The 57,671-nt window shown below is 48.3% G+C and carries 46 protein-coding genes, 1 tRNA gene and 1 pseudogene (2 of these 48 only partly in view); 13 read left to right on the top strand and 35 right to left on the bottom strand.

Going from position 1 to position 57,671, the window contains the following annotated elements:
• Positions 1-386: the 5' end (the start) of an aldehyde dehydrogenase family protein gene (locus BM202_RS02890; protein ID WP_093822945.1), read on the bottom strand. It extends 1,129 nt beyond the left edge of the window; only the first 386 of its 1,515 coding nucleotides appear in the window; its start codon is at positions 384-386; its stop codon lies beyond the left edge, outside the window.
• A 116-nt stretch (positions 387-502) separates the two neighbouring features.
• Here BM202_RS02890 and BM202_RS02885 point away from each other — a divergent pair, with 116 nt between their 5' ends.
• The 3 genes from BM202_RS02885 to BM202_RS02875 all read left to right on the top strand — a co-directional run bounded on the left by BM202_RS02885 (position 503) and on the right by BM202_RS02875 (position 4,467).
• Positions 503-1,438, top strand: coding sequence for an AraC family transcriptional regulator (locus tag BM202_RS02885; protein ID WP_093822944.1), 936 nt, complete (start codon positions 503-505; stop codon positions 1,436-1,438).
• 274 nt (positions 1,439-1,712) lie between these two features.
• On the top strand, positions 1,713-3,653 hold the full coding sequence (locus BM202_RS02880) for a right-handed parallel beta-helix repeat-containing protein (RefSeq protein ID WP_093822943.1): 1,941 nt from the start codon (positions 1,713-1,715) through the stop codon (positions 3,651-3,653).
• Positions 3,654-3,756: 103 nt separating this feature from the next.
• Positions 3,757-4,467 carry a DUF2461 domain-containing protein gene (locus BM202_RS02875; RefSeq protein WP_093822942.1) on the top strand — a complete coding sequence of 237 codons (711 nt, stop codon included), beginning with the start codon at positions 3,757-3,759 and terminating at the stop codon, positions 4,465-4,467.
• Positions 4,468-4,529: 62 nt separating this feature from the next.
• On the opposite strand, the gene BM202_RS02870 is transcribed toward BM202_RS02875, so the two are convergent.
• The 6 genes and pseudogenes from BM202_RS02870 to folP all read right to left on the bottom strand — a co-directional run bounded on the left by BM202_RS02870 (position 4,530) and on the right by folP (position 12,729).
• Positions 4,530-6,020 carry a glutamate synthase subunit beta gene (locus tag BM202_RS02870; protein WP_093822941.1) on the bottom strand — a complete coding sequence of 497 codons (1,491 nt, stop codon included), beginning with the start codon at positions 6,018-6,020 and terminating at the stop codon, positions 4,530-4,532.
• Positions 6,021-6,030: 10 nt separating this feature from the next.
• The gene (locus BM202_RS02865) at positions 6,031-6,279 is read right to left on the bottom strand and encodes a DUF4926 domain-containing protein (RefSeq protein ID WP_093822940.1); all 249 of its coding nucleotides are present in this window, start codon (positions 6,277-6,279) and stop codon (positions 6,031-6,033) included.
• Positions 6,280-6,285: 6 nt separating this feature from the next.
• Positions 6,286-6,408: pseudogene (locus BM202_RS39000) on the bottom strand (DUF6883 domain-containing protein); the annotation flags it as partial.
• 201 nt (positions 6,409-6,609) lie between these two features.
• The gene (gene gltB / locus BM202_RS02855; protein WP_093822939.1) at positions 6,610-11,199 is read right to left on the bottom strand and encodes a glutamate synthase large subunit; all 4,590 of its coding nucleotides are present in this window, start codon (positions 11,197-11,199) and stop codon (positions 6,610-6,612) included.
• 519 nt (positions 11,200-11,718) lie between these two features.
• Positions 11,719-11,791: transfer RNA gene (locus BM202_RS02850), tRNA-Lys, on the bottom strand.
• 80 nt (positions 11,792-11,871) lie between these two features.
• A complete protein-coding gene (folP, locus tag BM202_RS02845) occupies positions 11,872-12,729 on the bottom strand; it encodes a dihydropteroate synthase (RefSeq protein ID WP_093822938.1) in 858 nt (285 codons plus the stop codon).
• A 102-nt stretch (positions 12,730-12,831) separates the two neighbouring features.
• On the opposite strand from folP, the gene BM202_RS02840 reads away from it, so the two are divergent.
• The 3 genes from BM202_RS02840 to BM202_RS02830 all read left to right on the top strand — a co-directional run bounded on the left by BM202_RS02840 (position 12,832) and on the right by BM202_RS02830 (position 15,187).
• On the top strand, positions 12,832-13,371 hold the full coding sequence (locus BM202_RS02840; protein ID WP_093822937.1) for a DUF1599 domain-containing protein: 540 nt from the start codon (positions 12,832-12,834) through the stop codon (positions 13,369-13,371).
• A 79-nt stretch (positions 13,372-13,450) separates the two neighbouring features.
• Positions 13,451-14,593 (top strand): BT_3928 family protein, encoded by a 1,143-nt coding sequence (locus BM202_RS02835; protein WP_093822936.1) that lies wholly within the window; start codon positions 13,451-13,453, stop codon positions 14,591-14,593.
• Positions 14,594-14,680: 87 nt separating this feature from the next.
• The gene (locus BM202_RS02830) at positions 14,681-15,187 is read left to right on the top strand and encodes a shikimate kinase (protein WP_093822935.1); all 507 of its coding nucleotides are present in this window, start codon (positions 14,681-14,683) and stop codon (positions 15,185-15,187) included.
• 55 nt (positions 15,188-15,242) lie between these two features.
• On the opposite strand, the gene BM202_RS02825 is transcribed toward BM202_RS02830, so the two are convergent.
• On the bottom strand, positions 15,243-16,844 hold the full coding sequence (locus BM202_RS02825; protein ID WP_093822934.1) for a hypothetical protein: 1,602 nt from the start codon (positions 16,842-16,844) through the stop codon (positions 15,243-15,245).
• Positions 16,845-16,985: 141 nt separating this feature from the next.
• Positions 16,986-18,344 (bottom strand): hypothetical protein, encoded by a 1,359-nt coding sequence (locus BM202_RS02820; RefSeq protein ID WP_093822933.1) that lies wholly within the window; start codon positions 18,342-18,344, stop codon positions 16,986-16,988.
• 272 nt (positions 18,345-18,616) lie between these two features.
• On the opposite strand from BM202_RS02820, the gene proS reads away from it, so the two are divergent.
• Positions 18,617-20,089, top strand: a complete 1,473-nt coding sequence (gene proS / locus BM202_RS02815) for a proline--tRNA ligase (protein WP_093822932.1) — start codon at positions 18,617-18,619, stop codon at positions 20,087-20,089.
• 51 nt (positions 20,090-20,140) lie between these two features.
• On the opposite strand, the gene BM202_RS02810 is transcribed toward proS, so the two are convergent.
• Together BM202_RS02810 and BM202_RS02805 are read right to left on the bottom strand one after the other, a co-directional pair.
• A complete protein-coding gene (locus BM202_RS02810; protein ID WP_093822931.1) occupies positions 20,141-20,665 on the bottom strand; it encodes a hypothetical protein in 525 nt (174 codons plus the stop codon).
• A 37-nt stretch (positions 20,666-20,702) separates the two neighbouring features.
• Positions 20,703-21,071 (bottom strand): PadR family transcriptional regulator, encoded by a 369-nt coding sequence (locus tag BM202_RS02805; RefSeq protein WP_093822930.1) that lies wholly within the window; start codon positions 21,069-21,071, stop codon positions 20,703-20,705.
• Positions 21,072-21,269: 198 nt separating this feature from the next.
• Between BM202_RS02805 and BM202_RS02800 the strand changes: the two genes are divergently transcribed.
• Together BM202_RS02800 and BM202_RS02795 are read left to right on the top strand one after the other, a co-directional pair.
• The gene (locus BM202_RS02800) at positions 21,270-22,256 is read left to right on the top strand and encodes a sugar phosphate isomerase/epimerase family protein (protein WP_093822929.1); all 987 of its coding nucleotides are present in this window, start codon (positions 21,270-21,272) and stop codon (positions 22,254-22,256) included.
• A 207-nt stretch (positions 22,257-22,463) separates the two neighbouring features.
• On the top strand, positions 22,464-22,916 hold the full coding sequence (locus BM202_RS02795) for an FKBP-type peptidyl-prolyl cis-trans isomerase (RefSeq protein ID WP_093822928.1): 453 nt from the start codon (positions 22,464-22,466) through the stop codon (positions 22,914-22,916).
• A gap of 85 nt (positions 22,917-23,001) precedes the next feature.
• Here BM202_RS02795 and BM202_RS02790 read toward each other — a convergent pair whose 3' ends face one another.
• The gene (locus BM202_RS02790) at positions 23,002-23,403 is read right to left on the bottom strand and encodes a hypothetical protein (RefSeq protein WP_093822927.1); all 402 of its coding nucleotides are present in this window, start codon (positions 23,401-23,403) and stop codon (positions 23,002-23,004) included.
• A 485-nt stretch (positions 23,404-23,888) separates the two neighbouring features.
• On the opposite strand from BM202_RS02790, the gene BM202_RS02785 reads away from it, so the two are divergent.
• Both BM202_RS02785 and BM202_RS02780 read left to right on the top strand, forming a co-directional pair.
• On the top strand, positions 23,889-24,491 hold the full coding sequence (locus tag BM202_RS02785) for an NAD(P)H-dependent oxidoreductase (RefSeq protein WP_093822926.1): 603 nt from the start codon (positions 23,889-23,891) through the stop codon (positions 24,489-24,491).
• A complete protein-coding gene (locus BM202_RS02780; protein WP_093822925.1) occupies positions 24,488-26,368 on the top strand; it encodes a monovalent cation:proton antiporter-2 (CPA2) family protein in 1,881 nt (626 codons plus the stop codon). Before BM202_RS02785 ends, BM202_RS02780 begins: the two co-directional genes overlap by 4 nt.
• A gap of 51 nt (positions 26,369-26,419) precedes the next feature.
• Here BM202_RS02780 and BM202_RS02775 read toward each other — a convergent pair whose 3' ends face one another.
• The 14 genes from BM202_RS02775 to BM202_RS02710 form a co-directional block, all read right to left on the bottom strand.
• The gene (locus tag BM202_RS02775; protein ID WP_093822924.1) at positions 26,420-27,757 is read right to left on the bottom strand and encodes an MFS transporter; all 1,338 of its coding nucleotides are present in this window, start codon (positions 27,755-27,757) and stop codon (positions 26,420-26,422) included.
• A 53-nt stretch (positions 27,758-27,810) separates the two neighbouring features.
• Positions 27,811-28,455, bottom strand: a complete 645-nt coding sequence (locus tag BM202_RS02770) for a bifunctional 4-hydroxy-2-oxoglutarate aldolase/2-dehydro-3-deoxy-phosphogluconate aldolase (RefSeq protein WP_093822923.1) — start codon at positions 28,453-28,455, stop codon at positions 27,811-27,813.
• Positions 28,456-28,460: 5 nt separating this feature from the next.
• Positions 28,461-29,468 (bottom strand): 2-dehydro-3-deoxygalactonokinase, encoded by a 1,008-nt coding sequence (locus BM202_RS02765; protein ID WP_093822922.1) that lies wholly within the window; start codon positions 29,466-29,468, stop codon positions 28,461-28,463.
• 25 nt (positions 29,469-29,493) lie between these two features.
• A complete protein-coding gene (locus BM202_RS02760; RefSeq protein WP_093822921.1) occupies positions 29,494-31,731 on the bottom strand; it encodes an outer membrane protein assembly factor BamB family protein in 2,238 nt (745 codons plus the stop codon).
• A gap of 39 nt (positions 31,732-31,770) precedes the next feature.
• Positions 31,771-32,745 (bottom strand): hypothetical protein, encoded by a 975-nt coding sequence (locus tag BM202_RS02755; protein ID WP_093822920.1) that lies wholly within the window; start codon positions 32,743-32,745, stop codon positions 31,771-31,773.
• A gap of 171 nt (positions 32,746-32,916) precedes the next feature.
• Positions 32,917-34,389 carry a RagB/SusD family nutrient uptake outer membrane protein gene (locus BM202_RS02750; protein WP_093822919.1) on the bottom strand — a complete coding sequence of 491 codons (1,473 nt, stop codon included), beginning with the start codon at positions 34,387-34,389 and terminating at the stop codon, positions 32,917-32,919.
• 15 nt (positions 34,390-34,404) lie between these two features.
• Complete coding sequence (locus tag BM202_RS02745; protein WP_093822918.1) at positions 34,405-37,395, bottom strand: SusC/RagA family TonB-linked outer membrane protein; 2,991 nt, start codon at positions 37,393-37,395, stop codon at positions 34,405-34,407.
• Positions 37,396-37,495: 100 nt separating this feature from the next.
• Positions 37,496-38,743, bottom strand: coding sequence for a galactonate dehydratase (dgoD, locus tag BM202_RS02740; protein ID WP_093822917.1), 1,248 nt, complete (start codon positions 38,741-38,743; stop codon positions 37,496-37,498).
• Positions 38,744-38,863: 120 nt separating this feature from the next.
• Positions 38,864-40,219, bottom strand: coding sequence for an enolase C-terminal domain-like protein (locus BM202_RS02735; RefSeq protein WP_093822916.1), 1,356 nt, complete (start codon positions 40,217-40,219; stop codon positions 38,864-38,866).
• 182 nt (positions 40,220-40,401) lie between these two features.
• On the bottom strand, positions 40,402-41,940 hold the full coding sequence (locus BM202_RS02730; protein ID WP_093823617.1) for a SusD/RagB family nutrient-binding outer membrane lipoprotein: 1,539 nt from the start codon (positions 41,938-41,940) through the stop codon (positions 40,402-40,404).
• A 107-nt stretch (positions 41,941-42,047) separates the two neighbouring features.
• On the bottom strand, positions 42,048-45,182 hold the full coding sequence (locus BM202_RS02725) for a SusC/RagA family TonB-linked outer membrane protein (RefSeq protein ID WP_093822915.1): 3,135 nt from the start codon (positions 45,180-45,182) through the stop codon (positions 42,048-42,050).
• Positions 45,183-45,440: 258 nt separating this feature from the next.
• On the bottom strand, positions 45,441-46,685 hold the full coding sequence (locus BM202_RS02720; RefSeq protein WP_093822914.1) for a mandelate racemase/muconate lactonizing enzyme family protein: 1,245 nt from the start codon (positions 46,683-46,685) through the stop codon (positions 45,441-45,443).
• Positions 46,686-46,750: 65 nt separating this feature from the next.
• Complete coding sequence (locus BM202_RS02715) at positions 46,751-47,791, bottom strand: LacI family DNA-binding transcriptional regulator (protein ID WP_093822913.1); 1,041 nt, start codon at positions 47,789-47,791, stop codon at positions 46,751-46,753.
• Positions 47,792-48,136: 345 nt separating this feature from the next.
• Entirely contained in the window at positions 48,137-48,580 is a 444-nt protein-coding gene (locus BM202_RS02710) for a cold-shock protein (RefSeq protein WP_093822912.1), read from the bottom strand.
• A gap of 415 nt (positions 48,581-48,995) precedes the next feature.
• Here BM202_RS02710 and BM202_RS02705 point away from each other — a divergent pair, with 415 nt between their 5' ends.
• Entirely contained in the window at positions 48,996-49,319 is a 324-nt protein-coding gene (locus BM202_RS02705) for a hypothetical protein (RefSeq protein ID WP_093822911.1), read from the top strand.
• 14 nt (positions 49,320-49,333) lie between these two features.
• Here BM202_RS02705 and BM202_RS02700 read toward each other — a convergent pair whose 3' ends face one another.
• A complete protein-coding gene (locus tag BM202_RS02700) occupies positions 49,334-50,302 on the bottom strand; it encodes an NAD(P)H-quinone oxidoreductase (RefSeq protein WP_093822910.1) in 969 nt (322 codons plus the stop codon).
• 118 nt (positions 50,303-50,420) lie between these two features.
• Here BM202_RS02700 and BM202_RS02695 point away from each other — a divergent pair, with 118 nt between their 5' ends.
• Positions 50,421-50,918 (top strand): DinB family protein, encoded by a 498-nt coding sequence (locus BM202_RS02695; protein ID WP_093822909.1) that lies wholly within the window; start codon positions 50,421-50,423, stop codon positions 50,916-50,918.
• A gap of 5 nt (positions 50,919-50,923) precedes the next feature.
• Here the strand turns inward: BM202_RS02695 and BM202_RS02690 are convergent, their stop codons facing one another.
• From BM202_RS02690 to BM202_RS02655, 8 genes are all read right to left on the bottom strand, one after another.
• Positions 50,924-52,189, bottom strand: coding sequence for a sensor histidine kinase (locus tag BM202_RS02690; RefSeq protein WP_093822908.1), 1,266 nt, complete (start codon positions 52,187-52,189; stop codon positions 50,924-50,926).
• Positions 52,186-52,863 (bottom strand): response regulator transcription factor, encoded by a 678-nt coding sequence (locus BM202_RS02685; protein ID WP_093822907.1) that lies wholly within the window; start codon positions 52,861-52,863, stop codon positions 52,186-52,188. The genes BM202_RS02690 and BM202_RS02685 overlap by 4 nt, the downstream gene beginning before the upstream one ends.
• A gap of 127 nt (positions 52,864-52,990) precedes the next feature.
• Positions 52,991-53,584, bottom strand: a complete 594-nt coding sequence (locus BM202_RS02680; RefSeq protein WP_093822906.1) for a hypothetical protein — start codon at positions 53,582-53,584, stop codon at positions 52,991-52,993.
• 116 nt (positions 53,585-53,700) lie between these two features.
• A complete protein-coding gene (locus BM202_RS02675; protein ID WP_093822905.1) occupies positions 53,701-54,474 on the bottom strand; it encodes a MerR family transcriptional regulator in 774 nt (257 codons plus the stop codon).
• 452 nt (positions 54,475-54,926) lie between these two features.
• Positions 54,927-55,511 (bottom strand): hypothetical protein, encoded by a 585-nt coding sequence (locus BM202_RS02670; protein ID WP_093822904.1) that lies wholly within the window; start codon positions 55,509-55,511, stop codon positions 54,927-54,929.
• A gap of 88 nt (positions 55,512-55,599) precedes the next feature.
• Positions 55,600-56,595: a lipid A deacylase LpxR family protein gene (locus BM202_RS02665; protein WP_093822903.1), complete on the bottom strand. Its 996-nt coding sequence runs from the start codon at positions 56,593-56,595 to the stop codon at positions 55,600-55,602.
• Between the two features lie 65 nt (positions 56,596-56,660).
• Entirely contained in the window at positions 56,661-56,963 is a 303-nt protein-coding gene (locus tag BM202_RS02660) for a DUF1330 domain-containing protein (protein ID WP_093822902.1), read from the bottom strand.
• A gap of 124 nt (positions 56,964-57,087) precedes the next feature.
• Positions 57,088-57,671, bottom strand: the 3' end of a protein-coding gene (locus tag BM202_RS02655) for a Shedu anti-phage system protein SduA domain-containing protein (RefSeq protein WP_093822901.1). The gene runs 610 nt beyond the window's last position; the window shows 584 of its 1,194 coding nt (coding positions 611-1,194); the start codon falls outside the window, past its right edge; the stop codon is at positions 57,088-57,090.

The following is a 57,671-nucleotide window of genomic DNA, read 5'->3' as shown; positions in this document are numbered from 1 at the left end:
AAATAGCGGAAGTGATCGACGACGAGTGGCATATCGGCCGCCATTGTTTCACGTAGTGCCTTGCCATTCTCGACCGTTTCGACACGGGCCAGAAACTCCAGATTTTGCTCTATCACGTCGGCGATCTGCAGCAGTACTTTACTACGTTCCGTAGCGGATGTTTTACCCCAGGTTTCAAAGGCTTTTTGGGCTGCGTCAACAGCCAAATCAACATCGGCCGCTTTCGAGCGGGGCATTTTGGCAATTAAACTGCCATCTACCGGCGATTGGTTATCAAAATATTCTCCTCCAACAGGTGGTACCCATTTACCTCCGATATAATTCTCATACTGAGTTTTGAACATTGGCCGGGGCGCAATTTTGCTCGTTGCTTCTGCAGTTTGCATTTTCGAAATAGGTTTATATGAGTTAATAGGTTTTTTTACAAAGTTTGCTGTAATTGTACAACTATTTTTACGTTATCCTCTCATATACTTGCGGAATCCTCCCATACTTGATCATTATGAAACAGGCAGGAAAAAGCGTCACGAACGAAGCCGTTAGTGCCTGGGGAAACCAGTTGGACACCCTGGTAGAGAATAAGTTGACACTCAGTCATGATGAGGCCGAACTACACTTGTATGAGACGTTTCAACAGGCCACGCTGATTCAGTTGCGCTTTAACTCGCCCGTGATGACGAGTATGCTGAGTGGTCGGAAAGTGATGCATCTCAATAGCATGGACCCTTTCGATTACCAGCCTGGTGAATCGCTTCTGTTGCCGTCGGACCGGCTCATGCAGATTGATTTTCCCGATGCCACGACCAACGATCCGACCCGCTGTCTGGCGCTGACGATCTCGCACGACTTTATTCGCGAAACCGTCGCTGAACTCAATGATCAGGTGCCGCGCGTTGAAAGCAGCGACCAATGGCAATTAGATACGGAGAATTACCTGTTGCAGAACGACACGGAAATCAGTTCGCTGATCGATAAGTTGATGCGTCTATTCCGCGAGAACAATCCGTTTAAGCCATTCTTTATCAAAAATACCCTACGTGAACTCATTGTCCGGCTGTCACAAACGCAGGTGCGGCACGGCTTGCTTGGGCAAACGAGCCAGCACATCAGCACGAATCGGCTGGCCTACGTAGTGGCGTATATCCGGGAGAATCTAACCCGTGCGCTCTCGGTCGAGGAACTGAGCGACAAGGCCTGTCTGTCTAAATCACACTTCTTCCGGCTCTTCAAGAGCGAGCTGGGTGTTTCCCCGGCGCAGTTTATATTAACCGAACGTATCAAACTGGCCAAAGCCGTTTTGAGCAATCCGGCCAAAACGATTACAGATGCCTGCTACGAATCCGGATTCAATAGCCTGACGCATTTTAGCAATGCCTTCCGCTCAGTGGAGCATATCTGTCCCCGTCAGTTCAAGCGGCAGCTTTTCGGACTGAATTGACGTTTACGGTTCTTGGTCTACGGTGTTCGGGTGGCCAGATTCAGGGCTACTCACCCAGGCTTTTTTGATAACTGCGTTCGGTAGAAAAATTTGAAGAGGAGAGAGCCCCGGTGTTATGCTGGGGCTTTTTAAATGCTTTTTTTGTATGAATCCTGGAAGGACAAAACGATTCGATGGCTATATTTAAAGCTGCCTTACTAATAACTGACCAATCTTCACTATACTACGTTTCTAAGCCCATTGACATCCGTCGCAAGGGCGAACCATCTTTTTTATGATTCATTTCTATTCCCCTCGAATTGCCATTACTTTATCATTCGTCTATAGGTCCATAACGGTTTTACTTTTACTCATTAGTTCGTTACTTGTATGTGCCACCTCCACTAGCGCCCAGACGATCCGCTACGTCTCCACGACGGGTTCGAATGTTGATCCAACTACTGCCAACAGTTGGTCAGCCAGTACGGCCAATCTTCAGGGTGCTATTAATTCGCTCTCGGCCACAGGCGGAGAGGTATGGGTAGCAGCCGGTACGTATAAACCTACCACCAGCACAGATCGTACAATCAGCTTCTCACTAAAAAATGGGGTGACCATTTACGGAGGTTTCCCTGCCAGCGGCAATCCTGGCCTGTCTGAGCGCAGTCCTGCCAGTTTCACCACGACTCTTTCGGGTGACATCGGCGTAGTTGGCAGTACTGATGACAATAGTTATCACGTCATTTATAATCCAGCCTCGCTGAGCCTAGGCTCCACGGCCGTATTGGATGGCTTTGTGGTTACAGCAGGCAATAGTTATACTGCCGATAATAGCAACATTAATACTAAAGGCGCAGGCATGTACAACGATGGCAGCAGTGGAAGCAGCTGTAGCCCCACCATAATTAACACTAGATTCACCTCGAATACTGCTTCCTATGGTTCAGGAATGTACAATAATGCCTCAAACGTTGGGATAAGCAGTCCAACTGTAATTAATTGTAGTTTTGATAATAACACGAGTGCAGGAGGGGCAATATGCAATGACGGAGGAGGGATTGCAAGTATAGGTATCAGCAATCCGGAATTGACTAACTGTAGCTTCAGTAACAATTTTACTAGGGGGCTAGGTGAGGGTTCTGGTGGGGGAATATTTAATATTAGAAGTAACCCCAAGTTAGTAAATTGTAGTTTTATCTCTAATGTTGTAGGGGCTCTGGGGATGGGGTTGGGTGGAGGAATCTATAATTTCGAAGGTAGTCCTTTACTCGTTAATTGCAGGTTCGTTAATAATTTAGCTGTTTGGTATGGTGGAGGGATTTATTCTAGTGGAACTAACAGCAACCCCATGCTAATCAACTGTAATTTTGTTGGTAATAAGGCGGTTGTAGGGACTGGTGGCGCAGTCAATAATTACGGTAGCAATATAAAATTTGTCAACTGTAGCTTTAGTAATAATACCGCTGATACTGGTGGTGGAGCAATCCAGAGTAGTGGTATTACCCAGCTGACTAACTGCATTTTATGGGACAATGGGGGCGATAATACCTTTAATGGCACTGGCCTTACAGTTAGTTATTCGCTGCTGGAGCCTACAGTAAGCGGTTTTATTGATGGTAGCCACAACCTCACTACAACGACCTCTCCTTTCATTTCTGACGCCGACCTGCGACTCCAAGCCGGTTCACTCGCCATCAATGCGGGAAGTACTGTAGCCTACTCAGCCTCTAGCGGGCCTGCCACAGATGCGGGCGGGAACGTTCGAATTCAGGGGCTGATTGATATGGGTGCCTATGAATCGAGTTTCGTGCCCGATCTGATCCCAATACTTTATACCCAACCCTCAACGCAATATGGGACAACCAATTTCACTATGGTTATGGATGTTTTCGAACTCAATTCGGTACCCACTCAAGGACTTGTTACGGTGTATATCACCAAAGATCCACTGGTGAGTTTGAGTTTTTACCCAGCTTCAACGACAGTAGGAGGTCATAACGTACAGAACGGAAACTGGACTTTTGATGGAATATCTAATGATAATTTCTATCTGTTGACTACTACGCAGGCGATTGTAGCTAAGGGTAAAAAATCATTCGGCTTAACCGGTATCGCTACGCCCGGTAATTCAAAGGGTAGTTTTACAATCACTACTACCATTGCTAATAGCAATGGAGAAGAAGTTAAAGCTATGAACAATACCGATGCCGATAAGATTGATTATTTTAAGCAGTAAGGATGACACAAAGCGCTTGTAAAGCGAAGTGGAATTTTAAATAGAATTAGTATTTGTATCCTTTAAGCATTGACTATCATAGGTTTATAGTTGAACCGTAGTTATGACAACAAAATCATCATTAAAAGCTGCCTTTACAGCGCCCACGCTGGAGTTCATGCGCGAACTCGTCCAAAATAATAATCGTGAGTGGTTTCATACGAACCGTCCTCGCTACGACGCGGCCAAAGCCGAACTCTGTGGTGTAGTTGAGCGGGTACTGGCGAGTATGAGTGCCTTTGAACCCCTGGCCAATACGTCCGTAAAAGACTGCATATTCCGCATCAACCGCGACATTCGTTTCTCGAAAGAAAAGTCGCCTTATAAATCTAATTTGGCATTTGCCATTGGTCCCGGCGGGCGGCACTCGGGCCGCATTGATTACTACGTCCATATCCAGCCGGGCAATCAGTCATTCCTGGGCGCGGGCATGTGGCAACCGACACCGGCTAACCTGGCTAAATACCGGCAGGAGGTCGATTACAATGTTGAGGAACTAAAGAACATTATCGAAGCTGATGAATTTAAGGCATATTTTCCCGAAGCATCGGGTGAAGTAATGAAAACGTCGCCTAAAGGTTACCCGATTGACCATCCTGAAATTGATTTACTACGTCGGAAAGAACTGTTTTTCCTGCATCGATACACAGATAAGGACGTACTGAAGCCCAACTTTGCCGATGAAATCGTGCGTGGTTGCCGGATCATTAAGCCCTACTGCGATTTACTGAATTATCTGTTTTTCGATGAGAAAGAAGAACCGGTAACGTTGTAGAACAGGCATAGAAAAGCCGCTCCGATTTTCGGAGCGGCTTTTCTATATTCTTTAACTAGTATTTATTCAACCGCGATCATTGAAACAGCTTTAGCTTCGAGTCGGCTTTCGCCCATCAGGTAACAGTCGGCGGCACGGGCAGCTTCACGGCCTTCCGAAATAGCCCATACAACCAGCGACTGACCACGGCGCATGTCGCCCGCAGCAAATACTTTTGGATTCGTTGTTGTCTGGTAGTTCGTTGCTTTCACATTACCACGTTCGTCATACTCCAGACCAAGATCATCGAGCAGGCCGTTGTGTTGTGGATGCAGAAAACCAGCCGCTAACAGCGCCAGTTCGCAGGGAACGTCGCGTTCAGAACCGGGTAATTCCACCATGTTCATGCGACCGTTTTCATTTTTCCAGGTCAGGTCTACGAGACGTAGTGCTTTCAGATTTCCGTTTTCGTCGCCGATGAACGCCTTGGTGTTGATAGACCATTGCCGCTCGCAGCCTTCCTCGTGTGAAGTACTGGTTCGAAGCATCATGGGCCAGTTAGGCCAGGGCGTATTAGCGGCCCGATCTTTAGGAGGCATCGGCATCAGCTCAATCTGCGTGACGCTTTTGGCTCCGTGCCGGTTCGACGTTCCTACGCAATCGGAACCCGTGTCACCACCGCCAATGACAAACACATTCTTACCCGTTGCCATTAGCTCGCCGTCACCATAGGGTTTGCCCTGATGATCAACTTCTACGGGCAAGCTGGCATTTCGTTTGTTCTGTTGGCTAAGAAACTCCATCGCCGGGTAAATACCTTTCAGGTCACGGCCAGGAATTGGCAGGTCACGCGGAACTGTGGAGCCACCTGTGAGCATTACCAGATCAAATTGATCCAGCAAGTCATTTGCTTTCAGGTCTACACCAACATTAACGCCCGTTTTGAATGTAACACCTTCGGCTTCCAATACGGCTAACCGACGATCGATTGTCCACTTTTCGAGCTTAAAATCGGGGATGCCGTACCGTAGCAAACCGCCAATCTGGTCGGCCCGTTCGAAAAGCGTTACGGTATGACCGGCCTTATTGAGCTGGGCTGCGGCTGCCAGTCCGGCCGGACCAGAACCAACCACGGCTACTTGTTTCCCGGTTCGATCTTTCGGTGGTTTAGCCGTTACGTATCCTTGTTCAAATGCAACTTCGGCGATTGATTTTTCGATGAATTCGATGGCAACGGGCGGCTTATTAATGCCTAGCACACAGGATGCTTCGCAGGGCGCGGGGCAAATACGGCCCGTAAACTCCGGAAAGTTGTTGGTGCTGGCCAGAATTTCGTAGGCATAGGCCCAGTTCTGTTCATAAACCGCATCATTGAACTCAGGAATAATGTTTCCAAGTGGGCAACCGCTGTGGCAGAAGGGCGTACCACAGTCCATACAACGGGCTGCCTGCCGTTTGGAGTCCTCCTCCGAAAACGGCATCTCGATTTCCTTGTAATCATGAATCCGCTGTTGCGGGTCGCGCTTTTTGGGTAATTCACGCGTAAATTCTAAAAATCCGGTAGGTTTTCCCATTGTATCTAAATCAGGCGGTCTCCAACGTACGACGAGTTAACACATCTTTATGAGTAAGTGCTTCTATATCGGTTTCGTAGACAATAAAAACAGCAATCGTTTTTCCTAGTGCATCAAAGGCTTCCACATAATATCCGTTCGGCACCCCTGGAGTGGGTGATTCAAGAAATTCTACAGTAGTCACTACATCGCCAGCCCGTAACCCCTCTTCAGGATAATCTTTCAGCAAGGCTACCTGTTTATAAAGTGGTATCTTCATGATTCATCAAGGCGGATATAAAGTGATGAATTTAGTAAATCCTGTTTTCTTTTCCTTCATCCAGATAGTTTTCACCATTAACGAACGGCCATTTGGGCCGACTAGATTTCCTACTATGCTGTATGAATCACCAAAAACAGAATGTCCTCAAATGTTGCCTCACTTGTTTCTACCAGCGTTAACAAATCTTTTTCAAGAATTGACCAATTCGCTAGCTGATAATCGGCCAAACGCAGGTAATTAGACTTGTCATCTCTGGGTAGCGGAACAAGCAGATAATTCGTTGATTTACTTTCTGCGATAAGAAAAGGTGGTTCTAACGTCATTGAATCACCCCTGCGTCACATCTACGGTTATGTCCTGATACACTACGTTCTTGTCGCGAATCTGATCGGCCAGCGAGATGCCCCGCCCGGCGAGTGCCTTACGGAAATCAGCCGGCATTACTTTGACAAAGCTGCCAATCTGTTCGTCCCAGTTCTGAATCAGGGAAAGTGCTACGTTGCTGGTGGTATATTGGAAATGTTTCTCAACGTACTCCCGAATAATGCCCTGATCTTCGTCATTCAGGCTTTCCAGACTGACCATTTCCGGGTTTACTTTTGCGGCAAACGTCCCATCCTGATCGAATACATAGGCTACACCGCCCGACATGCCAGCTGCGAAATTGTAACCCGTCTTTCCTAGAATAACAACCAGTCCACCGGTCATGTATTCCAGCCCATGATCACCAATACCTTCTACCACGACCTTCGCACCCGAGTTACGAACGCAGAACCGCTCCCCAGCCATACCCCGAATGAAGGCTTCACCTGAGGTGGCACCATAGAAGGATACGTTCCCGACAATGCTGTTTTCTTCCGGTTTGAACTGAGCCACCCGGTCAGGATACACAATCAATTGCGCTCCGCAAAGACCTTTACCAAAGTAGTCGTTGGCGTCACCTTCAAGCTCAAGTTTAATACCGCTTGTGCTGAAGGCACCGAAACTCTGGCCTGCTGTACCCCGGAGTTTGATGTGAATCGTACTATCGGGTAAACCCGGTCCACCATACACCTTCGAGATTTCGTTGGACAACATCGTGCCGATACTCCGGTCAATGTTTTGCACCGTAAATTCAGCGTAAACCGACTCACTTGAACCAAGCGTCGTGCCATCCAGTACGGGCTGGGCTACTTTGATCAGTTTACGATCAAGTACGTCATCCAGATAGTGATTCTGCTCTTCCTGCTTATACAGCGCTACGTCGAGATTGGTTGGCTCTTTGTAAAGCAGCGCGTTAAGGTTAAGCTTCTTGTATTTCCAGTGCGGCAGATTTTCGCGAAGTTCGAGCATCTGCGCCTGACCGACCATCTCGTTGATCGTACGGAAGCCCAGCTCAGCCATGATCTCGCGGAGTTCCATCGCCAGGAAGGTGAACATGTTCACTACGTGTTCGGGCTTACCCGTAAATAACGCACGCAGTTCTTTGTTCTGGGTGGCAACACCGACCGGGCAAGTGTTCAGGTGACACTTCCGCATCATGATACAACCGGCGGCTACCAGTGCGGCCGTAGCGACACCAAATTCTTCGGCACCTAATAGCGCGGCAATAGCCAGGTCACGACCTGTACGCATCTGCCCGTCGGCTTGCAACGTAACGCGGCCACGAAGTTTATTTTTAACCAACGTTTGATGGGCTTCGGCCAGACCTAATTCCCATGGCAGACCCGCGTGACGAATCGACGAGAGGGGAGAGGCTCCCGTTCCGCCATCATGACCAGAAATCAGGATATGATCGGCGTGTGCTTTGGCAACTCCGGTCGCAATCGTACCAACCCCGGCTTCTGAAACAAGTTTGACGCTGATACGAGCTGCCCGGTTCGCATTTTTGAGGTCAGAAATAAGCTGGGCCAAATCCTCAATCGAGTAGATGTCGTGGTGGGGCGGGGGCGAAATAAGACCCACGCCGGGCGTCGAGTGACGCGTCCGACCAATCCAGTCATCGACCTTGAAGCCGGGTAACTGGCCACCTTCACCAGGTTTGGCACCCTGCGCCATCTTGATTTGCAGCTCACGGGCATTGGTCAGATAGTAACTCGTTACGCCAAACCGGCCCGAGGCTACCTGCTTAATGCTTGAGTTCATGCTGTCGCCATTCTCAAGGGGCTTATAGCGCAGTTCATCTTCGCCACCTTCACCCGAGTTGCTTTTCCCACCAATGCGGTTCATGGCAATGGCTAACGTCGTGTGGGCTTCCCAGGAAATCGAACCAAACGACATCGCACCCGTAGCAAAGCGTTTGAAAATACTTTCGATGGATTCAACTTCGTCTAACGGGACAGATGCTCCTTTCTTGAATTTCATCACACCCCGTAGTGTAATGGCATTCTGTGTTTGATCGTCAATTAGTTTGGTGTACTTCTTGAAGATCGAGTAATCGTTCTTTTGTGTCGACTGTTGTAGCAGGTGAATGGTATCGGGATTGAAAATGTGCTTTTCGCCCCGTTGTTTCCACTGATAAATACCGCCAACTTCCAGACGTGGTGCCAAGACAGGCATAGCTGGGAAAGCAACGGCGTGACGAACCAGAATCTCGCGGGCAATTTCGTCCAGCCCCATCCCACCAATACGCGATACCGTGCCTGTAAAATACCGGCTTACTACGTCCTCGTTCAGGCCAAGGCACTCGAAAATCATGGCACCCTGATACGACTGCAAAGTTGAAATGCCCATCTTGGAGAAGATCTTGAGCAGTTCGCCATTAACGGCCTTTACATAGTTTTTGAACAGTTTGTCGAGGTCATAATCAACCTGTAGCAAACCCCTGCTCTTCATGTTGGCAATCGTCTCGAACGCCATGTAGGGATTCACGCCCGATGCGCCATACCCAATAAGTGTAGCCACATGGTGCGTTTCCCAAACATCGCCCGCTTCAACCACAAGCCCGACTTTACCACGCAATCCCTGACGAATCAGGTAGTGGTGAATAGCGGACGTTGACAGTAATGATGGAATAGGCGCGTGGCTGGAATCAATGGCCCGGTCTGACAGCACAAGAATGGAATAGCCATCCTGAATAGCATCCTCGGCATAGCGGCAAATCCGGTCGAGGGCCCGTTCGAGTGACTGCCCTTTTCCGTCAGCCGTAAAGAGACAGTTGATCGTTTTAGCCTGGAACTTCGGTTTGTCAATAAAGCGGAGTTTGTCAAACTCCTGCGTCGTTAGTACCGGCTGCTCCAGTTCAACCTGGCGGCAATGTTCCGGCGATTCACTGAGCAGGTTATACGTTGCGCCGACAAACGAGATAAGCGACATGATAGCCCGCTCCCGGATCGAATCGATGGGCGGGTTAGTCACTTGCGCAAACAACTGTTTGAAGTAATGGCTCATGTGCTGGCTCTGCTCAGAAAGTATAGCCAGTGGAATGTCGATACCCATCGAACCAAGCGCTTCTTTACCCGTTTCGACCATGGGCGCCAGAATCATACGCAGGTCTTCGGACGTTAAGCCGAACGCCTGTTGCATCCGCATTAATTTAGCGGGATCGTAGGGGTTATAGGATCGAATCGGTGCTTCTAAATCCTGAATCTTAATTTTGTTCTCGGAAAGCCAATCCTGATAAGGTTGCCGGGCGCAGATCTCCGCTTTGATTTCTTCATCGGAGACAATACGTCCCTGTTCCATGTCGACCAGGAACATTTTGCCAGGTTGCAGGCGGCCTTTCGAAACGACTGTGGCCGGATCAATGTCCAGCACACCCACCTCCGAAGCCATAATAACGATGTCTTCATTAGTTACCCAGAAACGCGACGGGCGCAGACCATTCCGGTCAAGTGTAGCGCCAACAATACGTCCATCTGTAAACGAAATAGACGCCGGGCCATCCCAGGGCTCGATCAGGGCTGCGTGGAACTCATAAAACGCCTTCCGAACGGGGTCCATATGATCATTGCCATCCCAGGCTTCAGGAACGAGCATCATCATGACATGCGGCAATGACCGCCCGCTCATGACCAGCAATTCAATGGCATTGTCGAGATTGGCGGAGTCGGACTGGCGCTGATCGCAAATGGGAAGCAGCATGTCCATTTCTTCTTTCGTAAACTTCGACGATTCGAGCAGACCTTCGGCCGCTTTCATCCAGTTTACGTTACCACGTACCGTATTGATTTCACCATTATGGGCAATGTAACGGAACGGTTGCGCCAGTTTCCAGGATGGGAACGTATTGGTTGAGAAGCGCGAGTGCACAACGCCAAGGGCAGAAACAACCGCATCGTTCTGAAGGTCAGGAAAGTAAGGCTCCAGTTGCAGCGTCGTTAACTGTCCTTTATACGTAATGGTACGGCAGGAAAGCGACGAGAAATAGAACGTATCGACGCCCGCAATGGTCTCGTTGATAACGCGGGTGCTGGAGTTACGCAGAATGTAAAGTTTACGCTCAAAGTCTTCAGCATTGGTAACGTCGGCCGGGCGTTTGATAAACACCTGCTCCATTTGCGGCTCCGCCGAGCGCGAGCCGTTGCCTAGATCACTGTTGTTGACCGGTACTACACGATAGCAAAGCAATTCCAGCCCGAGTTTCTTCATCTTTCGATTCAGAACGGCCCGGCATTCTTCGCGCAGCCATACATCTTTTGGAAAGTAAACCATCCCCACGCCATATTCAAACGCGGGTGGCAGATGAACACCCAGTTTACGGGTTTCGTCTATGAAAAACTCGTGTGGAATCTGAATGAGTAATCCCGCTCCGTCGCCGGAGTTAGGCTCAGAGCCAACGGCGCCCCGGTGTTCCATCCGCCGAAGCATCTGGAGCGCATCCGAAACGATTTGATGGGATTTGCGACCTTTAATATGGGCCACGAAGCCAATGCCGCAATTGTCGTGTTCAAACTCGGGGCGGTAGAGACCCGCCAATTGGTCAACCTGATCAGACATGGTCGTAACAGTGTTGGATAAGGCCACTTGTTTTTTTGGTCTTCTTTTGAAAGAATTACAATAAACAGGGGCGATTATTGAGAAAATCTAAATTAAAGAGTAGTCCAGCGTGTAAATGTATCGGAAGATAGCAACTGAACTGACGAGCGTTTGTGACAAAGTCATGCAATATACTAACAAAAAAATTCGGCAAAAACAGCTTTTGTCAGAATTTAATAGGTAACGGTATCAATTGTGAATTTGATTATAATTCTTCTTGAAAAATACCAATTTGAAAGTAAGAGTTGGCCTGTTTAAGCCTAAAAAACGAGAATAATATGGTTAAATTTATAGTGCCAGGGGCGAAATACTGAGTATTTACTGAATGATTGACTTCTATTCACTGACTATTTTTCCTGCTTCATCACTCAACTCAGATCAGGATAAACATAACCCGTTGTGATTGTGCGACATCGATCATGTGTTATAGAAAAAAGTATCATAAAAAAAGCCGCTCAATTGAGCGGCTTTGGCGTTTTGTGATCCGGCTGGGATTCGAACCCAGGACCCATACATTAAAAGTGTATTGCTCTACCAGCTGAGCTACCAGATCATTTTCCCATTCTGCAAACGGGTCGTTGTCGTTTGGGAATGCAAAAGTAGGGGTTTGATTTTATAAGCGCAAGGATAAGCTTAAAAAAAAGTTAATTCTTGTGTCAGCTTGATGGCTTCGACTGCCTCGCGGACGTCATGCACACGTAGTATCGAAGCCCCTTTTGTGAGCGCAATTGTGTTGAGAACAGTTGTGCCATTTAAGGCTTTATTGGCGCTGATGGCCAATGTTTTCCAGATGGTTGCCTTGCGAGAAATACCCACCAGCAACGGTTCATCAAATAGTCTAAAAGTCTCCAGGTGATTCAGTAAGTCAAAATTTTGTGAAATTGTCTTGGCAAAGCCAAAGCCAGGGTCCAGAATAATATCTTTTTGACCCAAAGACCGTAGTGTGGCAACCCGTACGGCTAGCTCATCAATTACTTCGGTTGTAACGTTTGTGTACTTGGCCAGCGACTGCATGGTCTGAGGTGTGCCGCGCATGTGCATGAGTATATAAGGAACACCAAGTGCAGCGGCTGTTTCGAACATGGCCGGGTCGAGGGTGCCACCCGCTACGTCGTTAATGATGGCTGCTCCTGCTTCAACCGCCTGGTGTGCCACCGATGCCCGAAAGGTATCAATCGAAATCAGCGCGTCAGGAAAGTTTGTTAAGATAGCTTCGATGACGGGTAAAACCCGGTCAGCTTCTTCGGTTGGGGAGACTTCGGCAGCACCCGGTCGGGTCGAATAACCACCAATATCCAAAAACGTGGCACCGTCGCGGATCATTCGTTGGGCAACGTCTACAGCTGCGGTCGAGATGCTATTTTCAACCAAAAGTCGGCTACCAGCGAAGAACGAATCGGGCGTTACGTTCAGAATACCCATCACGGCGGGTGTGGTCAAATCAACCAGCCGTCCCCGGCAGTTCAACGTTTTTTTCGTAACTTTCGGCATAAAAAAAGTCAATTGTCATTAGTCGATAGTCACGGTCCGACGTTGCGGTCAGTAGTTTGTTTCTGTGGTTTGCTATTGACTTATGGCTGTTGACTGTCGACTATGAGCAATACTGAGACCGAATATCGGCAGGTTATCCAACGCTGCAAAGATTTATTCCTGAAAAAAAATAAAGATTATGGGACTGCCTGGCGGATTTTGCGCTTGCCAAGCATCACGGATCAAATTTTCATTAAAGCCCAACGCATCCGTACTTTGCAGGAAACGGGGATTAATAAAGTAGGAGAGGGTATCGAACCAGAATTTGTTGGTATCATTAATTACTGCGTTATGGCGCTGATTCAGTTGCAGTTGACCGGAGACGCACGGACTGATATTCCCACCGATGAACTCGAACAGTTATACGATGCACAGATTGGGCAGGTAATTGATTTGCTCTTTGCCAAGAACCATGACTATGGTGAAGCCTGGCGTGAGATGCGTGTGAGTTCCATGACCGATATTATCCTGATGAAGTTATTGCGCACAAAACAAATCGAAGATAATCGGGGCAATACATTAGTCTCAGAAGGCGTTGAGGCCAATTATATGGACATGATCAATTACGCTGTTTTTTGTTTGATTAAACTGACCCTTAATTAGACAGGATTAACAGGATTGACAGGTTGATAACTGAAATTAGTTATCAACCTGTCAATCCTGTTAATCCTGTCAAAAAAATATGAACCCAATTACCACGCAGCCTAAAGTTAAGACGGGCACGCCCCCGATGCTCATTGCCGCTCGTATCGCCCGGATTCTGGTCGGGGTTGTTTTTATTTTTTCGGGCCTGATCAAACTGAATGACCCGGTTGGGACACAGATTAAGTTTGAGGAATATTTTGAAGTCTTTGCGCAGGACTTGCCGTTTGTGCACAATTTCTTTATGGCATTAGTGCCGTTTACCCTAATTATGTCGGTGCTGTTTTGTGCCGCTGAGATTATCCTGGGTGTAGCTTTGTTGGCTTCGTACAAGCCTAAAGTGACGGTCTGGCTGTTGTTTTTTCTTATTACGTTCTTTACGTTTCTGACCTTTTATTCAGCCTATTTCGATCGGGTAACAGATTGCGGCTGTTTCGGCGATGCGATTAAACTTAAACCGTGGACCTCATTCGGGAAGGATGTCGTCCTGACCGTCCTGATTTTATTTATCATCGGCCATCGTAACCGGCTACGTTCCCGCAACACGGGTTGGTTAGTTAACCTGACAATTATACTGACGCTGGCGCTGGGAATCTACGCCGTTCAATTTTTGCCTCCGCTCGATTTGCTGCCCTACGCAGTTGGTAAAAATATCCCTTCCGAAATGAAACCGTCGGAGCCACTGCGCTACAGGTACATCATGGAGAAGGATGGTAAAAAGACTGAATTCGAGCAGTATCCGACGGATTCGACCTATAAGTTCAAGGAAATGGTATTGGTGAATCCAAGTGCTAAACCCAAAATTACGGACTATCGCGTCTGGAATGATGAAAGTGATTTTACCCAGCAGACGTTCGAAGGCAATAAACTCTTCATTATCGTAAAAAACACAAAAGATATCGATGCTGGTACGTTACCCGCAATTCGATCATTGGTAGAAGGCTTGCAGGGTTCGAACGTAGCACCTTATATCCTCACATCGACCAGCGACGCTGAGATAGAAGCTTTTCGGAAAGAGTTTCAATTAATAAACGTCCCTTATTACAAAGCCGATGCTACCGTTCTGAAAACAATCATGCGCTCAAATCCAGGTACCTGGCTGATGAAAAACGGTACTGTGTTGGGTAAATGGCATTACAATAGAACGCCCGAGGCTACAGAGGTAATAGAAAGAGTAAAATGATCGAAAGAGTGAAAGGCTGAAAGAGGTTAAAAATATAGCCGGGTGGCTTTGCGCTCTTTCAGCCTTTCACTCTTTCGCTCTTTAAGCATGAAAAACATCTTCCTTATTGGCATGCCTTCGTCGGGAAAAAGTACGCTGGGGAAGCGTATTGCAGACGCCTTGCAATGTCGTTTCGTCGATACCGATAAACTTATCATTCGCGAAGAAGGTCGCTCCATTGCCGAGATTTTTGCTCAATCGGGTGAAGCTTATTTTCGTGAGTCTGAACGACGCGTACTACGTACCATCCGGCCCGGTGCTGGTCTGGTTGTTTCTACGGGTGGAGGAATGCCCTGTTTCCACGAAAATATGGAGTATATCAACGCTACGGGTGTATCCGTATTTCTGGACGTACCGGTTGACATTCTGGTTCGTCGTATGCTGTCCCATGCACAGGAAGATCGACCACTTCACAGTCCTAATGATCCTGATTTACTAAAGAACTTAACGCAGCGCTACGTCACTCGTTTGCCAATTTACAGTCAGGCTAACATCATTATTTCGGGTGAAGCAACTGAAAATGACGTGTTGAATAAGCTGGGGGAATGGTTATAAAAGCAAAAAGGCGGCCTCAAGGTCGCCTTTTTGCAATCTATTTAATAGGGGCGATTTAGAAAAATGCCCCTACCGATAAGGTAAAGTTGGCGTATTTGTTTGTTAACGCGGCTGAGGCATAATCACTTGAATTATTCAGGTAGTAAGGGGTATAGGACGTTTTGGTTGTGTAGAAAACACCTGCCAGATCGGCAAAGAAGCGGTCGTTACGCACCCCCAATCCAGCCGAATACATGAGCGTATTGCGATCGCCGTTGCGGGCGAGTAAGTCGAATGTCGATTTATACGCACTCGGCAAATAAGCTCCGCCCACGCGTGCCCGGAAAATGCCACTTCTAAACTCGCCCCCTACGCGGAAATTAACCGTGTTCTGATAAATACTCTTTACATAACTGGTCTGATCCTGCTTGAATGCCTGATTATCACCGCCAGCTGTATAATAGTTTGTATTAACCCGCATGCCGCCATAATTAACATATTCTGCTGTGGCCGTCAGGAATCCACTTTTCCCCAAAAAATAAGTGACACCACCCGACAGCCGTAGGGGCGTAGAAATGGAGAAATTGAAGTCATTCGGCGCGACCGGAATTGTTTTTAAGTCGGGTATGAAATTTACCGGATTTCCGTTGTTGTCGAGTCGTGGGATAGCAATAGGATCAATGGTCAGCGACTGATCAGTTGTTTCCTGATACGATCGGGTTGTCCAGGTGGGAGAAATAATAGTTACCCCCAGCTGAATGCTTTTATCTATTTTATAGATTGCTCCTACAGACAGATTGATACCATTACCCGTTACAGAGTAATCGTTATTTTCCTGAATACCCCGAAATACCCGGCCACCAATATACTGCTCATTGATGACGCTGGTATAGTTGTATTTCGTGTGCGAAAGAGCAAGCGTGCCACCGATGTAAAACTTGTCTTTAAAATTGCTGGCTATTGATACCCCCCACTGCGATACGGCGCCACTAGATGAGAAACTGGCACGTTGGTTAACGGGAACACCATCATCATAGCGGAAATAGCTTAACGTATCCTGTGGATATGGATTAATCAAATAATGCTGATACGCAGCTGCGGTAAGTCCACCAACTGTGTAGCCATCAGAATACGTAGTAGGATAGGCTATATTAGCTCCGCTATCGTATTGGCTATTCAAATTAGCCCCACTCGTTCCGTTTGCATTTTCGATATACGAATCAACTACTGAGCTACGGTTGTTTTGGCCTTGCGCTACAAACTCATTCCCCAGACTGGCCTGCCGCGAATAGCTGATTGCCCAAACCGTTCGGCGCGGACCCCGACTAGAGGTATTATTAGGCATTCCTGCAAAAACAGCCGTTGCCGAACCAACAAATGGAAACGATTTTGACGTATTGGTTGTCTGGCCTAAATAATTGGTGCTATTGTTTAGCATCCTTAGTGATGGGCTGATGCTTATCTCAGACCGGTTATAAAAACCTAATCCGGCCGCATTGCCCCAGGCATTGCTGGCATCGCCACCTAAGGCTGCATGATTACCACCCAGACCCTGAAAGCGAGCCGTACCCGTAACAGGCTGTTCCGAATACCGGAAGGCGTCGCCTGAATAATCCTGCCCGTAAGAAACCGCAGCTGTCAATAGCAATCCCGCGGTTATTCCTATGCATTTGTTCATTTTGTAAAATGGTAAAAGGTGCGCTTTGTCGGTAAGACAATCTTTTTTCGCAGGCGTTTAATAGTTCCTGTGAGTAAAACGAAAAATCCCGTCGATTGGCTAACCGACGGGATTTATTTTTAGGGAAAAACTATATTTCGATTAGCGTGGACCGCGACCGCCACCACTGGAGTGACCCCCGCCACCACCGCCTGAGAAACCACCGCCACCTGAGCTCGGTGCACTAAAGCTACGGCTTGGTGGGCTGTAGCTCGGCTGCGATTGCTGGAAACTACGACTTGGCTGTTGGTAGCTCGGCTGTTGGTAACTTTGCTGCGACTGCTGGTAACCACTCCGCCCATTACTATACCCATTTGTAGACGGCGTATAGCTTTGTGTGCTCTGCCGGGGACGGGCGTAGTAATCGCTGTTCGAACCTCGGCTGCTATTGTAGGAGGGTGCGGTTGTGTTAGCCGTATTGGCGCTTGAACGACCGCCATTGCCACTTGTACCATTATCGTAATAATACGTACCGCTGTTGTTAGAACGGGGGGCTGCGTAGTAGCCGTTGTTGCTGCCGCTTCTTGAATTAACAGCTGCATTGTTCGAACTACCTGGTGCATAGGCACCCGCACGACCGTTGCCACTATTGTTATTCGTCGAACGGGGTGTATTTACGAAATCTCCGTTATAACCACTCCTTGATGCCGAATAGCTACTACGAGCTGCTGCACCGTTAGTAAAGCGAGGGCCAGACGTACGGTTGCTGCGATACGGATCGGCACCCACTACGTAGCCATTATTAACGTACCCAGGGCTTCCATAATAACCACCACCGTAGTAACTGCTATAGAATGGGTTGTAGAGTCCGCCGTAACCACCATACCCACCGAACGCGTAGGAACTATAGAACGGATCATATCCATACGGCGAATAGAATGGACTATACCCAAACGCACTACCGTAGCCGTAAGGCGAGTTGAACGGAGAATAAAAGGGATTGCCGAAGCCGATGTTAAATCCGCTTCCGTAACCACCATAGCCGCCCATCATGCCTAAGCCTAAACCAAGGCCCATTCCATTATAGAAGCCGGTGTTATTGAAGCCCCAGCGATTCCAGCTATACGCAGACGTCGATGCGGCATTGTAGCCATTAACGAAGCCAGAGTTATAGCTGTTGTCGTTCCAGCCCGGATCGGGAGATAATCCCCGGTTCAGTTTGCGGGTACTTAACTCCGAATAGTACTCATCGGTGTTGGACGTACCATTGGCTGCGTATTGCTGATCATCGACATAATCGGGATTGGCATTACGTAGCGCTCGTTGTTGTTGACGTTGCTGACGCGGAGACAGAGACGAATAATCAGACGAGTTGCTGGCATACAAGGCAGAGTTACCATTGTTACCATACAAATCATCCATTTCGCCAGTGTTCTGGGCCGTCTGACGGCTGGATGTACAACTCCAGAACCCCATCAGCGCAGCCAGAGAAAGATAGCTATATAGGCGTTGCGTTTTCATTTGGCAAGGGAATTAAAGTAGTAAAAACTCATATTGAGCGTCCTTTCAATCTATAACACGGGATCGATCGGTTTGATTACAAAAATAGCATAAAAACCTATCTTTGCAAGTTCTCTTATGTTAGATTCATATTTGTTCTCAAAGGTTTAATCTGTTCTTAAAAAAAGTTAATTATAGTCGTCAGTGGGTAGTCAGGAACTTCTAGATAATACGTTACAACTCCGTTACTCTTGACTATCCGCTGCCGACTATAATTGACGACTTACTTACGCATGGCAAAAGCGATTCCGTCCCGTAGTGAAAACTACTCCGAGTGGTATAATGAGTTAATTAAACGAGCCGATCTGGCCGAAAATTCTGCGGTACGGGGCTGTATGGTCATCAAACCTTACGGCTTCTCGATCTGGGAAAAAATGCAGCGGGCACTGGACGATATGTTCAAGGAAACGGGGCATAGTAACGCCTATTTCCCGCTGTTTATCCCCAAGTCATTCCTAAGCAAAGAAGCCTCACACGTGGCTGGTTTTGCTAAAGAATGTGCCGTAGTGACGCACTACCGGCTGAAAAATGCCGAAGATGGTTCGGGCATCATTGTTGATCCAGACGCAAAACTGGAAGAAGAACTGATCGTGCGGCCAACATCGGAAACGGTTATCTGGAGTACGTATAAAAACTGGATTCAGTCCTACCGGGATCTGCCACTACTTATCAATCAGTGGGCCAACGTAGTGCGCTGGGAAATGCGCACCCGAATTTTTTTGCGCACCACCGAATTCCTCTGGCAGGAAGGCCACACGGCTCACGCTACGTCCGACGAAGCCCAGGCCGAAACTCGTCAGATGCTTGACGTATATGCACAGTTTGCCGAAGAATGGATGGCCGTGCCTGTTATAAAAGGCGCTAAAACCGCAAATGAGCGTTTTGCCGGGGCTGAAGATACGTTGTGCATTGAAGCGATGATGCAGGACGGTAAAGCGCTTCAGGCCGGTACCTCACATTTTCTGGGACAGAATTTTGCGAAGGCGTTTGATGTGCAGTTTCTGAATAAACAGAATCAATTGGACTACGTATGGGGTACATCGTGGGGAGTTTCCACACGATTGATGGGGGCTCTCATCATGGCTCACTCCGACGACGATGGGCTGGTGTTGCCACCGAAACTGGCGCCGATTCAGGTCGTTATCGTACCAATCTATCGCACCGAAGAACAGTTGGATGCGCTTTCGGCGAAGATTAAGCCCTTGGTTCAGGAACTGAAAAAAGCAGGAATCTCTGTAAAATACGATGATTCGGACGCGAATAAACCCGGCTGGAAATTTGCAGAATACGAGCTTCGCGGTGTTCCCGTTCGGCTGGCAATGGGTGGTCGTGATCTGGAAAATGGTACGGTTGAAATTGCCCGTCGTGATCTGAAGACCAAAGAAACCGTGTCCTTCGATGGCTTAACGGAACGTATCAAAAATCTGCTGGATGACATTCAGCAGACGATATACGAGAAGGCAAAGGCATTCCGTCAGGCGAATATGTTCCGGGTCGATACGTTCGAGCAGTTTCAGGAGCAGATCGAAAAAGGCGGCTTCCTGCTAGCTCACTGGGACGGCACCAGCGAAACCGAAGAAGCGATTAAAGAAGCCACAAAAGCTACAATTCGCTGTATCCCGTTTGAACAGGAAGCCGAAGAAGGAGTTTGTATATTCTCCGGCAAACCCTCAACAGGTCGGGTCGTATTCGCTCGGGCCTATTAAAAAAGGCGGCCAACTGGCCGCCTTTTTTAATTTCAGTATTGTCAAAATGCGCTACCTAAGAGACAACTGCTGCTGACGCATGCGTTGCATATACCAGCTATACACGGCGAATGTAACACCAGAGAGGCCAATTAGCCAGACTACGCCCGCCAGACTGGTGTACGACCAGCTCCGTCGGCTAATACCGTCCATCATAGCCATTAGCATCATAAATAACCCAATGGCCATAATAAAGGCGTTTCGCAACGTAGTACGGTACGCTTGTCGTAAGTCATAAGCTCCGTAGGCTTTATTGCGGAACTCAAACACAATGTCGTCCAAACTGGCCTGTTGAAGCTGCTCGTCTGTCATAGCCATATCCGTTTGATACGTATCACGCAAATGCCGGACTGCCTTTATATCAGCTTGTTCCAGAACCGTGCTCAGCGCTTTTTCAAACGGTAGTCCCAGATAGATGTAATATTCTACCTCGCAGGCAATATGATCTAACAGTTCGTCGACCAGGGCGTCATTAGAGCCACTATGAATCAGGTGGTTGTGCAACGTCGCCATTTGTTGCGGGCTGAGTTTTTCCATGATTCTGTATAGGTTTATGGGTTGATTTAAGTAGGGCTCAGTGACCAGTTGCTAAGGTGGCGGGTAGTTGAAGCAAGCCACGCATTGTATCCATAAAGCGTTCAAAATCAGTGACTTTCTGGACAGCCGTTTCGGTACCTTGTGGTGTTAGTGAGTAATATTTACGTAGTCGGCCTTCCACTTCTTCGGTTTCTGTTGTCAATAAACCTTCCTGCTCCAGCTTGTGCAGAATAGGATATAACGCCCCAAACGACAGGACAATTTCGCCCTTCGTTCGTTCTTTAACGGCCTGCGTAATTTCGTAACCATACATCCGGTTTGGCACCGACGTACCTTGTTCGGACAGGAGCTTCAACACAATTGTTTTCAGGGTACCCCGCAGAAATTCATTACCTGATGGTTCCATATCGCATAAAGCCAAGTACGTTGTATAAACTACTGTAATAATATATAAGCTTCTAATACATTCAAAATTTATTTTTCGCTGACGGTAGGAAAAGTTGTTACTTAGTCCAACTTTTTCGACGTAGTAATCCCTCAGAAGGAATTTTATTGCAGGACCTTGATAAACCTGTCTTACGTTTCAAATTACTAAACTATACCTATGAAAACCAGACGTTCATTCCTGCGGGATGCCGGAGTGCTGACTTTAGGCAGCCTGACAATACCCGGCCTTGTGTTGCCACAATTGGCCAACGGCAGCCCACTCTTGCCAGCTGTGGCTGCTCCTCCAATTGGCCTTCAGCTGTTTACACTTTTTAAGCCTATGAGCGACGATCCGAAGGGAACGCTCGAAAAAGTAGCGGCTGTTGGCTACAAAGAAATTGAATCGGCGTTTAGTTTGCGGGGTGGTTATTACGGTTATAAAGCAAAAGAGTTTAAATCATTAGTGGAAGGATTGGGTATGACCTGGCGGGCGCACCATGCTATGGGCGCACCCTTTAAGCCTAGACCAACTCCGCCGAGCAGCACTACGGGGACAACGGGTGGTGGGCAGGCTGGCGCAACTCCACGTCCGTCGATGGATTTTTCCAAAATGCCGCCATTGCTGAGCCTCCGTGACAACTACCAGCAACTTGTCGATGAAGCGGGCGAAGGCGGATTAACGTATCTGGTTTGTGCCAGTACGCCCGTAGCGACGCTTGATGAGATTAAGCAGTCGATCGAGGTATTTCAGAAAACGGGCGAAGCCTGCAAAAAAGCAGGAATCGGCTTTGCGTACCATAATCACGCTACGGAATTTGATCCGGTTGAGGGCGGTAAAACACCGTATGATTTGATCCTGTCCCAGACCGATAAAGACTTGGTCAAAATGGAACTAGATCTGGCCTGGGCCACCAAAGCGGGCAAAGATCCGGTTAAATTATTTGAAGAGCATCCGGGTCGTTTTCCACTCTGGCATACCAAAGACATAAAGGCCGATCTTAAGACGATTACAGAAGTCGGTAATGGCGTCGTGGACTTTAAGAAGGCATTTGCTGCCGCTAAAACAGCGGGTTTAAAATACTTTTTTGTCGAACAGGATTTGGCGGCCCAGCCCATCGAGAGCATCACAACCAGTTATGAAAATTTGAAAAAAATGCTGGCTTAATCTAAATTTAGTAACCAAAATCTTGTATCATATGCCGGTAATACGCTGGATAAAGAGTCAGCAAAATGCCTCATTAATAGCCTTGGAAAATGCTGAATTGTGAACTTTTGACCTTACTAGCTAGTTGGTCAAAAGTTAGCGTGTAGCTCCAACCTTGCCGGAAGTTCCGGTACTTTTACGGCACGTTAGCAAAAAACACGTAGCATTATGGCACAAGCAAAATCTGGCGATACCGTTCAGGTGCATTATACCGGAACCCTGACAGACGGTACAATCTTCGATTCATCGGAAGGCCGCACTCCCCTGGAGTTCACAGTTGGCAGTGGACAGGTTATCAAAGGCTTCGATGAAGGCGTTGCTGGAATGAACCAGGGCGAAAAAAAGACGATCAACATTCCCGTGGAAGACGCTTACGGACCGGCAAATGAAGACATGATTTTCACGCTGAACCGTGAGGATATCCCCAATGATATTCCACTTGAATTGGGCATGACCCTCAATATGCACGAAGACGGCAATCCACGGCCTATTCCGGTTATTGTTCGTGAGCTTACCGATACGAACGTAACACTTGATGCAAACCACCCACTAGCTGGTCAGGATTTGACGTTTGCCATTGAACTCGTGGGCGTGAAATCACCTTCAGGATTGATACTGTAAAAAAAGGAAGAAAGGAGAGGGACGAAAAGGAGAATGTACTATGGTATTAAACCAGGCACTTAACCCCTTTGTCCCTTTCTTTCTCTTATTCTGCTTCCATTTTCAATAAATCGCCCAATTCCCGCAGGGCTGTCTGAATGCCGCGCATATTAGAGCGGGAAACGTAAGACGCCAGAGCAACAGTAATCGCGCCAATGTTGAGAGCAACGACCGGATCGTTCATCCGTTGCAAACTCAGTGTTGCTTCGTCGGTGGCATGCCGAATAATGGCCGACATTTCACTTGCACTTTTAAAGGCGGGGCGAATCGTTCTGGTATAAATATCCTGGCCTCGATTAAGCAGGCTATTCTGATAGGCATTGAGGTCTAATTGCTGCTCAAGGGTTAGTTCCGGCCAGTGCATAACCTGAAATTTATTCAGGGCACGGGCCATATTTGTGTAGCTGTTTGTAATCCCAATAATTTGTTCCGGAGTGAAATCTTCCATAACGGAGTTCAGAGTATAAACATATATACGTGCATCAGTGCTTAACTGTGGCGTTTCAGGTTACGATGCCTTTCTGGCTGATAAGCTTAGTTCCGGCAATTTTTATGTTGACATAATTGGGGTGAAGAGGTCACACTCGTGAATGACCTGGTGGTAAGTGATAATTAAAAAATAGGATACAACTTCTGAAAGTAATATAAGTTACGAAATGTTACAATCTGTCAACTATTGACCGAACGGTAGCAAAAAGATAACCGGAAGAGGTATGCTTTAGTTAACCTGCCCGTTGATTATCCGATACGATCTGTACACGTATCATTCTTAACAAAGTACTAAAAAAGTAAAATTGTGCCTTTCGGCCTGTGTTATTGGCAATAGATTTAGTATTATTATAGTTTCGCCCGATAAAATAAGTAAAACTCAACGCCACAAAATCATGAATTGGGCTGCCTGATCATTTCGTGCATTTTGTCCTACCAGTTCTTATGTCCAACGTTCTGATTCATTTTGCCCATCCCGCTCTGGAAAAGTCAAGAACCAATCGAGTGCTTATTGACGCTGTGCGTGATTTGCCTTCGGTGACGGTAAATGACCTCTACGAACAATATCCAGATTTCGATATTGACATCGACCGCGAGCAGGATTTACTCCTTCGGCATGAGTATATTTTGTTACATCACCCCATGTACTGGTACAGCGCTCCGGCCATTATCAAACAGTGGGAAGACCTGACGCTGGAACATGGGTGGGCGTACGGCAAGGAGGGTAATGCCCTGGTTGGCAAAAAGATGATGAATGTTTTTACATCTGGAGGACCCCAGGAAGCCTATACCGAAACCGGCTTTCATCAGTTCACAGTACGTCAGTTTCTAACACCTTTTGAGCGAACGGCCACGCTCTGCAAAATGATCTATTTACCTCCCTTTGCCGTACATGGAACCCACCGCATGACGGATGAAGAAGTGCTGGCTGCTGCGCTGCAATATCGTACGCTGGTACAACGCCTGACAGCCGATGATATTGACATAACCCTTGCGCAACAATCGGTCTATGCAAACGACTTAATAACCCAACCTTATTCATTATGAGCCATTTAGTATTAGAACAGGCGATTATCTATCTGGCCGCCGGAGTCGTATTCGTGCCTATTGCCAAACGTTTAGGCCTAGGGTCGGTATTAGGTTACCTGATAGCAGGTATGGTGATCGGGCCTGCCGTGTTGGGGCTGATCGGTGAAGAAGGAAAAGGGGTCATGCACGTCGCTGAATTTGGCGTAGTGATTATGCTGTTCCTGGTGGGTCTGGAGCTGGAACCGGAACTGCTCTGGAAACTTCGGGTGCCGGTCGTTGGGCTGGGCGGTTTACAGGTGTTACTCACCTCCCTGGTTGTTGGGGGCGGAGCGATTCTGGTTGGACTGCCGTGGCAGGAAGCGCTGGCAATTGGTATGGTGATGGCTATGTCGTCAACGGCGATTGTCTTGCAAACCATGACCGAAAAAGGGTTGATACAAACGCCTGCCGGCCAATCGACGTTCTCGGTTTTATTATTTCAGGATATCGCCGTTATTCCCATTCTGGCCATCCTGCCCCTGCTGGCTACATTTCCTGTAGAGCATGCTGGCGAGGGCGCTGAATCGGAGTCAATGTTAAGTGGCTTGCCGAGCTGGGTGCAGCCATTGGCGGTCGTTGGTGCCGTACTAATAGTCGTTTTGCTGGGACGGTTCGTCATGCGGCCGGTTTTTCGCACCATTGCCCGTACGGGTTTGCGGGAAGTATTCATTGCCTCCGCTTTTCTCCTGGTTGGCGGAGTTGCCTGGTTAATGGAATCGGTAGGACTCAGTCCGGCGTTGGGTGCTTTTGTGTCGGGCGTTGTATTGGCCAATAGCGAGTATAAACACGAGCTGGAAAGCGATATCAGCCCATTTCGGGGATTGCTGTTAGGCTTATTCTTCATTTCGGTGGGCGCGTCCGTCGATTTTTCATTGATTCTCGATAATCCGTTGTTAATCGTTGGGCTCGTTTTGGGCTTGATGACGATAAAGGCGATTGTGCTGGGCGTGTTGGGTAACCGCTTCAAACTCGCTAAAGATCAGAACCTGATATTCGCATTAGGTCTTTCACAGGTCGGTGAGTTTGCGTTCGTATTGCTTTCATTTACGCAGCAAAACGGCATCCTGAATGATTATACTGCCGGTGTGCTGACCGCGGTGGTCGCCATCAGTATGGCCTTAACGCCCATTCTTTTCCTGCTTACCGAAAAGGTGCTGTTGCCCCGGCTCACCCGAAGCCTACAACCCGAAAAAGAGGCTGATCAAATCGAAGAAAAGAACCCGGTTATTATTGCCGGATTTGATAATTTCAATAATGTCGTTGGTCGTTTTCTGCGCGCCAATGGCGTCGGCACAACCGTACTGGATTTTGATGCTGACCGCGTGGAAATCCTGCGAAAAATCGGGTTGAAGGTGTATTATGGGGATGCATCGCGGTATGATCTGCTTCATTCGGCGGGCGCGCATGAAGCCAAAATCATCGTAATCGCTTTGGAGTCAGCCCACAAATCGCTTGAGCTGGTGAAGACCGTTAAGAAGCATTTCCCGAATCTAACTATTTTCGTACGGGCACACGATCGTGGGGATGCCTACGATTTTCTGGGGGCGGGTGTTGAGCATATTTATCGCGAAACCCTGGATACGTCCCTGCGAACGGGAGTTGATGTCATGCGTTTATTGGGTGGCCGGGCGTATTATGCGGAGCGTTCGGCCCGGTTGTTCCGGCGGCACGACGAAGACGCCTTGCAGGAACAGGCCGGTGTCCGGGGAGATCGCAGTCAGTACTTTGATACAACCCGACGCCGAATCAAAGAACTGGAAGAACTGATACGTTCCGACGAAACCGACCGCTGGCTTCGGGAAGTCGATGAGGGCTGGGATAATGAGTCGCTACGAAAAGAAATGATCAGCCGATAGTTATCGGCTGATCATTTTGGGAATTTAAACAGCGCCAATAGTTGGTAGTTTTTAGACCTGCGCGGGTGCCTGTGTTACGTTAACTTCGGTCAGTTCATTTGTATCGATCGGTTTGGCGTTCCGGGTGAGCAGGTGGATGATGAGCCAGGCCACCAGATAGGTAAATCCGCAAATGGTAAATAATATATTGTAGCCACCCGCCAGATTCCCCGCAGCCTTATACGTATCGAGCAAACTACCGACCAGTATCGGAAAAAGAATACCACCTACCGCACCCGCCGTGCCGCCAATGCCCACGACCGAACTGACGGCCTGCTTCGGGAACATATCGGATGCCAGCGTAAAGACGTTCGTCGCCCAGGCCTGGTGCAGGGCAACGGCCAGACTGATAAGCCCGACAGCCACCCAGCGGTCGGTGGCAAATTGAGTCAGAATAACCGAGAGTTCTAACGTAGCAAATACCAGCAAAACCGTTTTGCGGGCTTTAATCGTCGGCCATCCGTTCTTGATCAGCCAGGATGATAAATACCCACCGCCGATACTACCAATTGTGGTAGCCGTATAAATTAGCATTAATTCGAAACTTGGTTTCTTTAAGTCCAGGTTAAACGTAGTGGCAAAATAGGAGGGAAGCCAAAATAGAAAAAACCAGTAAATCGGGTCAATTAACCCTTTGCCCGTAATGTACGCCCAGGTTTGCGGATAGGTAAATAATTTAAACCAGTTGACCGAATGTCTGTCGTCTGCTTCACCACTTGTTTCCTCCTGGCCACTGATAATGTAGTGTTGCTCTTCGGCAGTTAAACGCGTCTGTTTGGTCGGAATTTCGTAAAAGATCAGCCAGAAAATTAGCCACACAAAACCTAATGCTCCCGTGATCCAGAAAACTTCGTGCCAACCGAAATGATTTAAAATCCAGGGCACAATAATTACGGCTACAACTACCCCAATACTGGTGCCTGCATTAAATAAACCCGTTGCCAGCCCACGCTCTTTTTTAGGAAACCATTCGGCCACCGTTTTCACCGCAGCGGGGTAATTTCCGGCTTCACCAATGCCTAATCCAATACGTGCCAGGCTAAAGCCCGTAACGCTTCGGGCAACGGCATGAAGCATACCCGCAATGCTCCAGATAATTATGGTAATGGAATAGCCCGCTTTCGTGCCTATTTTGTCAATGATCCAGCCAAACCCTAAAAGACCAACGGCATACGCTGCCGTAAACGCCATGACGATGTGCGCAAAATCGGTTTCACTCCAGTTAAATTCTTTTTCCAGAATTGGCTTTAATAAACCTATTATTTGCCGGTCAAGGTAATTGATTGTCGTTGCGGCAAATAATAGAAAAACAATGAGCCAGCGGTAATTTTTTAGTTTGAAATTGAGCATGATAGAGAATTATAAATGATGAATTATAAATGCGCCGAAAGGAAAACTATTCATCATTTATAATTCATCATTCTTTGTACGTATTCCTGAAAATGGTCTTTCAGGCCTGACCAGTTTTTTTGTTGAATGAGCGTCTTGTCGAACAGATGACTACCAACGCCCACACCATTCGCACCGGCTTTAAAATAAGCGGCCATATTATCGAGACTAATGCCACCCGTTGGAATGACTTTCAGCTGATTCATAGGCGCTTTCAGGTCTTTAATATAGTCGGGCCCCAGGGACGTAGCGGGGTAAACTTTCACCATCGAAGCACCTAATGACCAGGCATTATAAATCTCGGTGGGTGTAAAGGCACCGGGAAAAATGGGCACGTTACGTTTCACGCAGGCTTTAATAACTTTTTTATTGATAATGGGCGTGACAATAAACTGTGCACCAGCGTCCAGTGCCCGGTCGAGATCCTCTTTTGTACAAACCGTGCCAGCCCCAATATTCAATCCTTCACTGTTCGTTTCAAGTGCCTGTTGAATCATTGCTTCTGCGCCCGGTGTATTCATGGTTATCTCGATGGTCGTCAGACCGGCTTCCCGATAGATGGGAAGAATCTGGCTAACTACATCAGCCGATAAACCCCTGATAATACCGACAATTGGCGCTTTTGAAAACAACTCCCAGGAAAATGCGTTTTGTGCCATACTGTTTATTTGCTTAATGGTAATAGCTGGTTCTGCGCTATTTTTACTTGTCCAGCGATCGTTGCCTTATCAATTAAATCGGCCGAAATAGTAATTGTCCGTTCCGATAAATGAAGTTCTTCCATCGCCAATTTGTACAGTTCGTATAGATTATTTCCACTACACAAAATCAATTGCCAGGTCGGCTGATTTATGAGTGATTTAAGCTCATTGCCAATCAACAAACCACTCAAATAAAGCGCATTCTGTCGCTTGGTTAATTGATTGAATAATTGATTCGTCCTGACCCTGAATAAGCTATTGAGAATTGAGGAATCATGCGATTGATTGATACCACTTTTAAAAGCATCTAATTCACGTTCTTCGAAAACAGTCAACCCGTTGGATTCTACAGAATCTTTTAAAATGCTATAGTGCGACATGAGGTTAAATACTTCGCCCGTCATAAACGTTTGAAAGTCGACTACCTGCTGATTCTGGATGTATATATGTTTCGAATGCGTACCCGGAAATATCAAAATCGACTCTTCGCTATCAACATGCAGGGTGTCCAGTAAGGCGAGTAAGCCAATTAATTGAGTCTCCTCTCCGCGCATAACGTCGTGCTCCGTTCTGACACCTGATATGAGTATAATGTCGTGCGCAAAATCAACCTGCGTCTCCAGACGCTTGATGCTGGCCAGGCTGCCATCAACCGGGAATGGCAACGTAGCATACGGCACTTCGTCCATACCAATGGAGGAGGAGGCCATCCCGGAAATGACAACTGGAATATCATCCAGATTGATGGTTAATTGCTTCGCCAGCAGATTAATTTGCCGCTGTAGCTGTACCCGAAAAAACTGCTCTCTGGAAATTCCTTTCGGTTCGCCATTGGCCTTCCAGGAGGTGAACGTATTGGCAATCCCTTCCTGCGAGGTAATTTCTCCAATAAGTTGGATATCAGTACTGTTTATAAGTCGTAGCCGAAAAGAGGACGTACCCCAGTCGCAACCTAACAGATAGTTTTTCATGATTTCTATCGTTTTCTAGTACTACTTACGGCAATGCAAAGGCAACATAAGAACCACCTGGCTTCAAGCCATATCGAGTACCGCCCGCGGCAATTACGATATACTGCTTTCCATTGACCATATACGTAATGGGCGTGGCAAATCCACCGGCGGGCAACTTATATTCCCACACGATTTTACCCGTTTTTTTGTCAAAGGCACGAAGTTTCTCATCATAGGTGGCGGCAATGAAAACCAGACCGCCTGCCGTTACAATTGGGCCACCATGGTTTTCTGTGCCCGTGGGTGGCAGCCCTTGTTTGATCAGGTCCGGGTATTCGCCCAGTGGCACCTGCCAGAGGTATTCGCCGGTGTTCAGGTCAATGGCGTTCAGGGTCCCCCAGGGCGGTTTTATGGCCGGATAATTATCCTGATCCCGGAACTGCGTATTCCCATTGTTCAGGTAGGGCGGCATGTACGGAAAGTCAGCTCCTTCGGCCACGGGCGACGTAACAACCGAGCTATGAATGTCCGGCGCTGCAGTCGTACTGGCAGGTTTCGTTTCCGTCTTCAATAAAAAGTTGACGATGGCGTCACGATCTTCTTTGGACAAGTGTCCGAATGACGGCATTCGACCGCGGCCGGTTGCCAGAATGGTGTTGATCTGCTCGCGGTCCAGCCGTTTGCCCACATCGGTCAGGTCAGGATACGCCTGCGCTGCCGACGCGCTCGCTTTGGCCTCAACACTTCCTTTACCGCTCATGCCGTGGCATACCGAACAGTTGGTGTTAAAGAGCGACGAACCACGTGTCATTGCTACGTTCTTTTCCTGCATCCGGCTGTCCCGCATCTTCAGCCACCACAACATGGTGTTAGCGTTCTGGTACAAAATGCCTTCCGGATCGGCCGCATTGCCTCCCCATTCGGCACCACCACCAAAGCCATAATACAACGTGCCTTCTTCGCTGGGGGGCATGTATTTGCTTCCGTGTCGGCTGTTTTTGTACCGATCCAATACGAAAGCGTGGGCTTCAGGTGTGCGGGTCGTGATTTCTGCCTCCGTTAATTCCTGCCGAACAAAAGGCGCAGGTTTAGTTGGCACCGGCTGCGTGGGCCAGGGTTTTTCGCCGGGCAGCGCCGGGGAGGTGGGAACGCGTACTTCGTTTACCGGAAATAATGGCTTCCCCGTATCACGATCAAACACAAATACGTAGCCGTCTTTGGTCGCCTGCGCTACCGCATCGACCATTTTTCCATTGTGTTTAACCGTAATCAGGTTGGGTGGGCAGGGCAGGTCGCGGTCCCATAGGTCGTGGTGCACGGTTTGGAAGTGCCATACTCGTTTCCCCGTTTCGGCGTTCAAAGCGATGACGCAATTGGCAAACAGATTTTGCCCTTCCCGGGCACCGCCGTAGAAATCAACCGAGGGCGAGCCCGTGCCTGCGTAGACCATTCCGCGCTTTTCGTCGATGACCATACCGGCCCAGCAGTTGGCTCCGCCTAATTTTTTGTATGAGTCTTTTGCCCAGGTTTCGTAGCCAAATTCACCCGGCAACGGAATGGTGTGGAATACCCAAGCCAGCTTGCCGGTACGCACGTTAAAGGCCCGAATGTAGCCCGGAGGAGCGTCGCCACCTTCGTTTACGGCTGAGCCCGTGATCAGTAAATCTTTGTAAATAACACCAGGTGTCGTGACACGTATCGAGAAGTTTGCCAGATCGTGCCCGATGGTTTCTTTGTCGCCGAGTCCTTCGTGCAGATCGACTTCGCCGTTTTTGCCGAAACTCTCGATCAGCTTACCCGTCGAAGCATTGATGGCGTAGAGAAATGAGCCAACTGAATATAATATACGTTTGTCCTCGCCATCTTCCCAGTATACAACCCCACGGACCGGATGAAACCGGGGCCTTTTTTCGGGATTGGCGAAGGGGTCAAATTGCCAGTGCTGTTTACCTGTCGCAGCATCAACGGCAAAGAGTTTCATGCGGGGCGACGTGCCGTAAAGCACCCCTTTTACAACAATTGGCTGGCATTGAATGTCCATACCGCGCTGTCCGGCAGTGGCATTGTCGCCTGTTTCGTAGGTCCAGGCAAGGGTCAGATTCCTTACGTTCTGCGTATTGATCTGCGTCAACCGTGAGTACCGATTACCGGCATTATTGCCACCGTACGTCGGCCAGTCATCCGCTGGTACTTGTGGATTAGCTACGTTTTCAGCCCAGTTTGCGGACAGGAAGCCTCCCAGAACCAGAATTCCGATGGAGGATTTTAATAAGAAATTCATTGGAAAGTTGAGTTAGGTATAGGTTAAGTAGGGCAGTAATTATTTCGTTTTTTCGTAAAATTCATACGCTATTTTCCACTTCACTTCCTGGCCAGGAGCCGCTGTCAGATGGATATAAGGTTCCGGACAGGACGTAGTGGCGCAGGCCCAATAGACTATTTTTTCCAGCGGCTGATTGCCCGTGATGTGTACGCCCGCGCCTGTTTTCTGGTTTTCGATGCGGATGTCGTAGCCCTTGGACGTAGCATCATACCCTGTCAGGCTGGCCGTGTAGACCTGTTCTTTTTTCTCTAAATCCCGTGAATAAACCAGACGATTTCCTTGTGGCAGAATGGTTGTGCCGAATCCTTTCCCCTCGGCCTTTATCTCGTATGGGAACTCAATGTTTACGGTTGGGCCGGTGGGTTGTTTGTCGATGATGAAGAAGTTATGATCGTAGGTACTTGTCTCGATGGGCAGTTTGCCGATGTTTTTCAGGCTATGTTCCAGCACCAGTTCGGGCTTGCCCTTGGTTAGCCGAACGGTTTTTGTGTAGCGATATGCATAGCCCGTTGAGCTGGTTAACTCGTGGGTAAAGTCGAGGTGGTCTTTGTGTTTTTTTATGGTCCATTTTCCCTGATCCACTACGTCGTAATACTTGGCAAAAGCATAGTTTTTATCATCGGGTTTACGGAGCGTACCTACGCCAATCTTCACGAATGTATCGCCCGGCTTGGCATCGGTATAACCCAGTGGCGTAAATTCTTCTACGGGTCCACTGATCGCATCATGCATTTTTGGGTCGTAGTTTTCAAACCAGGGTTCGATGAAACTATGGCCTTTGTACGTCAAATTTTTAAACGCTCCCGACCAGTCGAAGCGAGTGCCCTGGTAGTAGCCGCTCGATGCATCGGGTAAGTATAATGATGTCTGGATAACGCCATTGGTTAACTCCGCCTGTGGAAAGTCGGCCAGTGGTAAGGTCGCGGCACCTAACCCGAAAAATGCGACTGTTGCGATAATTGCCTTTTTCAATGTGGTAAGAGTTTTATGTGAATTTACCCCACCCCCAGCCCCTCCCGGCACCGGCCGCCCGGCTTGAACTAAGGGGAGGGGTGAGTTCTCGAATATACAAGAGTCAATTATTAGAGTTAGCCAGCTCCCTCCCCTGGTTTTTAGGGGAGGGTTGGGGTGGGGTCAATTCACCTACAAATTCGGATTAATCGACGTGTCGGTATATGGCAGTGTAAACCAGTAATTTGCCTTGGTGATCGGCTTGATCGGTTGCAGATCCTCGGGGCTTTTGGCGGCATTGGCGGCTTCTACTTGCTCCAGACGAACCAGATCGAACCAGCGCGTACGTTCGCAGGCAAATTCCCAGGCGCGTTCCTGCACGACAGCGTCAGCAAATTGAGCCGCTGTGAGGCCGTCGCCCGGTGTAAGGGCTTTGGCTCCCGAAGACAAACCCCGTGACCGAACTGCATTTAGGGCATCATACGCAGCCTGATCGGGACCACCGGTGCCACGTGCCTTGGCTTCTGCATAGACGGTCAGAACGTGCGGGTAGCGCATCATGACGGTAGGCAGCGAAATACTGGATGTAACGATGTTGCCCTTGATGTACCATTTCTGGTAATATGGGTGTTTCGTCAGGCTTTGCTGCCAGGGAATGGTAGTTGCCCCCAAACCGAAAGCTGTGCGGAACGTAGCGTTTTTGCGAGGACCAGCGGGGAAATTTTTGAAGAAATTAAGCTCGGCAAACATGTCGTCCCAGCCTCCTTCTTCACCGGGCATGGTGGTGTTGCCATACGTAGCGTTGGCCGTACCGCTGCCGCCCGTAAACCCGTTGATCTGAAACACCGATTCCGGAATAATAGCCACCGCCGGGTCGTTAGCGAATACCTCGGCAAACGTTGGCATCAAGGCGAAACCATACGTAGCACGGTTATCGATTACTTCTTTGGCCTTAGCCGCAGCGAGATCATACTTATCGGTTTGCTTCAGCGGCCAGCCTGCCATCGTTAGATATACGTCGGCTAGAAACGCTTTTGCCGATCCTGCGTTGGGTCGACCCGGATCGCGTCGGGCGTTGGGCAGCATGGTTTCGGCTTTCTTCAAATCCTCAACAATTAACGCGTATACTTCGGCGGGTGTCGATTTCTTAATGGTCAACAGATCGGCTGAATATTCACCGGCTGTAACCAGCGGAATATTGCCATAAAAGCGGGTCAGCCAATAGTAAGAGAACCCACGAATGAAGAAGGCTTCACCCGCAATAATGTCGATCGTTGCTTTCGTGCCAACCGTTTTCGCATAGTTATTAATGACGTTGTTGGCCCCCTGAATCGCTTTGTAACATCCGTTGTACACAGCTCCCGAGCGCTGGTTTGTAGTCGATACGTTAAACTGGTCAAATTCGCGCCAGTCCGCTTTGTTACTGGCAGGATGGGTCGTTACGTCGTCGGCACCCAGCACGGCGGCATTGGCTGATGGGTGCAGGAAACCATATGTCCACTGGTTGCCCAGACCCCGATAGGCTCCGGTCAGGGCTGACTCTAATCCGTCCTGCGTCGAAAGAACGTTGCCGCCGTACAAGAGCCCGGTTGTATCTTCTTCAAGGTACCCTTTGCAGCCTGCCGTGAGCATAGCCGCCATGCCAATTATGAGTAATTTTTTCATGATTTATGAAGGAGTTTAGAAGCCCAGGTTTATACCGAGTGTGTATTGTTTGGCATTTGGATAGGAACCGTAATCGATACCGATGGCGCTATCTGTGCCCGAACCAACCCTGGCCGATTCTGGATCTGGACCTTTGTATTTCGTGATCGTCAACAGGTTCGTAGCGCTGGCAAATACCCGGATGTTGGCTTTGTTTTTAAGGAAACTTGTTGGTACGTTGTATGACAGACTCACGTTTTTCAACCGAATGAAGCTACCATCTTCGATGAAGCGGCTCGACTGCGTGAAGGGCTGATACGTTTTCGTAAAGGCTGGTACGTTAGACGATTCGTTGCCGGGTCGGTTGTAATCGCGAATCTCAGACAGAATGAACTGCCGGGCATCACCCGCCCCCGACATGGCGGCTGCCCGGGTGTAATTGAGTTTGTCGACACCGAACACACCGTTAAAGAATACGTTCAACGTCAGCCCTTTGTACGAAAAGGTGTTGTTCCAGCCACCCGTTGCTTTTGGAAACGCCCGGCCAATAATCTGAAAATCATCCGTTGTGATGGTGTTGTCGCCGTTAAGATCCTGATAATGCGGATCGCCCGGTACGCGACCCTGCTTGGCTGCCGCATCGGCTTCACCTGGTTTCCAGGTTCCCAGATAATTCAGGCCCCAATAAGAACCCAGTGGCTCCCCTGGTATCAGCATGAACTCGTTGGTCGTGGACATGCCTCCGCCGACGCCCGTACCTGTACCCAGTCTTGGATAATTTCCCAGATTAAGCACTTTATTCTGTAAGGTCGAGAAGTTCAGATTCGTCTCCCAACGGAAACTGCCGGATATCAGAGGAGTGCCGCCGATCGAAAATTCAAAGCCCTTGTTTTCGATTTCACCCACATTCCGGTTTTGTGTACCACCACCGGCATAGCTTGGAATTGCTACGTTCAGAAGCAGGTCGGACGTGTTTTTCTTGAAATAATCCGCTTCAATGTGCAACCGACCGTTCAGGAATTCGGCTTCAAGACCTACATCGACCTGCTTGGTTGTTTCCCACTTGAGGTCTGGATTTCCTGGATTCCCCAGAATTACGCCCGCTGTAGCCGCGGAGTTATTGTAGGCGACCTGGGCCGTACCATATGTCGATATGGTAGAATAGGCAGGAGCTGCCTGGCTACCCGTCATACCCCAGCTTCCGCGCAGTTTCAGGTTGCTGAATACGTTAAGTTTTTTTATGAACTCCTCTTCCGATAATCGCCAGCCTACTGCTACAGATGGGAAAACGCTGTATTTGTTGCCGGTGGCAAATTTCGAAGACCCATCCCGACGGACGGCCGCCGTCACCAGATATTTGTCTTTGTAGCCGTAGTTGACACGACCCAGCAACGAAAAGATTGTCCATTTCTGATAACCCGATGCGACTGTAGCCGCGGTATTAAGTCCCAGATTGTCGTAGCCTAATTGCGGAAACCGTAATCCCGATGCACTCGCAGTAAAGTTACGATCCGTGAACTGCTGCGTTTCCAGAACAGCAACGGCGTTGATCGAATGATCGCCAATTTTTACGTCGTAATTCAGGTTATTCGTGTTTTGCAGTGTCAACTGCTCCGACGAATATCGGCTAGCCGTTGGTACGTTGTTCGAGAGTCGCTTACCGTTCAAATTCAGGTTTTGCGCATTCAGGTAATTGACCGCGTACTGCAAATCGACCGATAGCCCTTTGATGGGAAGTTTATAATTTATCCCACCATTGATGTTAAGACCGCTCCGGTTCGCATCGACTGATTGATCGTACAGGTAATCCAGCGGATTGCGATAAACAGAACCAATCGGGTCAGTAAACGTCGGCTGGCCATCGGCACCGTAGGCAGGTGTTGTCGGTGCCCAGGCCAGTGCCTGAACGATGGCGCCCCCGTCTAGCGTGTTGTGGTTTTTTGACTGCGTCCCCCATAGATTCAACCGAAAGGAAAGCTTATCGTTGATCTGGGTATTTATATTGGTACGCAGGTTATACCGTTTAAAACCACTATTGTTGACGATACCATTCTGGTTTAAGTAGTTGCCCGATACCAGAAAGGTCGTTTTATCGCCACCACCCGAGAGGGTAATCTGGTGTTGCTGACCACTACCATTCCGGAATACCAGGCTCTGCCAGTCGGTACCGCCATTTTGTTTGAACTGTGCAATCTGGTCACTGGTAAATGGTAAACCTGTACCGACGGCGGTGGAGCGGGCATTGACGATTTCGGCAAATTCGCCAGCTGGTAATACGTCATATTTTTTGATAACTTCCGACGTACTGAATTGCCCTTCGTAATTGACTTTAAGCCCTTTTGCTCCTTTCTTGGTCGTAATGATCACGACGCCATTTGCCCCGCGACTCCCGTAAATGGAGGTTGAAGCCGCATCTTTCAAAATCTGAATGGTCTCAATGTCACTCGGGTTTACGAAGTTAAAATCAGCGCCCAGGAATCCGTCCACTACATACAGTGGGTTGTTACTACCCAATACGGAGTTGGCTCCTCTGATTCTGATCCGGGCATCGCCACCCGGTGCGCCATTTGTCTGGGTTACCTGTACGCCCGCAGCACGACCCTGCAATACCTGATCCAGGCGCGTAATAGGTTGCTGGGCAAATTCTTTGGTGGAAATGGCTGTTAAGGCCCCCGTTACGTCGACTTTGCGCTGCGTACCGTACCCAACCACCACCACTTCGCTCAGTGTTTTCTGGTCTTCGGCCATCTGGATATTGATCACCGAACGGCCATTGATGGGAACTGTCTGACCAACGTACCCAATGTTCGAAAATACGAGTGACGCTGTACTGGCCGCATTAATAGCGAAATTACCCGCTGCATCGCTGGAGGTACCAGTCGTTGTACCACTCACCTGAACGTTGACACCAGGCAACCCCTGGTTGTCGGGACCGGTAACTTTACCGGTCACTCTGGCATTCTGAGCGAAGGCGTAGCTTTGCCCCAGAAGCAGCAGTAAAACCCATAGTTTTACAGTTTTCTTCATGATTATAGGTTTATTAAGGAAAAAGGAAATTTGATTAACGTAATACGGGTAGAAATCCGCTTTTAAGCTTTAGTCGCGGGTTTCCACCCGCATTACAGTATTACCAGTCCACTACAGAGCCGTCGAGTGCGTTGTATAATTCGGGGTTTTTCCAGTCGTGACCAATTTTGTCTTTCATTAAGGCGTCGTCCAGTTCGATGCCAAGGCCGGGCCCATTGGGAATCATTACGGTACCGTCGCTTTGCAGCTTGAAGGGCTTTTTGATGTAGCCTTCGCCCAACGAGACCTGCTCCTGTACCAGAAAATTGGGGATGCTGGCCGCCAGATGCAGGCCCACCGCCAGTGAGATGGGTCCCATCGGATTATGGGGCGCAACGGGAACGTAGTACGCTTCGGCCATACCCGCAATCAGGCGACCTTCGGTGATACCACCGGCGTGGCAGAGGTCGGGCTGAACGATGCTGACAGCTTTCTTCTCCAGTAGTTCACGGAAGCCCCACTTGGTGAAAATACGTTCGCCAGCCGCAATGGGAAGGTGCGTGCCCCGCGCGATGTCGGCCATAATATCGACGTTCTGCGCCTGGCAGGGTTCCTCAATAAACATGGGTTGAAACGGCTCCAGTTGCTTGATGAGCACCTTAGCCGTTTGGGGTGAAATGTTTCCGTGAAAGTCGATGGCAATGTCCATCTCAGGACCACCCGCTTCTCTGAGGGAAGCGAAATTGTCGACGGCGTATTTGATGAATTGCGGATTCTCGACAATGTTGGCCGGATTCTTATGCGCAACACCCGTTTTGATAACCGTGTACCCTTCGGCCTTCCGTTTTTTAATGTCCTCCGCATTGCTGGCCCGCCCATAAATCCGGACCCGGTCGCGAGTTGGGCCGCCCAGCAGCTCGTAAACCGGTACGTTCAATAGCTTGCCTTTAATGTCCCATAATGCATGGTCAATGCCGCTAAGGGCGCTCGTCAGAATCGGTCCACCCCGATAAAAGGCATGCCGGTAAATCGCCTGCCAGTGGTGCACCACATGCCGAGGATCTTTACCAATCAGATACGGTTCTACTTCTTTGATGGCGGTCTGAATGGTCAGCGCCCGGCCTTCGAGTAGCGGTTCTCCCAGGCCATATACGCCAACATCTGTATGAATTTTGAGGAAAATCCACCGCGGCTTCACCAGAAAGGTTTCGAGTTTGGTAATCTTCACTTTGCTGTAATCGGCAAAGTGGCCGGGGCTGGCGGCATACGACGTTTGTGGCAAAACCATCGTTCCCATACCGGCCACACCCAACACGGACTGGATGGCAGACCGGCGCGACATGCCGGATTTTTTAGCGGGAGATTTCATAAGGGTTTAGTTAAATCGTAGAACGTTAATCGTTTAAGCAATCCTAGAAAAAAAAGGGAGTGTATGGGGTTTACGGTCTTCGGGTTACGGAGGTCCGTAACCCGAAGACCGTAAACCGACCTATGGTCGAATAATCGTACCATCCATCTTGCGAACCTGCCAGTTAGACTTGGTCGTGATCGGGTATTTGGCGGCTTCCTTCTCATTAATGTCCACACCCAATCCGGGCACTTCATTGACTGACATATACCCTTTGTCCATTGTTGGGCAACCACTGAAGACTTCCTTAATTTTGTCTGAAAACTGCACGGCTTCCTGAATCCCGAAGTTCCACACGGCCAGGTCGATGTGCGCATGAGCTGCGTGACCCACTGGCGATACGTCTCCCGGTCCGTGCCAGGCTGTGCGAATATTGAACCACTCACCCAGTCGGGCTACTTTCATGGCTGGGGTGATGCCACCAATTTGCGATACGTGTATCCGAATGAAATCGAACCATTGGTTGACCATTGGCTCTTTAAATTCATTGATATTGTTGAATAGCTCACCCATCGCAATGGGCACCGATGTTGCCTGACGCAATTGGGCAAACCACTTCATGTTTTCGGGCGAGAAAGGATCTTCGATGAAGAACGGGCGATACTCTTCCACCTTCTTGATCATATTAATGGCTTCAATGGGCTGCACTCGTTCATGAATATCATGGAGCAATTCGATTTCATCTCCACACTGTTTCCGAACGACATCGAACATTTTGGGGACTGATTTCAGATAAAGCTGTACGTTCATGTAGTTGTCGGTTTCTCCCCCGAACCCGGCGGCCTTGAAATCCGGCTTGTCGGACGTTGCCCCCACGGCTCCATAACCACCCTGCTGAATGCGGATGTATTTGAAACCCTGCTCCATAAACTTCTTCACGCTTTCGGCTGCGGCTTCCGGCGTGTTGCCGCCCGCATGGGTGTAGCACGGAATGGCAAACCGAACCTTGCCACCCAAAAGTTGGTAAACCGGCATTTTGGCGCGCTTGCCTTTGATGTCCCAAAGGGCCTGATCGAGTCCTGAAAGAGCGTTGTTGAGCACTGGTCCATTGCGCCAGTAGGAACTGACATAAGCAGCCTGCCACATGTCCTCGATATTGTCGACGTCCTTGCCAACGCAGAACTCGTTAAGGTACGTGTTAATGGCCACGATTACCGTTGCTGCACGTTGGGTAAATGTCGCGCAGCCGAGTCCGTACAACCCAGGCTCAGTGGTTTCGACTTTGACGACGATTAGGTTAGAACCCTGGGGAGCGGTGGCAATGGCTTTAACACTTTTAATTTTTACGGGTGGTGCCCCAACAGCGTATTGGGGTTTCCCCTGTTGTTCACGAGCTTCGGCGGTTGACATACCGCCAAAGAGGCCCAGTACACCGGCTGTCGAGCCGAAACCCAGCATTTTTAACGTATCACGGCGGCTTTGATCAGGTTGATTCATGAGAGAAAAGAAAGGGTTTAAACGGTTTGATTGCTAGTGAATTACCCCACCCCCGGCCCCTCCCCTTGAACTAAGGGGAGGGGTGAGGACTTGGCTATTTTTATCCTTTTATTATAATATGAGCTTGGTGGATTTAGCCCCTCCCCTTGAATTAAGGGGAGGGGTGGGGTAGAGAAAAAAAATTATAACTTTTTATCCCACCATACCCGCGTGTCCAGCGTATTGGGACCCTGCCGCGTGATGGCTTCGTTCAGTTTGCCGGAGTTAACAACGATCTCACTATCAGGATAGGGGAGTCGACGGATGAAATCACCTTTGACTTCAGAGCCGGGGTAGGGGTTCTTTTTCAGCGCCGGGAAACCACTACGTCGGAAATTGGCCCACGATTCGTTGCCATCCAGGAAGCTGGCGACCCAGTACTGCGTATTGATCTGATCCAGGGCTTTCGTCGCATCGAGCGGATGGGCGTCCAGATACGCTTTGATTGAGGCTTCAGGAATGGTTGATCCGTATGACGCCATCTGCTCCAGATTGGCCCGAATGCCTCTGGCGTAGTAATCAGCGGCTGTGCCGGTTACCCAACCTTTCGTGGCGGCTTCGGCCAGTAAAAGCAGGGTTTGGGCATACGTAACGTGAAATTCGGGCGCATCCAATTTCAAGACGGTGTTCAGATTCACCTGCGTGTAATCCCACAGGCTCACTACGTTGTTAGCGGCAAACGTAGAGGAGATCGATACGTCGTTGTAACCCATCGGCATACCCACCTGCACCGCCGGATCAGACGAAGCCCGTCCTGATACCTGCTCCTGACCACCTTTGGCGCCAACATAACGAACCGCAAAAATGGGCAGACGTGGATCACTGTTGGCTTTCAGGTAATCGACAAAGGGAGCCGCCAGGTAAAAATTGGTTTTTTCGCGGGCTTGTAAGTGGTTGGCAATGTAGTTGTTAAATGTAGATGTGTGCCGGAGAATTGAGTTGTCGGCGTTTGACTGAAATACGCCACCTGTTACTGCTTTCTTGACGTAGGTTTCGGCCATGGCGGGGTCAACTTTAGTCAGGCGCATGGCGGCACGTAACATAAACGAATAGCCCAGTTTTTTCCACTTCGCTACGTCGCCACCGTATAAAATATCGGTCACAACCGGAGACTGAGTTGTTGTCAGGGCTGCCGACGCTTCATCCAGTTCCTTCAGAATGTCCTTATAAATATCCTGCTGGGCGTCGTATTTAGGGACAATAATCTCGGTAGTGTACCCTTGTCCCGCTTCCGAATAAGGAACATCGCCGTACGTATCGGTCAGAAGCATGTAAGCATACGCTTTCCAGATACGGGCTGCCTGATACGTATTGACCTGCAAAGGGTCGGATTTGGTTTGATCCAGCACCGATACGAGCTGCTTCACTACGTTGCGGTACATATTCTGCCACACCAACGGTGTATTGCCACTGTTCACCTGATCGTAGTTTCCGCCCGATAATGAGCTGCCATACGGCGTAATGATCTGTTGTACAATGCCGAAATTGTAGCAGAGCATACCCAGCGTACCAAACCCGTCGAGGTAGTTGGTATTGATGATCGCCTTATTGAGCACCATCGACGGAGCCAGCGACGTGGGGTCGACCTTGTTGGTATTAATTTCGGTAAGGCCATCATCGCAACCCGTAAGAAAGCTCACGGAGAGGAGTAAGGTGAAGGCGTATTTTATAGTTGCTTTCATGATTTTCATGTTTTTTAGTTTCCTGTCATTCCGACGCCAGGAGGAATCTTAGGGTGAGAAAATTCTACTGCTAACGAAGATGCCTCATTCCTCGGAATGACAGAAAGTTAGAATCGAACATTTAGGTTGAAGCCCATGGTGCGGGTTGGGGGTAGCCCAGGCCAGAAATCGAGCCCAACGGAGTTGTCCGATGAAACATTGGCTTCTTCTGGGTCCATGTTTTCAGTCCATTTCTTGATGATCAATACGTTGTTGGCTACAGCGCTTAGTTTCAGTCCTTTGATAAAGAGACTGGGTGGGAGTAGTTTAGTGAAATCATAGCCTAGTGTAATTTGCCGCAGTTTCCAGAAACCAGCATTATTTACAAAATCTTCGTGAATGCCCAGCGGGTTGAGCGATTCGTAGAAGGGTTGTACAGCCGCTCTGGTTTTGTTGACTTCCCCGTTAGGATTCACACCGTCGCCGATGACGTAGCCCACATCCCGGCCTGGCAATGTCCGCTTCGACAGACCGTGGCGCAGGTAGTTGATGTTGCGCCCGGTAATCATTTTGTGGCCCAGTTTGAAATCAATCAGGACCGATAACGATATGCCTTTGAACGTAAACGTATTGGTGATTCCGCCGAAGTAGGTAGGCAATGCATTTCCCACATTCACCAACGTATTGTTACGTAGTGGCATGCCGCTGTTCTGATCGAATACTTTCCGACCCTGGGAGTCGCGCAGATACATGAACGTGTACAACTGCCCGATGGGCTTGCCCACCACCTGATTCAACACCCGACCACTGCCACCACTTACTGTAATGACAGTGTCGTTGGGCGACAAACCAAGTTGCAGTACTTTCGACGTATTGTACGATGCGTTGGCATTGACATCCCAGCGGAAATTTGTCGACACGATAGGTGAGAAGTTCAGCGCCACTTCGAGCCCCTGGTTCATGCTACGTCCTACGTTGATCAGCTTATTGGTGTAGGAGGAAGCATCCGAAATCTGGGCCGCCAGAATCTGGTCGTTGGTCGTTTTGTGATAATACGTAAAGTCGAAACCCAGTTTGTTATTGAACAGCTTCAATTCCAGACCAACTTCGGCTTCCTGAATTCGGAGCGGGCGCAGGTTTTTATTCGGAACTGTTGCCACGTTAATGCCACCAACGGGCACCAACTGACCCGCTGGATTCGGGAATGAATTGTTATCGACCTGATAGTATAAGGCGTTTGAATAAGGGTTTACATTGTCTGATCCCACCTGTGCGTAGGCTGCCCGGATTTTTCCAAATGATATCCACGCGGGTAGGTTTTCAAACGCCTGAGAGAATACGAAACTACCGGTTAAGGACGGGTAAAGAATACTCCGGTTCGCTGGAGCCAGGGTTGAGAACCAGTCGTTACGTGCCGTTGCGGTCAGGAATAAGTAATCGTTGTAGGAGACAGTAGCTGATCCGTACAGCGAGTTAATTTTCTTTTCCGAGAGGCTGTAAATGGGGTTTTTGATACGTCCATTGGCAACGGTATACAGACCCGGTTGTACGAAATCCTGTACGGTTACACTGTTGTAATCGTTACGAGCGTAGCGGGTATTTCCGCCTAGCGTTACGTCGACACCAATCTTCCCAAAGGTTTTGTTACCACCCAGAATGAAGTCGATGTTCCGTTCGGTATTCTGGCGCACATCCTGTGTATAGGAACCGTTTACGTAGCCGGTTGGCGCTTTAGCGATGGGTGCGTATCCATTCGGAATGTTGTAATCCTGATTCCGGATGTAGTAGTCCTGCGCAATACGTCCCTGTAGATACAGCCAGTCCGTGAACTGGTATTTGAGGGCAATATTGCCAAAGATCCGGTCGCGCAGAACATTCTCGAAGTGATAATTCATGGAGTAATACGGATTGTTCCGGACCAGGAATCGCGCGAACGAAAACTCGTCGCCGTTGGGCAGAACCTGATTATCCCGCAGCGCCTGAAAAGGCATGGAGTTCGCCAGGGTGAAGACGACCGTCGAAACCGAAAAATCCTGTGCGTTCAACTGGGGCGGGTTAACGTTGTTCTCCTTGGAGTAATTAATGTTTCCTGAAACGGTCAATTTACTATTGATGTTTTGCGAAAAGCCCAGGTTGATCACCTTCCGATTAAAGGTATTGTTCTCCATAATACCCTTGTTATCGGTGTTGCTTAATGAGAGGCTAAAGCCGCCATTCTGGCCATTGTTGGCCAGGGTTACTGTATTAGTGAAGTTAGTACCCGTGCGGTAGAACTGCTTCACCCGATTGTAGACCGGTTCGTATGGATAGGTCTGGTTTTCGAACAGCGTTTGCGTCATACCCGGTTGAAACTTCTCGCCAAAACTCCACACACCCGATTGCGGTCTGGTGGTGGTGGGGCGTATGCCCCCTTCACCCTGCCCGTATTCGTACTGGAAATCGGTATAATCCTGTGCCGTTTCGGTGGTGAAGTTGGTGTTATACGTAACACCAAACCCCTTGCCCGCACCCCGACTTTTCGTGGTAATCATCACAACGCCGTCTTTGGCACGAGAACCGTAGAGTGCGGCAGCCGTGCCGCCTTTCAAAACGGTCATTGTTTCAATATCGTCGGGGTTGATGCTACTCAGCCCATCGCCACCATCGGAGTTATTCATGGCGCGGGAACCATAGTCGCCACCAAGCGAGTAGTTGGAATTATCGATGGGAACGCCGTTCACAACGATCAGTGGGTTGTTCTGCCCGCTGAACGACGACTGACCACGGATACGAATTTTAGCTGTTCCGGCTGGACCCGACCCCATACTGGTGATATTTACACCGGCCATTTTACCCTGCAAACCACTCACGAAATTGTTGGTGCGGTTTACAGAAATCTGATCAGCGTTAACGGTAGCCGTGGCATAACCCAGCGTTTTGGCCTCTCGCTTGATACCGAGCGCTGTAACGATTACTTCGTCAATAGCTTTTGCATCTTCGGCCAGCGTTACATTAATGACAGAGCGGTTATTAACCGCAACCGTCTGGCTCACGTAGCTGATGTAGGAAAACACCAACGAGCCAGTTGTTGGTACGTTAATCGAGTAGTTACCTTCGGCATCGGTAGCCGTACCGGTCGATGTACCGCCCACGACAACATTCACGCCAGGAAGTCCCTGGTTATCCCTTCCGGTTACTTTGCCGGTCACCTTATTGCCTTGCCCAAACGCCAGGCAACAGCATAAAAAGGGATAAAGTAGAAGAAGAATTAGAGCTTTATTCATGGACAAAATTGGTTAAGGGTTCTAGGAAAAGGCAAATCACTCTGTATATATCAATGATTAATATTGGTATAGTTTAATTTTATGAAGGATATGAAAACAGCTTGCCTAACCAGCGGAAGCTGATGTTTGGTAACTATTTACGTTGGCTTGTTTAGGTTATTTTCGTTGACGCCTGGTACGCCAGCCCGGTCGGAAAGCCAGGCGTCAACGTAGCGCGGGTCTGTCCGGCGTTTGGGTTCATTTGCGCCAGTCAGTCCCTTACCAGTTATGAATAGCGCCGTCAGGGCTTTTCAGAATTGGGTGCGGGAACTGCGTTTTAGCAGTTACTTCCATCACGAACGTTGCTTTCTTGGGGTCGAATTTGACGCCCAATCCCGGACTCGGATTCAGGTATAACTTGCCATTCTTAAAGTTTATAAAATCCTCGTTGAAGTAGGCTGGTCGCTCCGGTTCGCCACCACCCAGTTCCATCAGGCAGCGGTTAGGGCTGCTGGAGCCCAATACGTGCACCAGCGCTGCGGTAGATAGCGGTCCTGTGAAGTGCGGAATCATACCAACGTAGTGCGTCTCGCAAAGGGAAGCTATCTTTTTGAATTCGCCAATGCCGCCCGTGTTTGGCAACGTAATACGGGTATAGTCGATCAGGCGTTGCTCAATGAACTCATTAATGTCCCACCGATCACCGAATTGCTCCCCAACCGCGATAGGTACATTCGTCATCTGACGTACCGTTTTGTAGACTGCCGGATTTTCAGACCGAACGATATCCTCGACGAAATAGGGCTCCAGATTTTCCAGCGCCTTGCAGATTTTAATACCCTCCGTCAAGTCAAAGCGCGTATGCAAATCAAGCGCCCATTTGCCACCACCGCCTACGGCCGAGTCGATACGTTTGCAGAATTCGATGGTCTTTTTGGCGTTATCGTAGAAGTCAAACGGCTGATCACCATTGCCGCCGGTTGGACCAATCCGATAGGCCCGTAAACCCGCTTCGATACAATCTCTGGCCCGATCTTCCTCATTTTTGGCCTTCGATGCCCGGAAGCCCGTGGCGTAGCATTCTACATAATCGCGGGTGGCGCCCCCCAGCAGCTCATAAACCGGTACGCCTAATGCTTTCCCTTTAATGTCCCACAGCGCCATTTCCAGGGCACCCAGGGCGTGAAGTTTTTCCCGGCCCGGTGGATAAAACATGCCCCGGTACACATTCTGCCAGAGGTGTTCGACTCGAAACGGATCTTCGCCAATAATCATCTGCGCACATTGCTCGATCATGTCTTTTGATCCCCCTTCACCAATACCGATGATGCCGCCGTCGGTTTCGATTTCGACTATTCCGCGCGCCTGATTAAACAGCGGTTTGTTGTAGCCGGGAGCCGCATAATACCTGATTTTAGTGATTTTTAATTTTGGGGCAGCGGCAAGAGTTTGCGCGATGGGCAGACCAGCCCAGACGGCAGTCGAACTGACTAAAGCGGATTTAAGAAAGTTTCTGCGTTGCATGTAGCGTTAAGGGTAAGAATAGTCAAGTTAACGTTCGGCTTAATCGTTTAAGCAATTGGGTAAAACTAGTTGTTTACAAGAGATTTTGTTTTTGAAGAAGCGCGTATGATTAATTCTGCTTCCATAAGTATCTGGGATGGTTCTGCCTGAGGCTCCTTTAATTTTTTGACTAACAATTCAACCGCTGTCTGGCCCAAAAGCCCAATTGGCTGTTTCAAATATGTTATCGGACAGTAGTAAAGGTCAAATGCTTCTGCCTGTCCGAAACTAACAATGGCCAAATCACCCGGAACATTTAATCGTAATTCATTTATGTATTTCAACCCATTGATCGCCAGGCTATATGTTGCAAAAATCAGTGCGTCGACCGGTTGTTCGGACGCCATCATTTCATCAATAGCTGCTTTCACACCTTGTTCGATGGCGCTGATACGTACTCGTTTTAACCAGTGCTCCTGAAACGGTATATGATTATCCGTCAACGCTTCTACATAGCCTCTTATCCGCTCCTGCATGTGGAAAAGCTGCGAATCGTAGGCAATCATTCCAATGCGTTTATACCCGTTTTTTACTAAGTGCACGCCCGCATTATAGGCTGCTTTATAATGATTGGTGGATACGAAATCGGTTTGTATAGCTGGAAAATACCGGTCTAATAAAACGAAGGGTATTTTCTTGTCTTTTAGATATTGAACCTGCTCCTGTGAATCTTCGGCCGAAACAATGATAAAACCATCGACCTGCCGGTTAATCAATACGTTCAATAAATCCCGTGATTTTTCGGCGTTTTCGTCTGAACTACCAATAATCACGGTATATCCATGTCGTTTTGCTTCGTCTTCTACTACCCGGGCGATGTTCGCAAAAAACGGGTTTGAAATATCGGCGATAATTAATCCGATGGTATGCGTCTTACCACTTCGTAAGCTTTTTGCCAGGTGATTGGGCTGGTACCCTAACTCACTGGCTATCTGTTTGATTTTACCAGCGATTTCCTGTCCAACCCGGCTCTCTTTTTCTTTCCCATTCAAGACATAAGACACGAGCGCCATAGAAACGCCTGCTCGCTGCGCTATATCCTTTAACGAAGTTTTTTTAGCACTCATCCATTAATTATTGCGCCCAAATCTATGCTTAATCCTTTAAACAAAAAAGAATTTGATAAATTTTTTTAATGTTTTTTTAACAAATAATGCAATTTTCAGGAATGGTTACCTTTATGCTTCGCTGATAAGGTAATAAGTAGACCTATTGATTCAGGCAGTAGTGAAGGGGAGGCACTAAGGGACTGGAAGTATGAAGATGCTTGAGGGAAAAAACTTTACACGGACACGCCAGAAAGGGCATGGAAAAGCCCCAGCTGGCCATTATGGCTGGCTGGTAGTTCTATTCCTCTTATTACACTATATGGGTTGTAATAAGAGGAACGAGTATAGCTGTCAGCAGGAAGGTTACGCGACTTTCTTTACGTCAATCGCATTGGGCCCTTTTGGGGTTGAGGTAAGGCCAAACGTTACTTTGTCCTGCTCATTGATTGGCTCAGTCAGGGCATTAATATGCACGAATATGCTTGCCTGCGTCTGTAGGTCTTTAATAAAGCCATATCCCTTCGAGGCATTAAAGAAGGTCACCACGCCCTGGTGGATCACATCCTGAGCCGGACCACTTTCCACTTTGGCGGCACCAAGCTGGATATCTTCCTCGTTTATTTGTCTCTTTCGTCGGGGATCAGGAGGAGTGTTCGTAATGTTGCCATTTTCGTCCACATAAGCCAACATCTCATCGAGCGACTGGCCCTTTTGGGCATTCGCTTTCCGATCCTCTTTCTTCTCCTGCTTATCTTTTCTCTTTTTCTGTCTTAACTTTTCTTTTTCCTTTTTATTAAATGTTTCCATTGGTCGTGTTTATTCTCGTGGGCGTATCATGGCTGAAAGCGTCATGACTTTATATCGAGAAGGAGGCCCTAGTACTATCGAGTAGTCTGATTTATATAGTGAAAAATCATATCCTCACTTAATGAACCATAGGTAACGGATATAAGTTGTCTACTGACGTAAACTTTTCAAATTTCGTTTCGCAATGGACAATTTCATTGCTATTCTTCAGTTTTCTGGCGTCATAACTGAAGATACGTAACGATTCTATTGTTAACGTATATTCCTTGGAATCACGTTGCTTTATGGGGAGAAGCAAGCCGATCCGGACGGCTACGTAAAAGCAACCCGTCGCCAACACTTACCCGTTTATTGAGTTGTCTATTCGAGCAGTTATCAGTGAATAGCTGCTTTTTCAGCATAACCTTGTGTTCCTATGACTATAGAACTGTATGACGCCCCCGCAAAGGCTAATCAATCCGGGCACCCTGAATCCCCTATCTCAAATATCCAGGGCGAACTCCCCAACGAAGAACCTACGCTCGACTTTGGCGACTTATTAGGCAGTTTCGATTCTCGGGAAGAAGCTATTGCATTCATCAAAGACCAGTTAGCAGAGCAAAGTCAGGAAGTGACCGACAGCCACAGCGCTCCCTTCGACGAATATACGCACGTCGAATGGTTGACCTTCACCACGCGAACGGCCGACCAGCAAACCCAGAATAAGAGCTATTATCTGGTTACGGACGAAGGCTATTGATTGGTTCTTCCAGGTTAAGTGTCAAGGTCAAGGATAATTTTGCCAGTGTGCTCGCTGCTTTCCATCAACGCTTGTGCCTGTGCTGCTTCAGCTAGGGGAAAGGTTCGATAAATAAGTGGTTTGAGCTGACCGTCAGTCAGTAGAGGCCACACCTGCTTTTCGACATCGGCGGTCAAAGCCGCTTTAAAATCGTCGTCACGGGGTTTGAGCATACTACCGCTGATGGTGATCCGCTTTTGCATCAGTGTTGGAATATGAATCTGGCTATCGGCTCCCTGCATCGAATTGATAAACATCAGCCGACTGTCCAGGGCCATCAGACGCAGGTTTTTGGGTGTATACTCACCGCCAACCATATCGAGAATGACGTTAATCTCTATACCAGATAGAGCCTTTTCAAAGTCCTCTTTTTTGTAGTTGATACATTTTATTGCGCCAAGCTGTTCGCAAACCGCCCGTTTCTCATCACTGCCCGCGGTGGCATACGCATTGGCTCCGAAGGCTTTAGCTAATTGAATCGCTGTTACGCCAATGCCACTACTGCCGCCGTGGACCAGAAAATTTTCGCCTTGTCTTAAGTGTCCCCATTGAAAAACCGTTGACCAGACTGTCAATACCGTTTCGGGTAAGGAGGCCGCTTCTACAAAAGTTAGATTCGATGGTACAGGCAGGCAATGCCGTTCGTCGACCGCTACATATTCAGCATAGCCACCACCTTTCAGGAGCGCACATACCGCATCGCCCACCTGCCAGCGACTGACATTGGAACCACACTTTTCGATAACACCGGCCACTTCAAGGCCCGGAATCTGGCCCCTTGGATCGCTTCCGTAACCGCCCTGCCGCTGGTGAATATCGCTTCGATTCACGCCAGCCGCGTGAACCCGTATAAGAACTTGTCCGGCCTGAGGTTGTGGGGTAGCGTGTTCCTGAAGTTGAAGAACAGAGCCATCGCCGGGACGGGTTATAATCATTGCTTTCATCCGTTGATAACCACCGATACCTGGGTTTTGTCAGAAAAATAAAGGAACGTATCGCCGGACGAATAACTATTTTGTCTGAAAATTGGTAGTTTATGAACAAGGATAAACCACATGAATAATGACTGAATCCAACCAACCTGTCGCCGATACAACCTCCGCACTACGTAAGCAATTGATCTCTCTACTGACCGGAAGCAACGCACATAAATCGTTTGATGCGGCTATCAAGGATTTACCAACCGAGCTGCGGGGCGTTAAACCGGATAAACTGCCGTATAGCATCTGGCAAATCGTTGACCATATTCGTATCGTTCAGGAGGATATTCTCGATTTTTCCCGCAATCCGAACTATCAGTCACGCCCCTGGCCAGACAGCTACTGGACGAAGGACGTAGCGCCTACAGAAGAGGACTGGCAGCAGGCGCTGAAACAGATTCGGGAAGATCGTGCGGCAATTGTGACGCTAATCAACGATCCCGAGCCTGATTTTTATACGCCTTTTGCGCACGGTGATGGACAAAATCTGCTTCGTGAAATCCTGCTTGTCGCCGATCATACCGCCTACCATGTTGGAGAAATCATCATTATTCGCCGGTTGCTCGATGCGTGGAATTGATACGTTCAGTGAAAGGCTGTCAGTGAAATGGTATGCATGCCATCAACGTAGTGGTACGAAACACCAATGTTGTAGCTGTCGCAGATTTGCTTGACAATGGCTAACCCCAGCCCAACAGAATCGGGCCCGGTACTTTCCTTTTTGAATCGCTCAAAAAGCCGTTCCGGGTCCGTTGTTAACAGCCCACCCGTATTGCTTAAACTGAGTTGATTGTTCGTCGAGGTCAGCTTTATTTGTCCGCCCGCCTGGTTATGCTTGATGGCATTGCTAACCAGATTCGTGACTAAACTATCGGCCAGCGATGCAGGCAGTAATACGTCGAACGGCGCTGTTAGTTGTTCGCTCACAGTCAGGTGTTTATGGGTAAGGACTTCCTCCATGTCCTGCAATTTCTCGATCAGCAACTGCGTGAAATTTATTTGTTGGACATCGTTAAATTGCCGGTTTTCAATCTTCGCTAATAGCAGTAACCCCTGATTCAACCGCGCGATACGTCGGGAGGCCTGATAGATGCTGTCGATCCAGTTCATCTGGACTTCCGTCAACTGTTTCGTTTGAATGAGTTGCTCGACCTTGGCGTTGATAAGCGCCAGTGGAGTCTGCATTTCGTGCGACGCGTTTTCAGTAAACTCTTTCAGACTGCTGTAGTCCTGCCGCATTTTGTCGGCCATTTTCTGGAGTACTTCATTCAGTTCCGTAAATTCCGTGATTTCTGATTTATCCAGTTCCAGGGGCTTGTCACTGGCCAGATCGAAAAATTTAAGCCGGGCCAACGTATTGTAGAAGGGGTTCCAGAGTCGGCCCGAAAGTTTTCCCTGAAACCAGAATGAACCCAGCAGCAGCAAGCCCAGAAAAACGATCATAACAACCGTAATGACTTCGATAAGCCGGTAGGTCTGAATCAGCGATTTACGGATCGACACCCGGTGCATGACGCCCTGAATGGGTTCGTAGAAGGTCAACTGGCGAAAGGGCGCCAGTTCGTTATCGTACCGATTCTGAATCAATGTGTCGGTGAATACTTCCCGCTGAAATTTACTGCCCCGGGCAGGCACAACCACAATCTTGTTCTCGACAAAGTAAGGGATGGTCGACCAGGAATTGTGCATTCGTACGTATTCTTCAAAATCCCGCTTTTCGACCCGTAACCGGTTTTCGACTTCGTCGTAAATGACCATGCGGATAATCTGATAAAACGACACGGCCGTTAACAGATAGATAACCAGCGAGAACGCCAGATAAATCCGGTTGGTTTTGGTGAGCAGTTTCAAGGCATACTGAATTTATAGCCGATGCCGTAGATGGATTGAACATAGTCGGCGGCCCCTTTTTCCAGCAACTTTCGACGCAGGTTTTTAATGTGCGAATACACAATATCGAACGAATCGGCGGAGTCGATGTTGTCGCCCCAAAGATGCTCGGCAATGGAGGCTTTGGTTAGTGCTACGTCGATGTTGGACAGAAAATAGAGCAGCAAATCATACTCTTTCCGTGATAGTGTCGTGGGCTGCCCATTCACAAACACATTGCGGGTATGCGGCACGACCCGAATCTCCTGAAACCGGATTTCGGTATGCCCGCCAAACTGCCGCCGACGTAGCAGCGACTTAACGCGGGCATTCAACTCCGACAAATGGAACGGCTTGGTCAGGTAGTCATCGGAGCCTATTTCCAGGCCTTTTAATTTGTCTTCCAGGGCGTTACGTGCCGATATGATGATGACGCCCGTAGTAGCCGTCAGGCGTTTAAGGGTCTCAATTATCTGGAATCCGTTCCCATCGGGCAGTGTTAAATCGACAATGATGCAGTCATAGTTGTACAGGTGAATTTTCTCTTCGGCCTCCCCGAACGTAGTGGCCGTTTCGCAGATGTACCCATCCTGCACCATGTAGTCAGTTATACTCTCGGCCAGCCCTTTCTCATCCTCTACGACCAGTACTTTCATCGTATTCTTCGCGCTAATGTATCGCTAAAGTAGCGGTCAATGTTGGAAAAATTTGGGATGTCCTGCCAATCGGAGTTTGTGCCGTTCCTTTCGTTTCCGCTTGGTTTTGCCGAGTGCAACGTAACGTTTACTTCCATGTCAAACCGGCTGTACTGAACTCAATCTGCCTGGTGCCCTGGGCGTAAAATTCAACGTCAATGACCATTTTGTTCGATGCTTTGATCTTCCTGATCAGCTTCTGGACCTCATCGAAAAAGATAACGTTAGCACTCCCGTTTTCAGCAGCCGAGAAGGTATACGTAGCGGCTGATTCATTGTCAAACCGGATGCGGGCATTGCCTCCCTGAAAACTGCGGTTAAACTGCCCATTCGACACCCGTAGGAACAACGTCGTGTTGTCGTCCCGTTTCCGGATTGACAACGTAGCGGTTGATCCAGCTTCGTAAGGGAAACCGAATTTAAGGGAATCGGGCGAAGTGATTGACGCTCTGGAAACCGTTCCCCCGATTTTGTCGGATTTGTTTTCGTACGTCCACGTAGTGACGAGGGGAGAGGGCGCTCGTTTGGCTGCCGGTTTACTTGGTATGGCTTCGGCAAGCTGGGAAGCGCTGGGTGCTACGTTCGTTTGAACCGTATCGACCTTTGCCGACTGACTGGTTTTTTTTTCATTCGAACAACCGAAAAGAACAGTAAGGGTAAGTAGATAAAAGGCGTCTTTCATGCCAGAATGAGTACGTTCAGATTAAAAAGTTTTAAACACAGAGCCACGGAGAACACGGAGTTAACCTACTTTTTTAAACTCTGTGTTCTCCGTGGCTCTGTGTTTAAAATAATAACTTATTTCGATAACTGTGTGTCGGCAAAATAAGTCATTGCTTTTTGTAAAAAGACGGTGTATTCAGGATTTTCCTGACCGTTCTGGCTCGTATACCGTGGATCATCTACATAAAGCTGTGCCAATCCTATGTAGGCTTCGGCCATGTTTTTGTTCCGGCAAACAGCCTCACCCCAGAACCCACGAATGTTGGCGTAGTGACGCGCGATCTGCTGCTGCACTACGTTGCTGGTCGGATCTAGCTGCGTCATGCCTGCCAACGTTTTAGCAATATCCTGCTGGTCCGCTTTTAGTTGTTCAAAACCCGTTTTACCCAATTGACGCAGGTTATGTTCGCTGGCTTCCACCTCCTTTGTACTGTATTTCTCTATTGCTTCCTGGCGATACGTCTGTCCCGTAGGAAAGCCTTCGTATAGTTCTTCGTTCGTTACCATAACTCGTTCTCCCTTTAAAGTTGAAATAGTTTTGTCAATCGTAGCCAGCAACGTAGTGATCCTGTATTGTCGAGCCTGAAGGGCCAGTTTATGGCTTTCCAGCGCAGTTATCGGATTGAAATCCGGGTCTTTAAGAATACGGGAAATTTCGCTGAGCGAAAAGTCCAGTTCCTTGTAAAAGAGAATCTGCTGTAGTCGGATCAGCTCGTTTTCGCCATACAGCCGGTACCTGGCCTCGGTACGGACGGATGGTTTCAACAGCCCCAGACGATCATAGTGGTGCAGTGTGCGCACACTAACACCCGCCAGTTTCGCCAGATTATTGACCGAATAGTATCGCATAAACGCTGCCTGTTTTGATTGACGAACCAAATGTAGGCTATGACGTAGGGGGAGAGTCAAGAGAAAGTTGCACTTTTTCAAAAAGGCCTGATGTGATTCATCGACGTTTTAGAACAGTTTATCACATGAAATCGACAGTTGATCAATTTGTCATGGCGCAGTGCTAATGTATACACCATTTTTGTATCATCCTTCCACCTGGAACTACGTATACCATGAAATTCAAACACTGTTTACTGCTTAGTGTCTTTCTTTCTTCTTTGCTAATCGGTACCCTGCTGTCTTTCAGTATGAAAGCGCAGAATAAGGTTATCGCAGAAGCACATCAACTTCACAAATAAGCCACAGTAAATACACTCATTCCACCACCATCACTACACATAAACGTTTGTTAACAGTCGTGTCTCAGTCTTGAACCGGGGCACGACTGTTTATTTTTCCAGTACTACGTATCAGTAAGCAACTGATTTTGGCAGGCGATTGACGAGCCAAAGTAAAAACAGCGCGTTGAAAATTAAGGTGAAGGGAATAACGGAGATATTTTTGAAAAACAGAATGATCGCCCATTCGGAGGTTTGATCAGAGATGATCTGGCGGGATTTCAACGTAATGTACAGGCAGGTCTCGTAGGCAATGTGATTGATCAATACGTTAAACAGGAAAGCGATGATCAAAAACACGACAAAATTGATCAGCATCGCGAACCATTTCTTCCGCACGTTTTGAGTCGCTACCCGCCAACTCTGCTTACGTGCCTGTTTATTGGTGAAAAGCTGCATTAGCCGATTGGCACCCGTTCTGACGTTGGTTAGTCCCAGCGCATAAAAAAATAGCAGAATGCGGGCACCCTCAATCACCATTTCAAGCAACGTGTGAGACAACGGACTGACCGGACCGAATGCCCGCAGCTGAATGGCCCGCCCAAATGCAGCGACCAGTCCCAATCCAAAAATGATTAAAAAGTGCTTTTTGACAAACCGGATTGTCTGAATCGTCCAATCCAGTACGTGCAGGAGTTCTGGAGAAGATACAGTCATGGTGCGATGTTCGGTTGAAAAGGAGTTACTAGCGACGTAATTTACGAAGTAATAACTTGAAAACCAGTAGATTGATGGTTAATTAAATTCACTTTCCAGGCTTGGCAAATGAGCCGAACGACACGCCAATTTTTACGCCACCCCAGCGGTGAGGCATGCCCGTCTCAAATTCCCGGGTGAGCAGCGACTGGTAATATTCCAGATACAGGTTTTTGTAGCGAAAAACAGCCCCAATGTTCGCCTGGAACGTTGTGCGCGCCAGCTGGTCGGCTGGAATTACGTAGGGGCTGCTTCGATTGAATAGACCACCTTGCAGGGTAGCATCATAACCGACTACACTAACCAGCGGTTGAGCATACACATACAGTTGCAGCGGTAACCGTCGATTGGACGGAGTAGTACCAAATGGTGAATCGAACCGGCCCGCCATTACCACAAGCCCCGTTTGCAATCGATCCGCGAATGTACCAACCTGGGCCTGCGCATTGGCACTGATGGACAGCGCATGGCGATAGGCATAAAGTTGTTTTTCGAAGTTGAGATTATAATTCAGAATGACATCGTTGCGAATCTGATACTGCCAGCCATGTGGTTCAACCCCGTTGATGAGCCGATGAATGGCGGCCTGCATGTCGCCCGCAAACGCAACCGGCCCCACCATGCCCGTACTCAACACCGACGACACCCTGATCCGGCGTAACGTATCGGTTGATATACTGAACGTTTTGAGCAGAATACAACCTGCAAACGGGCGGTCGCCCACCAGAATGACATCGCTCTGGATAATAGTTGGGGTAAAGCCGAAATGCTCGAACGCCAGACCGTATTTAACTTGATTACCTCTGGCCTTTATGAGCAGCTTCGTAAGTAGATTTTTTCGGAGCGCCGGATTGACGACTTCAAAGTTGTAGCCCTGGGTATAGTAATAGTCTGTAGCCGTGAAATAATCGTTATCGTAGTGAAGACGGACGTAGCTATCCTGGCTCATTTGCCGAAATGAGGCCGTGTTATCGATACGTTGCGCTATAGTCAACACGGGAACCAACCACCCTAAAACAGCTAAACAGGTTTTAATTTTCTGCATGATAAGCTATCTACGCCTATCCTGTGGCAGCGGATTGATTGGCGCACAAGAACGCTTACCGGCTATCAAAGTTTTATCCCTTGAATCAGCATAGATGTCTTGACCGACTGCTCCTTTAAGTGCAAAAACTGTTTACGGCTTTCGTCGCGGCTAAACGCGTGGAAGTCCTGCTCGTTGTCAAACTCGACCAGGTGGATTTCGTAAGGTTTGTCAATCTCGTGTTCGATATACGCGTCGTCGGTGGGCCGTATACGTAGTAAAAGCCGCCCTTTATATTTCTCGATGAGCGGAATGGCAATATCTTCAAACTGATGGAAGACGGCCTCCTGCCCTTCATTGATATAGATTAACTGAGTGAGGTAAATCATATTTCTATAATAGCTTATATTCTATTAATTAGGCTGCTTAGTTGCTTTCAGGATTTACATCTTATCGCTGGGAAATTACCCACATGAAGCAAACTATAAACCCGCTTTATATCCCGATACAGTACTATTTTCCATTTTGAAGTATGGATTTCAAAATTTCAACTTTTGAAAATAATTCGTCGTATGTAAGCACATAAACATCTTTTAAGTTCTGCCTATATAGTTCAAAAGCTTCTACCTTAATATCATGTGAATACAGTTCCTTGTTAAAGTTCCCAATTGTCAATAAAGCTCTCGGGTTGATGACTTCAAAAACATCTTTTCTGTCTGCCATTTGTATTGAGACATAATTCTGTTGGAGTTGATGCTTGTAATTAAGTGTTTGGCTTATAGCACCTGTCATTTCACTCGACATTGAATATGTCTGCCGATATTCTCCTCCTAAAATTTCAGTACAAGGAGTTTTTAATTCAACAATTACAACATTGGAAGAAAATTTATTTTTATATATTATATCAACAAGGTTAGCTCCTTTGTTATCAATAGTTTTTCCGCCCACGTAAGCCTTCTCCTTGTACAGAAGAACTGGGGCAGCAAAGATTTGTGATATTATCCATGAATACTCCGTCAATGTAGTTTGCCAAAACTCCTCACTACAATTATTCTTATTTTCTTTCCATATTTCCACTATTTTATTAATTTGAGAAA

This window comes from Spirosoma endophyticum, assembly GCF_900112365.1.
In the GTDB taxonomy this organism is placed as follows: Bacteria; Bacteroidota; Bacteroidia; order Cytophagales; family Spirosomataceae; genus Spirosoma; species Spirosoma endophyticum.
This window is presented reverse-complemented; position numbering and strand designations above follow the sequence as displayed.

Coding starts and splice junctions, on each gene's coding strand:
- BM202_RS02730 (WP_093823617.1), bottom strand. CDS start 41,940: ATGAAAGCAACTATAAAATACGCCTTCACCTTACTCCTCTCCGTGAGC.
- BM202_RS02885 (WP_093822944.1), top strand. CDS start 503: ATGAAACAGGCAGGAAAAAGCGTCACGAACGAAGCCGTTAGTGCCTGG.
- BM202_RS02835 (WP_093822936.1), top strand. CDS start 13,451: ATGAACCCAATTACCACGCAGCCTAAAGTTAAGACGGGCACGCCCCCG.
- BM202_RS02765 (WP_093822922.1), bottom strand. CDS start 29,468: ATGAAAAACTATCTGTTAGGTTGCGACTGGGGTACGTCCTCTTTTCGG.
- BM202_RS02830 (WP_093822935.1), top strand. CDS start 14,681: ATGAAAAACATCTTCCTTATTGGCATGCCTTCGTCGGGAAAAAGTACG.
- BM202_RS02840 (WP_093822937.1), top strand. CDS start 12,832: ATGAGCAATACTGAGACCGAATATCGGCAGGTTATCCAACGCTGCAAA.
- BM202_RS02670 (WP_093822904.1), bottom strand. CDS start 55,511: ATGACTGTATCTTCTCCAGAACTCCTGCACGTACTGGATTGGACGATT.
- BM202_RS02870 (WP_093822941.1), bottom strand. CDS start 6,020: ATGGGAAAACCTACCGGATTTTTAGAATTTACGCGTGAATTACCCAAA.
- BM202_RS02660 (WP_093822902.1), bottom strand. CDS start 56,963: ATGATTTACCTCACTCAGTTAATCTATATCAATGAAGGGCAGGAGGCC.
- BM202_RS02770 (WP_093822923.1), bottom strand. CDS start 28,455: ATGGCACAAAACGCATTTTCCTGGGAGTTGTTTTCAAAAGCGCCAATT.
- gltB (WP_093822939.1), bottom strand. CDS start 11,199: ATGTCTGATCAGGTTGACCAATTGGCGGGTCTCTACCGCCCCGAGTTT.
- BM202_RS02865 (WP_093822940.1), bottom strand. CDS start 6,279: ATGAAGATACCACTTTATAAACAGGTAGCCTTGCTGAAAGATTATCCT.
- BM202_RS02680 (WP_093822906.1), bottom strand. CDS start 53,584: ATGAAAGACGCCTTTTATCTACTTACCCTTACTGTTCTTTTCGGTTGT.
- BM202_RS02720 (WP_093822914.1), bottom strand. CDS start 46,685: ATGCAACGCAGAAACTTTCTTAAATCCGCTTTAGTCAGTTCGACTGCC.
- BM202_RS02735 (WP_093822916.1), bottom strand. CDS start 40,219: ATGAATCAACCTGATCAAAGCCGCCGTGATACGTTAAAAATGCTGGGT.
- BM202_RS02795 (WP_093822928.1), top strand. CDS start 22,464: ATGGCACAAGCAAAATCTGGCGATACCGTTCAGGTGCATTATACCGGA.
- BM202_RS02700 (WP_093822910.1), bottom strand. CDS start 50,302: ATGAAAGCAATGATTATAACCCGTCCCGGCGATGGCTCTGTTCTTCAA.
- BM202_RS02750 (WP_093822919.1), bottom strand. CDS start 34,389: ATGAAAAAATTACTCATAATTGGCATGGCGGCTATGCTCACGGCAGGC.
- BM202_RS02785 (WP_093822926.1), top strand. CDS start 23,889: ATGTCCAACGTTCTGATTCATTTTGCCCATCCCGCTCTGGAAAAGTCA.
- BM202_RS02665 (WP_093822903.1), bottom strand. CDS start 56,595: ATGCAGAAAATTAAAACCTGTTTAGCTGTTTTAGGGTGGTTGGTTCCC.
- BM202_RS02880 (WP_093822943.1), top strand. CDS start 1,713: ATGATTCATTTCTATTCCCCTCGAATTGCCATTACTTTATCATTCGTC.
- BM202_RS02790 (WP_093822927.1), bottom strand. CDS start 23,403: ATGGAAGATTTCACTCCGGAACAAATTATTGGGATTACAAACAGCTAC.
- BM202_RS02715 (WP_093822913.1), bottom strand. CDS start 47,791: ATGAGTGCTAAAAAAACTTCGTTAAAGGATATAGCGCAGCGAGCAGGC.
- proS (WP_093822932.1), top strand. CDS start 18,617: ATGGCAAAAGCGATTCCGTCCCGTAGTGAAAACTACTCCGAGTGGTAT.
- BM202_RS02675 (WP_093822905.1), bottom strand. CDS start 54,474: ATGCGATACTATTCGGTCAATAATCTGGCGAAACTGGCGGGTGTTAGT.
- BM202_RS02800 (WP_093822929.1), top strand. CDS start 21,270: ATGAAAACCAGACGTTCATTCCTGCGGGATGCCGGAGTGCTGACTTTA.
- BM202_RS02745 (WP_093822918.1), bottom strand. CDS start 37,395: ATGAAGAAAACTGTAAAACTATGGGTTTTACTGCTGCTTCTGGGGCAA.
- BM202_RS02725 (WP_093822915.1), bottom strand. CDS start 45,182: ATGAATAAAGCTCTAATTCTTCTTCTACTTTATCCCTTTTTATGCTGT.
- BM202_RS02805 (WP_093822930.1), bottom strand. CDS start 21,071: ATGGAACCATCAGGTAATGAATTTCTGCGGGGTACCCTGAAAACAATT.
- BM202_RS02685 (WP_093822907.1), bottom strand. CDS start 52,863: ATGAAAGTACTGGTCGTAGAGGATGAGAAAGGGCTGGCCGAGAGTATA.
- BM202_RS02825 (WP_093822934.1), bottom strand. CDS start 16,844: ATGAACAAATGCATAGGAATAACCGCGGGATTGCTATTGACAGCTGCG.
- BM202_RS02780 (WP_093822925.1), top strand. CDS start 24,488: ATGAGCCATTTAGTATTAGAACAGGCGATTATCTATCTGGCCGCCGGA.
- BM202_RS02710 (WP_093822912.1), bottom strand. CDS start 48,580: ATGGAAACATTTAATAAAAAGGAAAAAGAAAAGTTAAGACAGAAAAAG.
- folP (WP_093822938.1), bottom strand. CDS start 12,729: ATGCCGAAAGTTACGAAAAAAACGTTGAACTGCCGGGGACGGCTGGTT.
- BM202_RS02810 (WP_093822931.1), bottom strand. CDS start 20,665: ATGGAAAAACTCAGCCCGCAACAAATGGCGACGTTGCACAACCACCTG.
- BM202_RS02775 (WP_093822924.1), bottom strand. CDS start 27,757: ATGCTCAATTTCAAACTAAAAAATTACCGCTGGCTCATTGTTTTTCTA.
- BM202_RS02760 (WP_093822921.1), bottom strand. CDS start 31,731: ATGAATTTCTTATTAAAATCCTCCATCGGAATTCTGGTTCTGGGAGGC.
- BM202_RS02820 (WP_093822933.1), bottom strand. CDS start 18,344: ATGAAAACGCAACGCCTATATAGCTATCTTTCTCTGGCTGCGCTGATG.
- BM202_RS02695 (WP_093822909.1), top strand. CDS start 50,421: ATGACTGAATCCAACCAACCTGTCGCCGATACAACCTCCGCACTACGT.
- BM202_RS02875 (WP_093822942.1), top strand. CDS start 3,757: ATGACAACAAAATCATCATTAAAAGCTGCCTTTACAGCGCCCACGCTG.
- BM202_RS02705 (WP_093822911.1), top strand. CDS start 48,996: ATGACTATAGAACTGTATGACGCCCCCGCAAAGGCTAATCAATCCGGG.
- dgoD (WP_093822917.1), bottom strand. CDS start 38,743: ATGAAATCTCCCGCTAAAAAATCCGGCATGTCGCGCCGGTCTGCCATC.